Raw genomic sequence first — 56,801 nt, 5'->3', positions numbered from 1 at the left:
GGTGCGGTCTCCGAATCGCGCAGCCGGGCGGTGATGCTCACCGGGCCGGACGGCGGCGGGGCGAACTCGGGGACCTTGTTGCCCTGAACCGGGAAGACGTAGCCCCGGTCGACCAGCACCGTCGGGCCGCCGTCGATCACGAACGGCACCAGCACGTCGAAGGCCGGTGCGCCACCGACCACCCGCAACCGGGCGAGCACCTGCGCCTCCGGCAGATAGTGCCCGGTGGCGGTCACCCGGCGCCACTGAGCGTCCGGCGCCGACGAATCCTGATGGGGCAGAAGCGTTGTCGCGGGCACCGGATCGGCCTTCAGGGAGTGCTCGATCTGCGAGTTCTCCTTGTTGGTCTTGCTGTTCTTGCCCAGCTGCCACGGCGCCAGCACGGTGAAGCACAGGTAGGCGAACGCCACCACCACCAGCGCCAGGGCCAGCCAGCCCGGGCGTAGCAGGAACGTCAACCGCTTCATCAGCCGGCCAGGCCCTCCCCGGTCAGGCGCTCGTCGACCCAGGCGTGCAGGCCCGGCAGCGCCGCCTCGATCACGGCGAAGGTCTGCTCGAAATCGGCCTGGCTGCCGTAGTACGGATCCTCGACGTCGTCGGCGTGCTTGCCCGACCGCGGGTCGAACGACCGCAGCAGCCGCACCCGCTCGGGTTCCACGCCCAGGTGGGTCAGCATGCGCACATGGTTGCGGCCCAGAGCGATCACCAGGTCGGCCGCCAGGTGGTCGTCGTCCACCTGGGTCGCACAGTGCTCGGTCGGATAGCCGTGCTGCCGCAGGACGGCGTTGGCGCGCTCGTCGGCCCCGTCGCCGGCATGCCAGTTGCCGGTGCCGGCGCTGCTCACCCGGACCAGGTGGGCAAGTCCGCGCCGGTCGATCTGGTGGGCGAACATCTTCTCGGCCATCGGCGAGCGGCAGATGTTGCCCGAACACACGAAGGTCACGTGCAGTACCTGCGAGTCAGACACCGAGCACCTCCCGCAGGTCGGCCACCGTCGGGGCGTGGGTGAGCGCGGCCTCGGCGGCGTGCGGCTCGACGAAGTCCGCCGCCCCGTAGCCCCACCCGACCACGACGGTGTCGATCCCGTGCTCGGCCGCGCCTTCCACGTCGTGGGCGCGATCACCGACCATCAGCACCCGCTCGGGCAGCGGGCCGAGCTGGCTCAGCGCGTGCGCCAGCACATCGGCCTTGGCCGATCGCACCCCGTCGACACTGGCACCGGCGATCACGTCGAAGTGGCCGGCCAGACCGAAGTGCTCGAGGATCCGCCGGGCGGTGGGCTCGGCCTTGGACGTGGCCACTGCCAGTCGGGTTCCGGCCGCCCGCAGGTCGGCGAGCAGCTGCGGAATGCCGTCGAACAGGCTGTTCATCGCCCAGCCCCGGCTGGTGTAGTCGGCGCGGTAGGCCGCGATCGCATCGTCGGCGCGCTCCCCGAGGCCCAGGCCGGCCAGCGTCTGGTGCATCGGCGGGCCGACCACCCGGCCGGCCAGGTCACCGGGGGGAACCTCGGCGCCCACGGCGGCCAGGGCGTGCCGGAAGCTGGCCACGATGCCGTCGGCAGAGTCGGTGAGGGTGCCGTCGAGATCGAAGATCACCAACTGCGGGCGTGCGTCGGAGGCCGTGCGTGTCACCGGTCCATTGTGGCCGATCGCCGCGCACTACTGTTCTTGACGTGGTGGAGGTGAAGCTGGCCGAGGTCATCGCCGTGCTGGACGCCGCCTACCCGCCGGCGCTGGCACAGAGCTGGGACTCGGTCGGCCTGGTGTGCGGCGACCCCGATGACCCCGTCGACTCGGTGACGGTGGCGGTCGACGCCACCGCCGAGGTCGCGGCCACCGTCGGGCCGCGCGGGTTGCTGCTGGCCCACCACCCGCTGCTGCTACGCGGGGTGGACACGGTGGCGGCCAGCACCCCCAAAGGTGCGCTGATCCACCGGCTGGTCCGGGCCGGCGCCGCGCTGTTCACCGCCCACACCAACGCCGACTCGGCCAACCCGGGGGTGTCCGACGCGCTGGCCGAGGTGCTGGGGCTGACCGTCGACGCCGTGCTGGAGCCGGTCGCCGCCCGCCAGGACACCGACAAATGGGTGATCTTCACCCCGCCCGGCGCTGCCGAGGCGGTCCGGGAGGCGGTGTTCGCGGCGGGTGCGGGCCGCATCGGCGACTATTCGCACTGCAGCTGGAGCGTGGCAGGCACCGGCCAGTTCCGCCCGGAGGGCGGCGCCGAGCCGGCGGTCGGGGTGGTGGGATCGCTGGAGCGGGTCGACGAGGATCGCGTCGAGGTGGTGGCCCCGTCCCGGCGGCGTGCCGAGGTAATGGCGGCGATCCGCGCCACGCATCCCTACGAGGAGCCGGCGTTCGACGTGGTGCCGCTGGCCGCGCTGCCCGCCGACACCGGCATCGGCCGGATCGGAACACTGGCCGAACCGCTGCGGTTCGCCGACTTCGTGGCCCGCGCCGGCGCGGTGCTGCCCCAGACCACCTGGGGGGTGCGTGCCGCGGGCGACCCGGACGCGCTGGTGTCCCGGGTGGCGGTCTGCGGCGGTGCCGGCGACTCGTTGCTGGGCGCGGCCACCGCGGCGGGGGTGGACGCCTACCTCACCGCCGACCTGCGGCACCATCCCGCCGACGAGCACCGGCGGGCCAGCGGGGTCGCGTTGGTCGACGTTGCCCACTGGGCCAGCGAGTTCCCGTGGTGCGGCCAGGCCGCGGCGGTGCTGCGGAAGCATTTCGGTGCGGCGCTGCGGGTCGAAGTCTGCGACCTGCGCACCGACCCGTGGAATATCGAACCTGCGAAAGGTAAGCCGTGAAAGCTGAACTGGCACAGCAACGCTCGCTACTCGAGCTGGCGGAAGTGGATGCCGAGCTGGCCCGGCTGGCCCATCGTGGCGCCCACCTGCCCGAGCAGCAGGCCTTCGACGCTGCGCAGGCCGAGCATCGCGAGGCCGCTGACCGGTTGGCCGCGTTGGCGATCGCCGTCGAAGATGTCGAGGCCCAGGTGGCGCGGTTCGAATCCGAGATCGACGGGGTCCGCCAGCGTGAGGACCGGGACCGCAAGCTGCTGGATTCCGGCACCGTCAACCCCAAACAGCTCGAAGAACTGCAGCATGAGCTCCAGACTCTGGAGCGCAGGCAGGCCAGCCTGGAGGACTCGCTGCTGGAGGTGATGGAGCGTCTCGAACAGCTGACCGGCGACCGGTCCGAGCAGGCGACGAAAGTCGAAGCGCTGCAAGCCGACCTGACCACCGCGGGGCACAACCGCGACGCCGCGCTGGACGAGATCGAGAAGCTGCGTACGCAGCGCACCGCCCAGCGGGAGGGGATCATCGCCGGAGTGGAGCCGGCCCTGGCGCAACTCTACGAGCGGCAGCGGGCGTCCACGGGTGTCGGTGCGGCGCGGTTGCTGGGCCACCGGTGTGGTTCGTGCCGCATCGAGCTCGATCGCGGTGAGCTGGCCCGGATCTCGGCCGCGCCGGAGGATGACGTGGTGCGCTGCCCCGAGTGTCAGGTGATCCTGCTGCGCCTCGGCGGAGCGTAGCGGTGAAGGTGCTCATCGAGGTCGACGGCGGGTCGCGGGGCAACCCCGGCCCGGCGGGGTACGGCTGCGTGGTCTTTTCGGCCGACCACGGGCAGGTGCTGGCCGAACATGCCCAGGCGATCGGCGTCACCACCAACAATGTGGCCGAGTACCGCGGGTTGATCGCCGGTCTGGAGGAGGCCCGCCGCCTCGGCGCCGACGAGGTTGGCGTGTCGATGGATTCGAAGCTGGTCGTGGAGCAGATGACCGGCCGCTGGAAGGTCAAGCATCCCGCGATGGCCGAACTGCAGCAGCAGGCGCGCGCATTGGCCTCGACGTTCGATTCGGTGACCTACCAGTGGATTCCGCGCGAACAGAACTCCCATGCCGACCGGCTGGCCAACGAGGCGATGGATTCGGCGGCCGCCGACCCGCCGGGGGAGGCGGTCGCCGTACCGCCCGCGGCCTGGACCGGCAACCAGGGTGCGCCCACCCGGCTGTTGCTGCTGCGGCACGGGCAGACCGAATTCTCGCGCCAGCGGCGCTATTCCGGCCGCGGCAACCCCGAACTGACCGAGACGGGCCGCGGCCAGGCCGACGCCGCCGCGCGCTACCTGGCGCAGCGCGGTGGCATCGACGCCGTGATCAGCTCGCCGCTGCAACGTGCGTACGACACCGCGTCGGCGGCGGCCACCGCGCTCGGACTCGACGTGTCGGTCGACGCCGATCTGATCGAGACCGACTTCGGCGCCTGGGAAGGCCTGACATTCGCCGAAGCTCACGAGCGCGACCCGGACCTGCACAGGAACTGGCTGCGCGACACCAGCTTGCGTCCACCGGCCGGTGAGAGTTTCGAGGACGTCGCAGAGCGGGTTCAGCGGGCCCGCGCACGGATCATCGCCGAGAACGCCGGCCGCACCGTGCTGCTGGTGTCGCATGTGACGCCGATCAAGACGCTACTGCGGCTGGCACTGCACGCCGGTCCCAGCATCCTGCACCGGCTGCATCTGGATCTGGCGTCGCTGAGCATCGCCGAGTTCTATCCCGACGGCGGCTCGTCGGTCCGGCTGGTGAACCAGACCTCGTATCTGGGCTGAACCGCTACTGGCGCAGGTGCACCCGTTCGCCGTGCGGGCCGAACAGGATGATGGCCTCCACCGGCCCGTCGACGGTGCCGAACCAGTGCGGTGTCCACGTGCTGAACTCCACCGCCTCGCCGGGTTCGATGACGAACTGCTGCTCGCCGAGGATCAACTGCAGACGGCCGGAGAGCACGTAGAGCCACTCCTGGCCCTCATGGGTGGGCAATTCGGCGGGTGGGGTGCGCCGCCGCGCGCTGATACGAATCTTGAAGGCCTGCGGGCCGGTGCCGCTGTGCCGGGTCAACGGCCAGTAGGTCACCAGGTGCCTGGTGTGCGAGGGCGCGCGCACCCGCGGGTCGACGGTGGGCGCCGCCCCGAGCAGCTCGTCGGTGCTGACCGACAGCGCCGCGGCCAGCCGGGGCAGATGGTCCAGGGCCAGCCGGCGCTTGCCGGATTCCAGGCGACTCAGCGTCGAGGTGTCGATGCCGGCCCGGGCGGCCACGTCCTCCAGGGTCAGGCCGAGGCGGGCGCGTAGCTCTCGCAGCCGCCTGCGCACTCTCAGGTCGACATCGTCATTTGCCTGCATGGCAAGAAACATTGCCAGCCTGTCGCGGGCGGGGCAAGCTCGCGATATGGACAACGAGCACCACAGTCATTGGGAAACCCGCTACGCCGAGAAGCCGCGGATCTGGAGCGGGCAGCCCAACGCCCGGCTGGCCGAGATCGCCGCCGAGCTGACCGGTTCGCGCGCACTGGATCTGGGCTGCGGTGAGGGCGGTGACGCCATGTGGTTGGCCGAGCACGGCTGGCACGTCGTGGCCGTCGACGTCTCGACCACCGCACTGGCGCGCGCCGCCGAAGACGCCCGGGCCCGCGGGGTGGCCGACCGCATCGCTTTCGAACAGCACGATCTGACCCAGACCCTGCCCGAGGGGCCGTTCGATCTGGTGTCGGCGCATTTCTTCCACACCACGCTGGAGATGGACCGCCCGGCGATCCTGCGCCGTGCGGCCGCCACCGTGGCGCCGGGCGGCACGCTGCTGATCGTCGACCACGGCGGTGTCCCGCCATGGGCACCCGAAGAGGTCCGTCACCACGAGTTCCCGCCGGTCGAGGACGTCGTGGCCGGCCTGGAGCTCGACGACAGCCAGTGGGAGACGGTGCGGCTGGGTCCGGTCGAGCGAGACGCAGTGGGTCCCGACGGGCAGCAGGCCACCCTGGTCGACAACGTGATCCAGCTTCGGCGCAGATGAGCTACCGTATTCAGGCGAACGAGTTGGCCGGGCGGCCGCGGCGTGAGTCGAGGAAAGTCCGGACTTCACAGAGCAGGGTGATTGCTAACGGCAATCCGAGGTGACTCGCGGGACAGTGCCACAGAAAGCAAACCGCCTCCCGTCAGGGAGGTAAGGGTGAAACGGTGCGGTAAGAGCGCACCAGCATCCCGGGTGACCGGGATGGCTCGGTAAACCCCACCCGAAGCAAGGCCAAGAGGCCGCACCTGGTGCGGCTGCGCAGGCGTCCGAGGGCTGCTCGCCCGAGCCTGCGGGTAGGCCGCTCGAGGCACCCGGCGACGGTGTGCCCAGATGGATGGTCGCCACCGCCCTGCCGCGGTCAACCGCGGCGAGGCGGGACAGAATCCGGCTTACAGGCCAACTCGTTCGCCCGCGCCTAGTGCGCTTTCTTGAACGTCTTGCGCAGGGCGCTCAGCGCGTCGTCGAGCTGCTCGCGGCAGCGGTTGGCCAAGTCGTCCTCGAGTTGGTAGAGCAGGCCGTAGGTGAACGTGTCCTCGCCGGCGGCGTGCGCGGCCAGTGACTGCTGGGCCAGGTGGGTGCGGCTGACCACGCTGTCCTGGTGATCGCCGAGCAGGGTTTGGATGGTCTTGGCCCGATCCGACACCTTGGGCTCACCGGTGGCGGCCGCGACGTAGCGAAGACGCTTGGCGCCCTTGCGAATCCGGTGCAGCGCCTCGTCGCGGTCCTCGGTGGCCTCGGCGGCGTTCTTGGCGGCCTTGGCCACCCGCTTGTAGGCCGAGTCGATGCTCACCGGCTTGGGCTCCTCGCCCGGTGCGGCTTCCGGCGGCTGCGCGGCCACCAGCCCCTCCAGTGCGTCGAGCAACCGGAAATACCGGGCCGAGCGCATCGCGGCCAGCGATCGCCGCAGACCGGCCTGATAACTGCGCTGCGCCCCCTCCACCAGCCGCTCGTACACCGGGCCGCGGACCAACTCGGCGGGAAGCCCGGACAGCGCAGCCTCGTAGCGTTCGGCCAGCACCTCGGCGTCACGGGCCACCCCCAGCACGGCGGCCAGCTGGCGCAGCTCGTCGAGCACCCAGGCATCGTCGGTCAGACCGAACGCCTCCTCGGAGGCCTGCAGCAGGCTGCGGATCTTGCGCGTGGTCACCCGCATCTGATGCACCGAGTCATAGGTGTCGGCCCGCACGGCGCGATCCCACACCAGCAGTTGGTCCACCTGCTCGGCGACCGCGCGGTGCACCGGATCCGAGGAGGCGGGCGCTTGCGCCGGCTCGGGTGCCGAACCGGCACTGTCGAGTACCTTGGCCAGCTTCGATCCGTGCCCCGCCGGCACCGCGCCGGCGTCCAGCAGCCGATTGCTCAGCCGCTTGAGCAGGTCTTTGGCGCCGTCGGCTTCACCGTCGATCAGCTCCAGTTCCCATTCGTGCCAGCGCTGTTCCTCCCCGTCTCCGTCCTCGCCGGAGCCGAGCGCCCACGCGCTCACCTCGTCGTCGCAGAACTCCGCCAGCGCGGCTCCGGCACCATCGTGGAGCATCACCACATTGCGGGTGGTGGCGATCCGGGCGACCGGCGCCAGCGGGCGGTCCCGCACGATCGCCAGCACGATGTCGAGCAGGTCGTCGGGGACCGTCTCGTCCGCCTCGGCGGAGTCGTCGAGCGGGGCGTGCACCTCGGTGCGGGCGTCCGGCCCGGCGGGCAGCTTCAGATGCCAGCCGGCGTCGGGTCCGCCGGTGCGACGGCGCAGCGTGATCCGGTGCGCGGCCAGGTCGCGGCCAGGTGTGTCGAAGTACACCGCATCGAGCGACTGTGACGGCTGCCGCTCCACCCGGGCCACCGCGGCGAGCCCGTCGAACGACGGGAAGACCGTGCCCTCCGGCACGTCGAACTTGCGCTCCACCTCGACATGGCGGGCCGTACCCGCAGCTCCAGAAGCCATCTTCACCTTCGCTCGCGACGATCACCGGTGGTATGCACTGCCGCACAGGGTGTCATATCCAAGTGAACACGACACCGCGCCCGCCTGCCGCGGGCTGCCCGTCCAGGCACCCGAATCCAACGAGATCGCGCCACGCCAGCGCGCCTTGCACAGCAGGCGGCCCAGATGCTCTTAAAATCTTCTTATGAAATGCGGAACGCTTGCCGCCTCTGGTCAGGGGAGCCGCTTGAAACTCGAGGATTACCTCGATGCCGACGGCAACATCGCGCTGCCGTCGGACGTGACCATCACCCAGTTCCTGGACCACAACGTCGCCGAACTCGGCGAGATCCCCGCATACCGCTACCTCGACTACGAACACGATCGCGCCGGCACGGCCATCGAGCTGACTTGGCGCGAGCTGGGTGTGCGGCTGCGGGCCGTCGGCGCCCGGCTTCAGCAGATCACCCAGCCCGGTGACCGGGTCGCGATCCTGGCCCCGCAGGGCGTCGACTACGTCATCGGCTTTTTCGCCGCCATCCAGGCCGGGACCATCGCCGTGCCGCTGTTCGCGCCCGAACTGCCCGGTCACGCCGAACGGCTGGACGCGGTGCTCGGCGATGCCCGCCCGTCGACGATCCTGACCACCACCGCCGCGGCCGAGAGTGTGCAGGGCTTCCTGCGGAAGCTGCCGCGCGCGCAGCGGCCCCGGGTCATCGCGATCGACGCCGTCCCCGACTCGGTCGGCGACTCGTTCACACCGGCCAACCTGAACAGCGACGGCGTGGCCTACCTGCAGTACACCTCCGGCTCGACGCGGACCCCGGCCGGTGTCGAGATCACCCACCGGGCGGTGTGCACCAACGTCGTGCAGATGATCATCTCGGTCGGCCTGGACTGGGACGTCGCCAGCGTCAGCTGGCTGCCTCTGTTCCACGACATGGGTCTGCTGATGATCATGTTCCCGGCGTTGTTCGGCGCCCACCTGACCCTGATGTCGCCGACGGCGTTCGTGCGCCGCCCGTATCGCTGGATCAAGGAACTGGCCGCAGAAGCCAAACGCGGGCGCACTTTCGCCGCCGCCCCGAACTTCGCCTTCGAGCTCGCCGCGCAGCGCGGCCTGCCGCCGGCCGGCGACGACCTCGACCTGAGCAACGTGGCCGGCCTGATCAACGGGTCCGAGCCGGTCAACATGAACTCCATCGACCGGTTCACCGCGACGTTCGCTCCGTACGGCCTGTCGCCGACGGCGATCAAACCCTCCTACGGGATGGCCGAGGCGACGTTGTTCGTCTCCACCATCGGGGCGCAGGACCGCGCCGTCGCGACGTATCTCGACCGCGAAGAGCTCGGTCAGGGGCGCGCGGTGCGGGTCGACGCCGATGTCCCCAACGCCGTCGCGCAGGTGTCCTGCGGGCGGATCGCGCGCAGCCAGTGGGCCGCCATCGTCGACCCGGTCTCCGAGGCCGAGGTGCCCGACGGCGAAGTCGGCGAGATCTGGCTGCACGGTGACAACATCGGGCGCGGCTATTGGGGCCGGCCGGCCGAGACCGAGCGGTCCTTCCGCAACAAGCTGCAGGTGCGGCTGGACCGCGGCAGCCACGCCGAGGGCGCCCCGGCCAACGGCACCTGGTTTCGTACCGGCGATCTCGGCGTCTATCTGGACGGCGAGCTCTACATCACCGGCCGGATCAAGGACCTGGTGATCGTCGACGGTCGCAACCACTACCCGCAGGACATCGAGGCGACCGTGGCCGCCGCATCGCAGGCCGTGCGGACCGGGTTCGTCGCGGCGTTCTCGGTGCCCGCGCAGGATGCGGCCGGCGAGCGGGTGGTGATCATCGCCGAACGCGCACCCGGCGCGGGCAAGGCCGAACCGGGACCCATCGTCGAGGTGATCCGGGCGGCCGTCTCCCGTCGCCACGCGATACCGGTGGCCGACATCCGGCTGGTCGCCGCGGGCGCGATCCCGCGGACCACCAGCGGCAAGCTGGCTCGGCAGGCCTGCCGAGCCGAGTATCTGGCCGGCGCGCTGTAGATCGGCGTCGTCAGCTGGCGAGTTGGCCGGCGAATTCGCCTGCCCGGTCCCACGCGCGCCGTTCGGCGGCGAACGCCTGTGCCTGTTGCGCCCGGAATTCGCCGATGCCTTCGGCGTTGTCGGTCAGGAACCGCTGGTAGTCGGCCATCGAGAAGGTGCCGTCGGTGATGTCGACGTCGCCGCGGCCTGCGGCCATGTCGGCGCGCAGGTCCAGCAGTTCCTCGGCGCTGACCGGGTAGAAGCTGATCCGGTCGAAATACCGCAACAGCCAAGGAGTTCCGGGTTCGAAGGACCGGGAGTCCAGGGGATGGCGGTGATTCCACACCTGGGTGGTGCGTCCGACGAACTGGTAGCCGCCGGGGCCCTCCATGCCGTAGATGCACAGGTAGGCCCCGCCGATGCCGACGGCGTTCTCCGGAGTCCAGGTTCGCGCGGGGTTGTACTTGGTGGTCACCAGGCGGTGTCGGGGGTCCAGGGGAGTGGCCACCGGCGCGCCGAGGTAGACGTCGCCCAGGCCGAGGACCAGGTACTGCGCGTCGTAGACGATGTCGTGCACCTGCTCGACGTCGGTCAAACCGTTGATGCGGCGGATGAATTCGATGTTCCACGGGCACCAGGGGGCGTCGGCGCGCACGCCGTGGATGTAGCGCTGGATCGCCTCGTGGGTGGCCGGGTCGTCCCACGACAGCGGAAGGCGGACGCTTCGGCTGGGCACCACCAGTTCGTCGGTGGCCGGCAGTGACTCCTCGGTGCGCGCCAGCAGGTCCACCAACTCGCGCATGCTCACGATCGCGGGGTCGAACTGCACCTGCAGTGAGCGCACCCCGGGGGTCAGTTCGGTGACGCCGGGAATCGCACTGGCAGTAAGTGATTCGTAGAGCACGTGGACGCGTGCGCGCATCGCCAGGTCGAGCACCATCGGCCCGTACTCGACGAGCAGGCCGCCGTCGCCGTCGCGGCGCACGGTGACGTCGGTACCCTCGGCGCCGACGAACCGGGCCAGTACGCCGTCGTCGGCGTCGCTGGAGGTGGAGATCACCAACGGCATCGACGCGCGGCGGTTGGCATCGATGGTGCCCAGGGACGGGGCACGGTCGGCCCGGACCGGCACGAATCGCACGGTGTCGCCGGGTGCCATCTGCCCGAGCTTCCAGCGATCGCCGCGCACCACGGTGACCGGGCACACGAACCCGCCCAGGCTGGGCCCGTCCGGGCCGAGCAGGATCGGGGTGTCGCCGGTGAAGTCCAATGTACCGACGCAGTAAGCGTTGTCGTGGATGTTGGACGGGTGCAGCCCAGCCTCGCCGCCGTCGGTGCGGGCCCACTGCGGTTTGGGACCCATCAGTCGCACACCGGTGCGGTCGGAATTGAAATGCACGGTGTAGTCGGTGCCGATCAGTGTGGCGATGTCGGCGCGGGTGAAGAATTCCGGTGCCCCGTGCGGACCTTCGGTGACGGCGACCTGCCAGTGGTGACCGATGGCCGGCTGCTGGTCGATGGCGGCGCGGGCCGGGCGCGCCGACGCCGGGCCGGGATCGGTGGCCGCGGTCAGTACATCACCCTCGCGCAGCGGCCGACCGTCATGGCCGCCGAAGCAGCCCAGGGTGAAGGTCGCTGTGCTGCCGAGATATTCGGGCTCGCGGACGCCGCCGGCGATCAGTACGTAGCAGCGCATGCCCGGGCCGGGCACCATCCCGACATCCAGCACGCCGCCGACCGCAACGGTGATCGATTGCCACTGCGGGACCGGCAGGCCGTCCAGGGTCACGGGGGCGGCCGCACCAGTGATGCAGACCCGGCCGCCCTCGGGAAACCGCAGGGCCGGACCGGCTTTCGTGCATTCCAGGCCGGCGGCACCCTCGGGGTTGCCCAGCACCTGGTTGCCGATCCGGAAAGACAGGTCGTCCATCGGGCCCGACGGCGGCACCCCGATATGCCAGTAGCCGACGCGGCCGGGCCAGTCCTGGACGGTGGTCAGCATTCCCGGCCGCACCACCTCGATGGTTGTCATCAGTCCGTGATCACCATCCGCACCGGCGTGGGGTTGAACCCGTTGCACGGGTTGTTGATCTGCGGGCAGTTGGACACCAGCACCAAGGTGTCGGTGTCGGCGCGGACCGTCAGCGATTTGCCCGGCGCCGACAGGCCGTCGACGATGCCCAGCGTGCCGTCGCCCTCCACCGGCACATTCATGAAGAAGTTCACGTTGGAGACGATGTCGCGCTTGCCCATTCCCCATTTGGCGGCCTCGGCGAGGAAGTTCTCCGCGCAGGCGTGCTGATGCACGGTGTGGTGGCCGTAGCGCAGCGTGTTGGATTCCTTCGAGCATGCGCCGGCGATGGTGTCATGGTTGCCGACCTCGTCGGCGACGATCGTCACCAGCGCGCGGCCGTCGGCGGCCCGCAGCACCGACCCGGTGGTCAGGAAGATGTTGCGCTGCGCGGCGATGGTGGCCTGCGCGCTGTAGCGACCGGCCGGGTCCACCCGGTCGCCATCGACGGCATAGAACAATGTGTCCACCGCCTGATTGCCGTGCAGGTCGATGATCTGCAGTGACTGGCCGGCGCGCAGGACGGCCGACCACGGTGCGCAGGCCGCGACGATCTCGTCGGAACTCATTGTGCTGCCGCCCAAGTGGATTCGGTGTTGAACAGGGCCCGGAAGTACTCCGGATCGGTGTTGACCGGAACGCTCAGCTCGTCATCGGCCCGCCAGGCCACGATGTCCAGCCCGGTGGTGGCCGGTTCGGGATCCAGCGGATGGGCGGTGTTGACCACCGCGACGATGACCGGGAGGTGGATCAGCAGGTCGACCGCGGTGCCGGGGCCCGCTGAGCCGGTGAAGGTCAACGCGCCGGAGTCCTCGACTCGGACGCCCTTGAACAGCGCCGCCGACGGCGCGACGTCGCGGATGTCCATGCCGTGCTTCGCTGCTGCCAGCAGCATCTTCTGCTGGCCGGCGGGCGGCAGCCCGCACAACAGGTCGTGGCGGCCGGAGGTGTCGGCGACGACCGTCGCCAGCAGGCGCCCCTGGTCGGACAGCAACGGATGGCCCACGCCGAGGTAGGCCTGCCACGGCACCTTCATGGTGTCGGCGACGTTGAGCCGTTCCCAGGACGCGTCGGCGCGGAACAACAGCAGGTGCGCGCAGGCGCCGCCGTCAGGGTCGGACAACCTCAGCCGGGTGCCGCGGCCGAGCACCCGGGAGACGTAGGACTCGGCCGGGACGGCCTCGGCCCAGACCAGCCGGGACCCGTCGACGCCGTCGGGCAGGGCGGGCACCCGCATGGTGGCGCCGCCGGCCTGGGACCGCGCGTGCGAGCGGGCGCCGTCGGTCGACGCGGTGGTCATGTCGTCACTCCTGTCCGGGCCGAAGCCCGATTAACTGTCAATTGAAAGATTTCCCTGGCGCCGTTCCCGCCGGGTGTCGCCGGTGTAACGTCTGGGTTGACTGTATTTCTATCAAATGACAGGTAATCCCGCAGCGCGTGAATGCGACAATGACCTATGCGCAGCGGGGGCCACGAGGGGCGAGGCCGACCCCGGCTCGAACAATCCCGCCGACCCGGTAACACCGCCCGCGAGGAGATCCTCGACGCCGCGGCCGAACTGTTCACCACGATCGGCTACGCCGGCACCTCGACGCGACGGATCGCCGACGCGGTGGGCATGCGCCAGGCGTCGCTGTATCACCACTTCGCCACCAAGGACGACATCCTCGATGCGTTGCTGGCCGGCACGGTCGATGAGGCCCTCCGGCTGGCCGGCGAGCTGGTGGATGGACCCGGCCCGGCCGGGGAACGGCTGCACGCTCTGGTGGTCGCGGACTGCTCGCAGCTGTGCGGCAGCCGCTGGAACCTCGGCGCGCTCTACCTGCTGCCGGAGCTGCGCGTCGAGCGCTTCGCCCAGTTCCGTGCCAGCCGCGAGGAACTGCGCAGGCGCTACCGCGAGCTCGCGGCCCAGGTGATCGCGGAGTGCGACGGCTTCGCCGACGCCGACGACCTACCCTTCCGCCTGGTGGAATCGGTGATCAACCGCCGCTCCGACAACGAGGAGTGCACTGCGGAGACGCCAACAGTAATAGCCGATGCCGCCCTCCGGATCCTGGGCTGGCATTGCTAACGTTCGCACCCGTGAGCGACTACCAGACCCTGTCCTTCGAGCAGACCGGCCCGATCGCGCGGATCGTGCTGGACCGGCCCGACGCGGCCAACGGCATGAACGACGTCATGACCCATGAACTCGCGCAGGTCGCCGCGCGCTGCGACGTTCCGGAGATCAAGGCCGTGGTCCTCACCGGGGCCGGCCGGTTCTTCTGCGCCGGGGGAGACCTCAAGGCGATGGCGGCATCCCCGTTGGGTCCGGGCCGATTCGTCAAGGGCATCGCCGACGATCTGCACCGGGCGATCTCCACTCTGGCCCGGATGGACGCCGTGCTGATCACCGCGGTCAACGGGGTGGCCGCCGGCGCCGGATTCAGCCTGGCCGTCGCGGGGGATCTGGTGCTGGCCGCCGACACCGCGTCGTTCACGATGGCCTATACCAAGGCCGGACTGAGCCCCGACGGCAGCTCGTCCTACTACCTGCCGCGGATCATCGGCGTGCGCCGGACCCAGGAGCTGATGCTGACCAACCGGACGTTGAAGGCCGCCGAGGCGGCCGACTGGGGACTCGTCACCGAGGTGGTGCCCACCGCCGATCTGGCGACCCGGGCCCAGGCGCTGGCCGAGCAGATCGCTTCGGGGGCAAAGGGTTCCGGCAGTGCGGTCAAGAAGCTGATGCTCGCCACCTTCGGCAGCGGCCTGGAAGAGCAGATGGAAACCGAAGGCCGGCTGATCGCGGCGTGCGCGGACAGTGCCGACGGCCGTGAGGGCATCGACGCGTTTCTGACCAAGCGCGCACCGACGTTCAGCTAGCTTTCACGCCGGGAATGTCCGGACGTAGATAGCCGACGAGGCACAAGCAGATCAAAAGCGTTGCCGCCAAAGGCCATTTCAGGGCCACCACTGCTGCGACCGCGAAAACGACAATGGTGATGAACGAACGCATGCGCATCATTCTCTGTACCCGCGCGGTGAGGTCCTGGTGCGAGACCCGATCGACAGCCTCCCAGCACAGCGCCAGGTAGGTCACGTTCACCATCACAAAGACCGCCGCGTACAACGCCACGGGCGCGGGCGCCAACTCGCTTTGGGCGATCCACTGGGTGGTGAACGGGATCAGCGACACCGCGAACAGGTGGGCGAAATTCCACCACATCAGCCGCGGAGTGGCCTGTTGCGCGTAGCCGAAGAGGTGATGATGGTTCACCCACACGATCGCGATGAAGAAATAGCTGATCGCATAGCTCAGTCCGGTGGGCCACAGGGGAAGCAACGCCTCGAACGACACCGATTCGGGGGCCTTGAGTTCGAGAACCAAGACCGTGATGAGTACCGCGAACACGCCGTCGGAGAACAGGCTGACGCGATCGGGTGTGGTCTGCTGTCGCACCGTGATCTCCCGTGCCGCTGACTGGGTTGCTCAACCCAAAAATATGGCACGCCCCGGCCGTGGTCAACACGACTGGGGCTGGTGCGCCGCGGCGCGGTTGGGCATACTGGGCTACACAACCCAAATTGTCGGGATGAGTGAGCCGACTGATCATCGAGGAAGGTGTCAGCATGCCGCGCGTTCACCACCGCTACCTCACCGTCGACGGCCATCGCCTCTTCTATCGCGAAGCCGGCGATCTCGACTCGCCGACAATCGTTCTGCTGCATGGCTTCCCGACCAGCTCGTTCATGTTCCGGCAGCTGATCCCGCAGCTGGCGGACCGCTACCGGGTGATCGCCCCGGACATGCTGGGGTTCGGGCTGTCCGATGCACCCCCGGTCGACGAGTTCGACTACACCTTCGACGCGCTGGCGGCGTTGACCGCCGGCCTTCTGCGCGGCATCGGGGTTGACCGGTACGCGATCTATGTCCAGGACTACGGGGCCCCCGTCGGCTGGCGTCTCGCGCTGGCCGACCCCTCGGCGATCACCGCCGTCGTCAGCCAGAACGGAAATGCCTATGACGCAGGCTTTGTCGACGAGTTCTGGACGACGGTATGGGCCTACCGCGACCGGCCAGGACCCGATACCGAGGCACCATTACGAGGATTCCTCAGCCTGGATGCCACCCGCTGGCAGTACCTGACCGGGGTGGCCGACGAGACGCTCGTCGACCCGGAAGCCTGGCACCACGATTACGCACTGTTGTCGCGGCCGGGCAATGCCGAGATCCAGCTCGCCCTGTTCGGCGACTACGCGACCAATCCGCCGATGTATCCGATGGTGCACGAGTACTTTCGCGCGAGCCGGGTACCGGTGCTGGCCGTGTGGGGTCGTGGGGATGAGATCTTCGGGCCCGCGGGCGCGAGGGCCTTCGCCGCGGATTCGCCCGACGCCGAGATTCATCTGCTCGACGGCGGCCACTTCCTGCTCGAGTCGGCGGTCGACGACGTCGCCGCCCTGATGACCGACTTCCTGGCCCGGCGACTGGCACCCGTGTGACGACCCGACCCGACACCACCGCGCGATGAGCCCGTGAACAGGCAAAACTGCCGGTAATCTAGGCCGATGTCTCCGCCCGCGGCCCAGGATGCGCGGCGCCTGACCCCCAGGGGCAAGGTGACCCGGGACCGGATCGTGGCGGCCGCGGCCGACGTGATCCTGGACGCGGGCCTCTCCGCGCTCAACAACGAGACGTTGCGTCGGGCGGCGTCGATCAGCGGTTCGCAGCTTGCCCACTATTTCCCCGACAAGCGCGCGCTGATCGCCGCGGTGCTGACCCATCAGATCGAGGTGGTGCTGGACTTCCACCGTCAGCCCAGGCTCGGTGGCCTGGAATCGCTCGACGACTTCGAGACCTGGATCGACCTGAATCTGCGCTACCTGCGTCGCATCGGCTACGCGGGCACGCCGACCTACCACGCACTGGCTGCGCAGCTGGCCAAGTCCGACCCGGAGACCCGCGCCACCCTGGCTCAAGGCTATTGGTCGTGGATCTCCCTGTTCGAGAAGGCGATCCAGCAGATGAAGGACCGCCGGATCCTGACCGCGAAGGCCGATCCGCACGAGCTGGCGATGGTTCTGGTGGCCACCCACCAGGGCAGCGGTGCCATCGCCTTCACCTATCGCCAGGAATGGCCACTCGCCGACGGGTTGCGGTTCGCGGTGAACCATCTGCGGGGATTCGCCACGGATCCGGCGCAGCGGGTGCCACGGCCGCCGCGTCGCGTGCGGCGGCAGACCGGCGCCGGCGACAGTGTCGACCACCCGGCCGTCGCCCGTGCTCGGTTCACCCGCAAGGGTTGGGAAACCCGGGCCCGCATCATCGACACCACGGCCGCGCTGATGTTCCAGCGTGGCGCGACCGGAACCAGCGTCGAGGAGGTGCGGGCATCGGCGGGGGTCAGTGGCTCGCAGATGTCGCACTACTTCCGGGACAAGCGCGACCTCACCCGAGAGGTCATCGCCGTGCGCCGCGAGCAGGTCCGGGGTTTTCACACCGCCGAGCGGTTCGGCCGGTTCGACAGCATCGCCTCGCTGCAGTGCTGGGCGCAGGCCTGTGTCGCCGAAATCGACACCGTGTATCGGCTGGGCGGCTGTGTATACGGGTCGCTGGCCGGCGAACTGATCGACTCCGACGAACAGATCCGCGCCGACCTGGTCGCCGGATACGACGAGTGGCTTTCCCTGTTCGTCGACGGTCTGACCGCGATGCGCGATCGCGGCGATCTGATCGCCGAGGCTTCGCCGCGGCATCTGGCCGCCGCCCTCGTGATCGCCCATCAGGGCGGGGCCATGCTGACCCATATCACCGGTGATCCAGCGGTTTTTCGTACCACTGTCGCTGCCGCTGTGGACAACGTGCGGGCTTACACCCGGCGGGCGGCCACCCGCGCACGGTGATCGCTCTGGACTTTTATGGGTTACCTAGCCCATAATAATGGGACGAAAAGCCCAATTAATTATCGCCCCGGAAGGTGTACACCATGGGGTTGGCTTGGCAACAAGGTCCCTTGTCGGCTTCGGCGATCGGCCACTTCCTGACCGCCGAACCGCTTCCACCCCGGCTGCTGTTCGCCGAGCCGTTACGGCGGCGGATGCGGGTACGGTTCGGCGATCGGTGGATCGCCGACAGCGAAGACGTGCTGCTGCTGCACGAACCGGGCCGCTATCCGGTGGCCTATTTTCCCGGTGCTGACATCGAGCCGGACGCGCTCACCGTGGAGCCACAGCGCACCGTGCACCGAGATCTCGGCGAGACGACCTGGTTCGCGGTGTCCACGGGCGGCCACAGCGCGCACCGGGGTGCATGGTGCCACAGCGCGCTGCCCCCGCACGCCGCGGCCCTGAAAGGTCGGATCGCGTTCGCCTGGCGGGCGATGGATGCCTTCTATGAAGAGGACGATCGGATCGTCGGGCACGCCGCCGATCCCTATCACCGCATCGACATCCGATCGACATCGCGCCGTCTCGTCGTTCGCGACGGCGAGCGCGTCATCGCCGACACCCACCGGCCGGTCGTCCTCTACGAATCGGGCTTCGCCCCGCGCTGGTATGTCGACCGCACCGACGTCGACGACTCCGCCCTCACGCCGGTGGACGGTCAAACATTCTGCCCCTACAAGGGTTTGGCGAGTTACTACACCATCGGAGAGCGCGGGCGGGCTGCATGGTCCTACCTCGACGCCTGGCCCGAGGTCGCCGCCGTGCGCAACCTCGTCTCGTTCGAGCCGGACAAGATCGACGTCGAGCTCGACGGCGCACGGCTGCGGCTGGAGCCGGGACAGACAGTGATTCCACACGGCATCGACCGCGGACTCGACCCCGACGAGCTGCTGCCCGCCGCCCACAACCGAAAGGCGCACGCCCCATGACCGAGACCGCCTACGACGTGATCGTGATCGGCGCCGGACCGGTCGGCCAGACCGCAGTAAACCGTTGCCGCGCAGCGAACCTGAGCGTTGCAATCGTCGAACGGGAACTCGTCGGCGGTGAGTGCTCGTATTGGGCGTGCGTACCGAGTAAGGCACTGCTGCGCCCGGTGCTGGCACTCGCCGACGCCATGCGCGTCGAGGGCGCCCGCGAGGCGGTCACCGGCGCCATCGACCCCGCCGGGGTCTTCGGCCGGCGAAACCGCTATGTCAGCGACTGGGACGACAGCGGCCAGACGGCCGCGGTGACGGCCATGGGCGCCGACGTGATCCGCGGGCACGGCCGCCTCGACGGCGCCCGGCGGGTGCGGGTCACCACACCCGACGGCGGCGAGATCGCACTGCAAGCGCGGCATGCGGTGGTGATCAGCATCGGCAGCGGCGCCGCGATCCCCGACGTCCCGGGGGCCCAGGACGTGCGGGCCTGGACCAACCGGCAGGCCACCGACTCCAGCGCAGTGCCCCGCCGGCTGGCGATTGTCGGTGGGGGCGGGGTCGCAGTCGAAATGGCAACCGCCTGGCAAGGATTGGGCAGCGCGGTGACGCTGCTGGCCCGCGCCGGGCTGCTCGGGCAGATGGAGCCGTTCGTCGGCGACGCCGTCGAGAACGGATTACGCGACTCGGGGGTGGACGTGCGCCGAGGCGTCAGCGTCAGCCGGCTGCGTCGCGCGGATGCCTCTGGGCCGGTCACCCTCGAGTTGGACGACGGCACCGTCGTCGAGGCCGACGAAGTGATGTTCGCGACCGGGCGCAAGCCGTTGACCACCGACATCGGCCTGGACACGGTCGGTTTGGCGCCGGGAAGCTGGTTGGACACCGACGACAGTCTGACGGTCAACGGAGTCGACGGCGACTGGTTGTATGCAGTCGGCGACGCGAATCACCGTGCGCTGCTCACCCATCAGGGCAAGTATCAGGCCCGGATCGCCGGCGAGGTGATCGCCGCGCGGGCCCAGTCGGCTTCGGTCGAACGCGGTCAATGGAGCCGGTTCACCGCGACTGCCGACGGACTCGCCGTCCCGCAGGTCTTCTTCACCGATCCCGAAGTCGGCTCCGTGGGATTGACGGAGCGACAGGCCCGGGCCGCTGGCCATCCGGTCACCGTGGTCGACGTCGAGATCGGCGACGTGGTCATGGGGGCCAAGCTCTACGCGGACGGCTACCGAGGCCGGGCCCGGATGGTCGTCGACGACGCGCGCGGCATTCCGCTCGGCATCACGATGGTCGGCCCCGGTGTCGGGGAGATGCTGCACTCGGCCACCATCGCCGTCGCAGGCCAGGTACCCGTCGACCGGTTGTGGCATGCGGTGCCGTGCTTCCCGACGGTGAGCGAGCTCTGGCTGCGGCTGTTGGAGGCCTACCGCGACCGCGCGATCGCCTAGAAGCTGTGCTCCTGCGCCGGGAACGTGCCGGTCGCCACCTCGTCGGCGTATTGCCTTGCCGCGCGGCGCAATTCGCCGCCGACATCGCCGAACCGTTTGACGAACTTGGCGGTCTTGCCGCTGGTGAGACCGGCCATGTCCTGCCAGACCAGCACCTGGGCGTCACAGTTGGGTCCGGCGCCGATGCCGATGGTCGGGATCGTGAGCTTGCCGGTGATCTGGGTGGCCAACTCGGCGGGCACCATCTCCATCACCACCGCGATCGCACCGGCCTCCTGGACCGCGATCGCGTCGTGGATGGTCTGCTCGGCCGCATCGCCGCGGCCCTGGACGCGGAACCCGCCCAGGCCGTTGACACTTTGCGGGGTGAACCCGATGTGCGCCACCACGGGGATGCCGGCCGCGCTCAGCGTGGCGATCTGGTCGGCGACCCGCTCGCCGCCCTCGAGTTTGACCGCGTGCGCGCCGGTCTCCTTCATGAACCGAGTCGCCGTTCGGAGGGCTTGCGCGGGGCTTTCTTCATAGCTGCCGAACGGCAGGTCGGCGACCACCAGCGCATGCTCGGCCCCGCGAACCACCCCGCGGACCAGCGGGATGAGCTCGTCGACCGAGATCGGCACCGTGGTGTCGTAGCCATAGACGACATTGGCGGCGGAATCGCCGACCAGCAGCACCGGAATGCCGGCCTCGTCGAACACCTTGGCGGTCGAGTAGTCGTAGACCGTGAGCATGGCCCACTTGTGGCCTTCGGATTTCCACTTCAGCAGGTGGTGACTGCGAACCTTGCTCCGCGAAGCGGCGGGCATGTCGGCGCCACCATAGACAGTCTGCTCAGACATCTTTGTCCCTTGGTAATCGTCTGCGTCGATCCTCGTGGCCCATCCGGGTCCCCGGGTTCGTCTGACGTCCTCAAGTGTGCCACCCGTGGTCGCACAGGTGAACGGACAGTGAAGTGGACTTTCTCACACCTGTCACCAGCCGCCGACATACCATCGCGGCATGGTGCAACACCTGCAGCGACTCAGCGGCCTCGACGCCAGCTTCCTCTATCTCGAAACCCCCTCCCAGCCACTGCATGTGTGCTCGATCCTGGAGCTCGACGCCTCCACGATCCCCGGCGGCTACACCTTCGACCGGTTGCGCGACGAACTGGCCTTGCGGGTCAAGGCGATCCCCAGCTTCCGCGAACGCCTGGCCAACAGCTTCCTCAACCTCGACCATCCGGTCTGGGTGGAAGACGAGCACTTCGACATCGACCGTCACCTGCACCGCATCGGGCTGCCCGCGCCGGGCGGACGGGTCGAGCTGGGGGAGATCTGCGGTCACCTGGCCTCGCTGCCGCTGGATCGCCGGCACCCGCTGTGGGAGACGTGGGTGATCGAGGGTGTCGGCGGCACCGACGCCCGCGGTGGTGGCCGGCTGGCGGTGTTGACCAAGGTGCACCACGCCGCCGTCGACGGGGTGACCGGCGCGAACCTGATGTCGCAGTTGTGCAGTACCGAACCCGACGCGCCGCCGCCGGATCCCGTCGCGGGTGACGCCGTGGACACCAACCAGCTGCGCATCGCGCTGGGCGGCCTGGGCAATTTCGTCACCCGCCCCCTGCACCTGGCCACCAAGGTGATCCCGTCGACGGTGAGCACCGTCGTCGACACGGTCGCGCGCGCGGTGGGCGGCCGGGCGATGGCGGCCCCGTTCGCGGCGCCGCAGACCAAGTTCAACGCCAGCGTCACCGCCCACCGCAACGTCGCCTTCGCCGAGCTCGACCTCGAGGACATCAAGACGGTGAAGAACCACTTCGGCGTCAAGGTCAACGACGTCGTCATGGCGCTGGTTGCCGGTGTGCTGCGGCAGTACCTGCTCGACCGGGGCGAGCTGCCCGAGGCGTCGCTGGTCGCCATGGTTCCGGTCTCGGTGCACGACCGCTCCGATCGGCCCGGCCGCAACCAGGTGTCCGGCATGTTCTCCAAACTGGAGACCCAGATCGAGGACCCGGCAGAGCGGTTGTTGGCGATCGCCGCGGCCAACAACACCGCCAAGGAGCACAGTTCGGCGATCGGGGCGACCCTGCTGCAGGACTGGAGCCAGTTCGCCGGTCCCGCGATCTTCGGCGTCGCCATGCGGGTCTACGCCCGCAGCCGGCTGACCGAGGCCCGGCCGGTGCACAACCTGGTGATCTCCAATGTGCCTGGCCCCCAGATCCCGCTGTACTTCCTGGGCGCCGAGGTGCGGGCGATGTACCCACTCGGGCCGATCTTCCACGGCTCGGGACTCAACATCACCGTGATGTCGCTCAACGGCAAACTCGACGTCGGGCTGATCTCCTGCCCCGAGCTCCTGCCGGACCTGTGGGATCTGGCCGACGACTTCGCCGTCGGGATGAAAGAACTGCTCGACGCCACCAAATGAGCCCCGCGGCGGGTCGGTGCGGGAAGCACCCCCGCTGAGCATGGCAGCATGTTTGCCATGAGGTTCTCTGTCCGACCACGCGCTGTTCGCACCGCCCTGGTGCTCCCCGCGGTGGCCACGCTCGTCGCGAGCGCCGGCTGCAGCACCACCGTGGAGGGAATGGCCGTGCTGTCGGGCCCGCAGGTCGGGCAGCCGGTGGTGTGGGGTCCGTGCCGGGTCGCCGGCGGCGGAGGCGGCAACGCGTTGCCGATCCCGGCCGGTGCACAGTGCGGCAAGATCGCCGTCCCGGTCGACTACTCGAAACCCGACGGCGACACCGCCGTGCTCGCGCTGATCCGATTCCCGGCGACCGGCCAGAAGATCGGCTCGCTGATCATCAACCCGGGCGGTCCCGGGGAGTCCGGCATCGAAGCCGCCACCAGCATCGTCGAGAACCTGCCCACCTCGGTGCGGCAGCGCTTCGACATGGTGGGCTTCGACCCGCGCGGGGTGGCGTCATCCACGCCCGCGCTGTGGTGCAACTCCGACGCCGACAACGACCGCATCCGCGCCGATCCGCAGGTCGACTACAGCCCCAAGGGCATCGAGCACATCGAAGGCGAAACCAAGGCGTTCGTCCAGCGGTGCGTGGACAAGATGGGCAAGGAATTCCTGGCCAACGTCGGCACTGCCAGCGTCGCCAAGGATCTGGACGCGTTGCGGGCCGCCGTCGGCGACGACAAGTTGACCTACCTCGGCTACTCGTACGGCACCCGGATCGGGTCGGCCTACGCCGAGGAATTCCCGGACAAGGTGCGGGCGATGATCCTCGACGGCGCCGTCGATCCCAACGCCGATCCGATCCAGGCCGACATCGACCAGGCGGCCGCCTTCCAGCAGGCGTTCAACGACTACGCCGCAGACTGTGCGAAGGATCCCACCTGCCCGCTGGGCACCGACCCGGCCAAGGCCGTCGACGTCTACCGCGATCTGGTCGACCCGCTGGTCGACAAGCCGATGCGCACCGCCGACCCGCGCGGGCTGGGCTACAGCGACGCGATCATCGGCACCATCATGGCGCTGTACTCGCCCAACCTGTGGCGCCACCTCACCCAGGGCCTGACCGAGATGACCAACGGCCGCGGGGACACCATGCTGGCGCTCGCCGACATGTACATGCGCCGGGACGCGCAGGGGCACTACACCAACGCCACCGACGCGCGGATCGCGGTCAACTGTGTGGACCAGCCGCCGATCACCGACCGCCAGAAGGTGATCGAGGAAGACAAGAAGATGCGCGAAGTCGCACCCTTCATGAGCTACGGCGAGTTCACCGGGCACGCCCCGCTGAGCACGTGCGCGTTCTGGCCGGTTCCGGCGACGAGCACCCCGCACACGGTCTCCGCGGCCGGGCTGCCGCCGGTGCTGGTGGTGTCGACGACCAACGACCCGGCGACGCCGTACCAGGCCGGCGTGGACCTGGCCAAGCAGCTCGGCGGAGCGCTGCTGACGTTCAACGGAACCCAGCACACCGTCGTGTTCCAGGGCAACACCTGTGTGGACAACTACGCCGCCGCCTACCTCGTCGATCTCAAGCTGCCCCCGCCCGGCGCCACCTGCTGACGCCAATCCCCGCCCGCGACAACGCTTTTACGCTGGCGTCAAGAATTGATACCGGCTCATGGCGGATCTGAGATCGGAGTGTGACCGCCTCGCTGCCACAGCGGGGGCGCAGTCATGCGACGATGATCGGCATGGGACGCGCGAGTCGAATCGGCTCGGCGCTCTTCAGCTGCACCGTGCTGGCGGTCGGTGTCACGGCCCCGCCGGCCGCTGCCACACCGAGCCCCGGCGCCGGTCAGACGTCGGCGCCGCAGGTTACGTGGGGGAGTTGTCAGCACTACCTCGGCGATGACGCGCGTGAGCTGCCCGGTGCGCAGTGCACGACCGTCCCGGTACCGATCAGCGCCGCGGATCCCGCTGGGCCGCAAGCACAGTTGGCCGTGATCAAGATCCCGGCCACCGGCCAGCGGATCGGCTCCCTGTTCGTCAACCCGGGCGGTCCCGGTGCGTCGGCGGTCGACTCCGCCGCGGGCATGGGTTACGCGCTGGCCGGCAGCCCGGTCGCCGAACACTTCGACATCGTCGGCTTCGATCCGCGCGGGGTCGGCTACTCGACCCCGTCGGTGCGCTGCCGCACCGACGCCGAGTTCGACGCGTGGCGGCGCAACCCGATGGTCGACTACAGTCCGGCCGGGGTGGCCGCGATCGAGCAGATCAACCGCGACTACGCCAAGGAATGCGCGGACAAGATGGGTACCGCGTTCCTGGCTGAGATCGGAACCGATTCGGCCGCAAAGGATATGGACGTCGTGCGGCAGGTCCTCGGCGACGACCAGATCAACTACCTCGGCTTCAGCTACGGCACCGAGCTGGGGACGGCCTACCTGGAGAAGTTCCCTGAGCGGGTTCGCACGATGGTGCTCGACGGGGCGATCGACCCCGCCCAGGACACGGTGGACTCGATCATCCAGCAGATGGCCGGCTTCCAGGTGGTGTTCAACGACTACGCCGCCGACTGCGCGAAATCGGCCGGCTGCCCGCTGGGTACGGACCCGGCGCGCTGGGTCGACCGGTACCACCAGCTGGTCGATCGGCTGGTGGCCAAGCCCGGCCAGACGTCCGATCCACGCGGGCTGAGCTATCAGGACGCGCTCACCGGCACGTTCAACGCCCTCTACACACCGCAGTACTGGAAGTTCCTCACCAGCGGCCTGCTGGGCTTGCAGCGCAACACCGATGCCGGCGACCTGCTGATGCTGGCCGACGAGTACGACGGCCGCAATCCCTACGGGCACTACAACAACGGGCAGGACGCGTTCAACGCGATCCGCTGCGTCGACGGCCCGACCCCCACCGATCCGGCGGTGTGGGCCGACATCGACCGGCGCACCCGTGAGCTGGCCCCGTTCCAGGCCTACGGACAGTTCACCGGGTTCGCCCCGCGCGACATCTGTGCCTTCTGGCCGGTGCCGCCGACGTCGGCACCGCACCCGGCGGCCCCGGCCCCACCCGGCAGCGTCGTCGTGGTGTCCACGACGCACGACCCGGCCACCCCGTACGAGGCCGGGGTCAACCTCGCCCGCCAACTCGGCGCGCCGTTGATCACCTACGACGGCACCCAGCACACGGCGGTGTTCAACGGCGACGAGTGCGTCGACTCGGCCATCGTGAAGTACCTCGTGGACCAGACGGTGCCGAACAACCTGACGTGCTGACGGCCAGCCGCAGCAGCGTCGTAACACGGAATTAACACCCGCTGCATACGCTCGCGTCATGGACCGCCAGAAGGAATTCGTGCTGCGCACGCTGGAGGAACGGGATATCCGTTTCGTCCGGTTGTGGTTCACCGATGTGCTCGGCTTCCTGAAGTCGGTCGCGATCGCTCCCGCCGAGTTGGAGGGGGCCTTCGAGGAGGGGATCGGCTTCGACGGATCCTCGATCGAGGGCTTTGCGCGGGTCTTCGAATCCGACACCGTCGCGCGGCCGGATCCGTCCACCTTCCAGGTGCTGCCGTGGACCACCAGCTCGGGCCAGCACCACTCGGCCCGGATGTTCTGCGACATCACCATGCCCGACGGCTCGCCGTCGTGGGCGGACAGCCGGCACGTGCTGCGCCGCCAGCTCGCCAAGGCCAGCGATCTCGGGTTCTCCTGCTACGTGCACCCCGAGATCGAGTTCTTCCTGCTCGAGCCCGGGCCCTACGACGGCAGCGTGCCCGTCCCGGCTGACAACGGCGGCTACTTCGACCAGGCCGTGCACGACTCGGCGCCCAACTTCCGCAGGCACGCGATCGACGCGCTGGAGCAGATGGGCATCTCGGTGGAGTTCAGCCACCACGAGGGTGCGCCCGGCCAGCAGGAGATCGACCTGCGTTACGCCGACGCCCTGTCGATGGCCGACAACGTGATGACCTTCCGCTACGTGGTCAAGGAAGTCGCGCTCGGCGAAGGGGTGCGAGCGTCGTTCATGCCCAAGCCGTTTGCCCAGTACCCGGGCTCGGCCATGCATACCCACATGAGCCTGTTCGAGGGTGAGAACAACGCCTTCCACAGCCCCGACGACCCGCTGCAGCTCTCCGACGTCGCCAAGTCGTTCATCGCCGGGATCCTCGAGCACGCCAGCGAGATCAGCGCCATCACCAATCAGTGGGTCAACTCCTACAAGCGGCTGGTGCACGGCGGCGAGGCCCCGACGGCGGCGTCCTGGGGAGCGGCCAACCGGTCGGCGCTGGTGCGGGTGCCGATGTACACCCCGCGCAAGGCGTCCTCCCGCCGCGTCGAGGTACGCAGCCCCGACTCGGCCTGCAACCCCTACCTGACGTTCGCGGTGCTGCTGGCCGCCGGGCTGCGCGGCATCGAGAAGAACTACGTGCTGGGCCCGCAGGCCGAGGACAACGTGTGGATGCTGACCCCCGAGGAGCGCCGCGCGATGGGCTACCGGGAGCTGCCGTCCAGCCTCGGCATCGCCCTGCAGGAGATGGAAAGCTCCGAGCTGGTCGCCGAGGCGCTCGGCGAACACGTCTTCGACTACTTCCTGCGCAACAAGCGCGCGGAGTGGGAGGAGTACCGCAGCAACGTCACGCCGTATGAGTTGAAGGCGTATCTCTCGCTCTAGCGGCATCGGGGCGTGCGCTACCGTCGTGCACGTGGCCAAACCAGCGACCCAGCGCCCACGCGTTCCCAGCGTGGGCCGACTCGGTCTGGTCGAGCCCTCCGCCGCGGCCGACCTGGCCCGGCTGGGCTGGGACACCGACGCCCACGTCGAACTGCTGTGGTCGCTGTCGCGGGCGCCTGACGCCGACGTCGCTCTGCAGACGATGATCCGGCTGGCCGACGCGCTGGAGGGCGACTGGCAGCAGCTGAATTCCGCACTGCTCAAGGACCGTGGGCTGCGCGGCCGGCTGTTCGCGGTGATCGGCTCCTCGCTGGCCCTCGGCGATCACCTGGTCGCCAACCCGCAGTCGTGGCACCTGCTCGAGGGCGCGGTGACCCTGCCCGACGCGGCCGCGCTGCGCCGCACGTTCGACGACTGCATCGCCGAAGTCGGCACCGCCCCAGCCGCCATCATGCCTGCGCTGCGGACCTGCTACCGCGATCAGCTGTTGATCCTGGCCGGCCTGGACCTGGCGCCGACCGTCGAGAACGAACCGGTGCCGGCGTTCTCCACGATCGGCGCACACCTGTCGGACATCGCCGACGCGGCGCTGGATGCCGCGCTGAAGGTGGCGGTGGCCACGGTGTGCAAAGACGGTGCGCCCGCACCGCGGCTGGCCGTCATCGCCATGGGCAAATGCGGTGCGCGGGAACTGAACTACGTCAGCGACGTCGACGTCATCTTCGTCGGGGAGGACGCCGACCCGGTGACCACCCGGGTGGCCGGGGAGATGATGCGGCTGGCGTCGGACACCTTCTTCGAAGTGGACGCCGCCCTGCGCCCCGAGGGCAAGCAGGGCGCGCTGGTGCGCACCCTCGATTCCCACATCGCCTACTACCAGCGGTGGGCCAAGACCTGGGAGTTCCAGGCACTGCTGAAGGCCAGGCCGGCGGTCGGCGACGCCGAGCTGGGCCGGCAGTACATGGCCGCCCTGATGCCGATGGTGTGGACCGCCTGCGAACGCGAGGATTTCGTGTCCGAGGTGCAGGCCATGCGCCGCCGGGTGGAGGCCCTGGTGCCCGCCGACGTGCGGGACCGCGAGATCAAACTCGGCACCGGCGGCCTGCGCGACGTCGAATTCGCAGTCCAGCTCCTGCAATTGGTGCACGGCCGCACCGACAGCTCACTGCACGTGGCTTCGACCGTCGACGCGCTGGCGGCGCTCGGTGCCGGTGGTTACGTCGGGCGCGACGACGCCGCCAACCTGACCGCGTCCTACGAATTCCTGCGACTGCTCGAACATCGGCTGCAGTTGCAGCGGCTCAAGCGGACCCACATGCTGCCCCCGGCCGAGGACGAAGAGGGGCTGCGCTGGCTGGCCCGCGCCGCGCACATGCGTCCCGACGGCACCCACGATGCGCTCGGTGTGCTGCGCGAGGAGATCAAACGCCAGAACCTTCGGGTATCGCGGTTGCACGCCAAGCTCTTCTACCAACCGCTGCTGGAATCGGTCGGCCCGTCGGTCGAAGGCCTCGCGGCGGGGTTGTCACCGGCGGCCGCCGAGCGACAGCTGGCCGCGCTGGGCTACGAGGGCCCGCAGAGCGCCCTGACCCACCTGTCTTCTCTGGTCAACCAGAGCGGGCGTCGCGGCCGGGTGCAGTCGGTGTTGCTGCCCCGCCTGCTGGACTGGTTGTCGGATGCCCCGGACCCGGACAGCGGGCTGCTGGCCTACCGGCGGATCAGCGAGGCACTGTCCGAACATCGTTGGTATCTGAGCACTTTGCGCGACGAGAGCGCAGTGGCCAAGCGGTTGATGCGAGTGCTCGGCACCTCGGCCTACGTGCCCGAGCTGCTGATGCGCGCTCCGGAGGTGATCGCGCAGTACGCCGACGGACCGTCCGGTCCCAAGCTGCTCGACGTCGAGCCCGAGGGGGTCGCCCGGGCGCTGATCGCCTCCACTGCGCGACATCCCGACCCGATCCGGGCGATCGCCGCCGCGCGCACCCTGCGGCGACGGGAACTGGCCCGGGTGGCGTCGGCCGACCTGCTGGGAATGCTGGAGGTCCGCGACGTGTGCGGGGCGCTGACCTCGGTGTGGGTGGCGGTGCTGCAGTCGGCGCTGGATGCGGTGATCCGGGCCAACACCCCGCCCGACGGCGCCGTGCCGGCCAAGCTCGCCGTGATCGGCATGGGCCGGCTCGGGGGTGGGGAACTGGGCTACGGTTCGGACGCCGACGTGATGTTCGTCTGCGAGGCCGCGCCCGGAGTCGAGGAGTCGCGCGCCGTGAAATGGTCGGTGACGGTGGCGGAGCAGGTGCGTACCCTGCTCGGAACACCCAGCGCCGACCCGCCTTTGGAGGTCGACGCCAATCTGCGGCCGGAGGGACGTCAGGGGCCGCTGGTCCGCACCTTGGCCTCCTACGAGGCGTACTACGCGCAGTGGGCGCAGCCCTGGGAGATCCAGGCCCTGTTGCGGGCGCATCGGGTGGCCGGCGACATGGATCTCGGGCACCGCTTCCTGCTGATGGTGGACAAGACCCGCTACCCGGCCGGCGGCGTATCGGCCGAAGCGGTACAGGAGATCCGCCGGATCAAAGCCCGCGTGGACGCCGAGCGGTTGCCCCGCGGCGCCGACCCGAACACCCATACCAAGCTCGGCCGTGGGGGACTGGCCGACGTCGAATGGACCGTCCAGCTGCTCCAGTTGCGCCATGCCCACCACGTTCCCGCGCTGCACAACACCTCGACGTTGGAGACGCTGGACGCGATCGGGGCCGCCGAGTTGCTGGCCGAAGAGGACGTGGAGCTGCTACGCGCTGCCTGGCTCACCGCGACCAGAGCCCGCAACGCACTGGTGCTGGTGCGGGGCAAGCCCACCGATCAGCTGCCGGGACCGGGCCGCCAGCTCAACGCGGTGGCGGTCGCCGCGGGCTGGCACAGTGACGACGGCGGCGAGTTCCTGGACAACTATCTGCGGGTGACACGGCGGGCAAAGGCCGTGGTACTGCGGGTATTCGGAGATTAGGGGTCACCACCGGCGATGGATTTCGACTGGGGCGTGATCAGCGCCGACGAACACGACCGGATCAAGGCCCTGCATGAGCCGCTGGCGCAGTCGGTGCGCAGGCTCATCGAGGCCAGCCTGCACAGCGGCGCCGACGAAGAGACGATCCTGGCCGCCCGGCAGACCATCGACGAGGTCACCGCGATGCTGGAGCGGACCCCCACCGACCGGCCGCGGACATTGCGCCACGCCGAGACGGGATTGCCGGTGGTATGGCGCAATCCCGCTGTGGGCCAGCACAATCCGCTGGCGCCGCCGATGACCACCCACCACGAGGACGGCCGGGTCTGGACCGAGTTCACCCTCGGGCCGGTCTACGAGGGGCCACCCGGTCTGGTGCACGGCGGGATCTCCGCGCTGCTGCTCGATCAGCTGCTCGGTGAGGTCGCCACCCATCAACTCAGCAAGCCCAAATTCACCGGAACCATCACCCTGAAGTACTTGCGCGGCACGCCTTTAGGGGCGCTGCGGGGCGAGGCCTGGGTCGAGCGCACCGAGGGCTACAAAACCTACGCGCGCGGATTCATCAGCGACGCACAAGGACCGACCGTCGAAGCAGAAGGAGTTTTCATCATGCCGGCATGGGCCAGGGACATCGGCGAGGAGCGTAGCGAGTCGGAGGCTGTCGCCGGATGAACCTCAAGTTCTATGTCAGCGTCGCGTTCCTGGAGACCCGCGAGATCTTGGAGATCGCCAAGGCGGCCGATGACTTGGGCTATGACGGGCTCGGCATTCCCGACCATGTGGTGAACCTCGAAACCCTGGCCACCCCATACCCGTACACCAAGAACGGCGAGCGGCGCTGGCAGCCGTTCACCGACTGGCCCGACCCGTGGGTGCTGGTCGGCTCGCTGGCGCAGGCGACCGAGCGACTCAAGTTCGTCACGACGGTCTACATCCCGGGCATGCGTGATCCCTATTCGGCAGCCAAATCCATCGGCACCGCCGCCTATCTCGCCGACGGCCGGGTCGAGCTGGGCATCGGCGTCGGCTGGTGCGAAGAAGAGTTCACGTTGATGGGCCAGCAGTTCGCCAAGCGGGGTAAACGCACCGACGAGATGATCGAGCTGATGCGTGCGCTCTGGGCGCCCGGCTGGACGGAGTTCGATGGTGAGTTCTACCAGACTCCGCGGCTGGAGATGATGCCGACGCCGCCGCACATCCCCGTCTACAGCGGGGGGCTGTCGGACATCGCGCTGCGGCGCGCGGCGCGCCTGGACGGCTGGATCGGCGACCTGATCAGCCTGGAGCAGGCGATCGTGCGGGTCGAGAAGCTGCGCGAGCTGCGCGCCGAAAACGGCTTGACGATGGACGGTTACGAGATCCTGACACCGTTGACCGACGCGTTCACCATCCCGCAGTACGAGCAGGCAGCCGCCGCTGGGATCACCGGCATCGTGACGATGCCGTGGATGTTCTACTGCGACATGCACGCTCCGCTCGCCGACAAGATCGACGGGCTGCGCCGGTTCCGCAAGGATCTGGAGCTCGACGCCTAGAAGGGTTCGCTACGCCGTCGGGTGCTCTCCGGAGCCCACGACGGCCTCTTTCGGCTCGTGCAACACCGCCAGGATCTCGCCGATCCGGTGGCCCCGCTCGACGGGGTGGCGCAGCGGCCGATCCGCGCGGATGCGGTAGTAGTTGCGCCGGCCTTCCCGCAGCCGGTCCAGGTAACCGGCCTCGACCAGGTCACTGACGATGCGTTGAGCAGCTCGTTCGGTGACTCCGACGCGCTCGGCGACATCGCGTAGCCGGATGCCCGGGTCGCGCGCGATGCACAGCAGAGTGTGCGCGTGATTGGTCAGGAACGTCCACTCCGCCATACCTGAATCGTAGTTCGGCATTGACAAGACACGAAATGTCACTCGCCCGTCGGCGCGCGAGACACAGGAGACATTTGTTTCCCGAAGCTTGACACACGTATCTCAATACACGTAATTTGTGTCGCATGTTGACCGACTCCACTGCGCTCCTCGTGACAATGCTGGTTGCGCCGGCAGCGTTCGCGCTGGTCGCGGCCTTCTCCGGCCGGCACCACGCCCGTGCGCTGGGCTACGGCGGTGCGCTGGCAGCGGGCCTCGGCCTGCTCTGCGCCGGCATCCTCGCCGTGCAAGCCGGTCGCGGAACACCGACCACGGCCGTCGCCGGTGCTCTCGTGGTGAGCGTCGACCGGCTGGCGGCGGTGCTGCTGATCCTGGTCTTCGGCGTCAGCGCGGTGGTCCAGCTCTTCGGGGTGCGCTACCTGACCGGCGACCGGCGTGCCCCGTGGTTCACCGCCGGAGCCGCCCTGCTGACCGCCGCATCAGCCGGCCTGGTGACCGCCGCGACGCTTCTCAGCCTCGCCGTCAGCTGGACCATCGCCGGTGTCGCGCTCTGCCTCCTGCTGGGCATGTACTGGCACCTGCCCGCCGCGCGCGACGGGGTGCGGCGCACCGCCACGGCATTCCTGATCGGCGACCTCGCGCTGTGGGCCGCGGTGGCGATGGCGACCGCGACCTGGGGGTCGATCGACCTGCGCGCGTTCGGAACCGCCGAACTCCAGGGCCCGCTGGCGCCGGTGATCGCCGCCCTGGTGGTGGTCGCGGCACTGTCCCGGTCGGGGCAGATCCCCTTCCACCGCTGGCTGCCTGCCACACTCGCCGCGCCCACCCCGGTGTCGGCCATGCTGCACGCCGGGGTCATCAACGCCGGCGGCATACTGCTGGTCCGGCTGGCCCCGTTGGCCAGCGGCGAACTGGCCCGCGGCCTGACGATCGCGGCCGGCGCCGCCACGCTCACCTACGGCGCCGTCGTCATGCTGGTGAAACCGGATGTCAAAGGCGCACTGGCCCATTCGACCACCGCACAGATGGGCTTCATGATCCTCACCTGCGGTCTGGGCCTGTGGGCCGCCACCATCTTCCACCTGGTCGCACACGGCTTCTACAAGGCGACGCTGTTCCTGTCCTCGGGATCGGCGATCGCCGAGCGCCGGCGCGCGGCCGCGCGGCCGCCCGCGGCGGCGATGAGCCGGCGACGGCGGGTCGCCACCGCGATCACCGCCGCGGTGATGCCGGCCCTCGCGCTGTACGCGGCGGTGCGGACGATCCCGCTGCCACCCGGCGCCCACACCGCCGAACATGCCCTGCTGCTGTTCGCCTGGGTCACCGGCACGGTCGCCACGTGGGGTTGGCTGGCGCGGCGCCGCAGCATCACCGCAGCCGCCGCCGCGATGGCGGTGCTGCTTCCGGTCGCCGTCGCCTACCTGGGCCTGGTCACCTCCGTCGGCCACTTCCTGGGCCCGGCGCTGCCGGCCGCCGCGCCACCCACCGCGCTGGCCTGGCTGGTCGTGGCGGGCGTGGCCGCGGTGCTGGCACCGCTGGCGGTGCTGCGCCGGTTGCCCGATACCGCGCTGCACCGCGCGGTCTACGCCCGCGCGCTGAGTGCCGGATACGTCACCCCAACCCTGCCCGCTCACCTGACAGGAGCACAGTCATGACCACCACCGAGGCCGTCACGATCGAGAGTCGGCGGGCCCGCCTGCGCGGTGACGTCGCGCTGGCCGCCAGGGTGCTGCCGACCCACTATCCGCTGACCACTTTCATCGCGGTCAACCCCATCGCCGGCCTGGAACCCATGCCGTTCGAGCAGGCGATCCGCCGGGCCGGCGACCTCTACGGTATGCGGGGGACACTGTCGCTGAACGACTTTCGGCAGCTGTATCGCTCGGGGCGGATCGCTGACGCCGACCTCGACGCCGCGATCGTGCACCGGCACCCGAATCTGCGGGACATGCCGGCGCTGCAGCTCGGCAGCCGGGAGGTAAGCGGCGTGGACCTGATCCGAGCCGATCTGATCCACGGCCCGGGACAGTCGCAGCCGGTGCGCCGCTACCTCACTGATTCCGAGCGCCGCGATCCGCGGGTCGCCGCCGAGATCGACGCCCAGGCCGGCAAGTGGTGCGCGGCGTTCTTCGGTCACGGGGCGTGGCCGATGCCGGGGCGCGCCGACGGCTTCTACCCGGCCTGGCGGGCGCTGGCGCCGCAGGATCACACGCTCACCCGCGCGGTGCGGGCCCGGCTGCGCGAGCTGCCCGAGCGGGCCGACGATGCCGTGCTGTCCGCGCTGGCAGCCCTCGGGGTGGCCGAGGACGCCCGGATCTCGTACCTGCAAGCACATCTGACCCGCCTGCCGGGTTGGGCCGCGCACATTCACTGGTGTGGTGCCCGGGGCGCCGGCATCGATGCCCTGGCATATCTGGCCGTCCGGCTGAGCTACGAGAGCGTGCTCCTGAGCGGCGACGGCCACCGCGCCGAACGTGCGCCCGAGTCGACGCCGTCGGCCAGGGAACGCGCCGCGCACCTGGTGCGGTTGTGGGGCGTGGCCGATGTGACCGACAGCGAACTCGCCGCCGCCGCACGGGTGCTCGCCGCGCTACCGGTGGCAGCGCGGAACATGTTGTGGCAAAACGCCTTCGAAGGTCACTACCGCGACGAACTGCTGCTGTCGCTGAAGTCGGCTGACGGGCACGCCGGTCCGACATCCGCGGACACCCAGGTGGTGACCTGCATCGACACCCGCTCCGAGGGGCTGCGCCGCCACCTCGAGGAGCTCGGCGGTTACCGGACGCTGGGCTTCGCCGGGTTCTTCGCGGTCGCGATCCGCTTCACCGATCTGCTGGGTGGTGCCGCCAGCGATCTGTGCCCGGTCCTGATCACGCCGAGCCACGACGTTGCCGAGATCCCCGCGCCGCGGGCCGCCGAACAGGCAGCTCGCCGGGTGTCTGGTGAACTGCGGATGGCGGGCGCCGAATCGGCGTTCCACGCCGCCAAAGAGGCACTGGCAGCGCCGTTCACGCTCGCCGAGGTCGCCGGCTGGGCGGCGGGTCCGCTGGCCGCGGCCAAGACGCTGACTCCGGCGCTGTCCGGTGGGCTCCGCCGCCGGCTGCATCGGCTGGTGGCGCCCGAGGCCGCGACCGCGCTGACCGTCGACGCCATCCCGCTGGCCGATCGGGTGCTGTTCGCACAGGTGGCGCTGACCACCATGGGTCTGGTCACCGGCTTCGGTCGCCTGGTGGTGCTCTGCGGCCACGGCGCCTCGACCGAGAACAACCCGTACCAGGCCGCCCTGGACTGCGGGGCGTGCGGGGGACAGCCCGGCGGCCCGAACGCCAGGACCGCGGCGGCGATCCTGAACCAGCCGCAGGTGCGTGACGAACTGCGCAACGTCGGCATCGACATCCCCGATCGGACGTACTTCCTTGCCGCGCAACACGACACCACCACCGACCGGGTCACCATTGCCGACCGGCACCTGATCCCGCCGGGGCATCGCGCCGACGTCGACCGGTTGGTCGCCGACCTGGCCGTCGCCGGCGCCGCGCTGGCGGCCGAGCGGTGCTCGACCCTGCCCGGTGTGCGGCGCGCCCGCACACCGAGGAAGGCGGCCCGCCGCGTCGCCGCCCGGTCGACCGACTGGGCCCAGGTCTATCCCGAATGGGGGCTGGCCGGAAACGCCGCCTTCATCGTGGGTCCCCGCGACATCTCCGCCGCGGTGAACCTGCACGGCCGCGCGTTCCTGCACTCCTACGACGCCGACGTCGACGCCGACGGGGCAGCCCTGGAGACCATCCTGACCGCGCCGCTGGTGGTCGCCCAGTGGATCAACTGCCAGTACTACTTCTCGTCGGTCGCACCTGAGGTGTTCGGGGCAGGCACCAAGGCGCTGCACAATGTGGTCGGCTCCGCCGGCGTGATCGCCGGGCACCACGGCGATCTCCGCCTGGGGCTGCCCTGGCAGTCGATCGCCGACGGCGAGCAGTTGCGCCACGAGCCGCTGCGACTGCTCGCGGTGATCCAGGCGCCGCTGCACCGCATCGACATGATCATCGACCGCAATCCCATCCTGCAGCGCCTGTTCGGCAACGAGTGGGTGAGTGTCGCTGCCCGCCAGCATGATTCGGCGGGTTGGCAGCGTTGGGTGCGCGGCGGATGGCAGCCGTGGTTCTGTGATCTGGCAATGAATGTGGACAAGGAGACAGTCTCATGACGACATCGACACTGACCAAGATGATCAAGATCGAGGTGGTGGTCGCAGGCAGCGACGCCGCCGCGGTGCGCGAGCTCATTCACAGCGTCGGCGCCACCGGTTTCACCAGCCTCTCCGGCGTCTCCGGGCTCGGGCATCACGGGTACCGACAGGGCCGGCTGCTGTTCAACCAGCAGGCCGCGCTGGAACTCCTGATCACCGTGGTTCCCGAAGACCGGGCGGACGCCCTGCTCGCCGGGCTGCGCCCCCTGCTCGATGCGTCCTCCGGCGTGATGTTCGTGACCGAAACCTACGTCAGCCGCCCCGAGTACTTCAGCTGAACCCATCCACAGAAAGGAAACCCGATGTCCGATCCACTCACCACCTGGCAATGCCTGCGTGAAGGAAACGAGCGGCTCTTCGTCCCCACCCGGGGCGATCGCGGCAAGCCCCTGGTCCACCGACCGGTGGCCGCGGTGTTCCGTTGTGCGGACGCCGCTCTCGGCTCCGAGCTGGTCTTCGGCCAGAGCCGGGACCGCCTGCTCGAGGTCAGCACCTGGGGCCATGTCATCGACGCCGGTGTGCTGGCCACCATGGAGTACGCGGTGCAGACCCTGGAGGTGCCGCTGATCGTGGTGCTGGGCCACGGGGATTGCCCCGCCATGCGGGCCGCGATGCAGGCCTGGGACGACGCGGTGATTCCCGAGGGGGCCACCAGAACAGCTGTCCAGCAGGCGTTGTCGTCGATCGTGCGGCGCGGTGCCGGTGCCGATTCGCTGGCCGGGGTGACCGCGGCGCACCTGGTGGAAACCGGGGTCGCGCTCACCGAACGGTCACCGCGGATATCTCGGCGGATCGACGACGGCAAATGCGGGATCGTCTGCGCGACAGTCGATCCCGAAACCGGGCGGCTGCGCACCCACGCCACCATCGGGCCGGTGGGTCAGATGCCGGACACCTTGCTGGAATGCGTCTGAGGGGCGGGCGTGCTCAGCGGCGCCCGCGCATGGCGTCGAGGGCAAAGCCACCGCCGCCGGTGAACACCAGCAGCAGGAAGCCGAAGCAGTAGAGCACGGTCAGTTCGCCACCGTTGTCGATGGGCCACAGGGCCTTCGGCTGATGGGCGGTGAAGTAGGCGTACGCCATCTCCCCGGAGGCGATGAACGCCGCGATCCGGGTGAACAACCCGGTGAGGATCAGCAGGCCGAGCACCACCTCGATGACGCCGGCATACCAATAGGGCCACGTTCCGACCGGAACGGTGCCGCTGTCCATCGCGGTGGGGAAGCCGAACAGCTTCTGCGTGCCGTGCACGGTGAACAGCAGTCCGAAGACGATCCGGAACACGCTGAGCACGGCGGGTGCGGTGCGGTCGAGGCGAGCGTCGAGTCTCTGCGTCATGGCGCCAACCCTACTGTGCGCGCACCCCGCCACAAACCGATGAGCCCACCCGCTCGGACCGTGGACACGGACCGGACGGGTGGGCTCGATCGACCTACTGCGGCGTCACTTTAGACGTCGTAGTAGAGCGAGAACTCGTACGGGTGAGGCCGGATCTGCACGGGCAGGATCTCGTTCTCACGCTTGTAGGAGATGTAGGTCTCGATCAGGTCGGTGGTGAAAACGCCACCCTCGGTGAGGTATTCGTGATCCTCTTCCAGCCGGTCGATCACCGCGGACAGCGAGGTCGGCGCCTGCGGGATGTTGGCGGCCTCGTCCGGGGGCAGCTCGTAGAGATCCTTGTCGACCGGGGCGAGCGGCTCGATCTTCTTCTTGATGCCGTCGATACCGGCCATCAGCATGGCCGCGAATGCCAGGTACGGGTTGCCCGAGCTGTCCGGGCAACGGAACTCGAGGCGCTTGGCCTTCGGGTTGTTGCCGGTGATCGGGATACGCACGCAGGCAGAGCGGTTGCGCTGGCTGTAGACCAGGTTGATCGGAGCCTCGTAACCCGGCACCAGGCGCTTGTAGGAGTTCACCGTCGCGTTGGTGAACGCCAGCAGCGACGGCGCGTGGTGCAGGATGCCGCCGATGTAGTGCCGCGCCAGATCCGACAGGCCGGCGTAACCGGTCTCGTCGTGGAACAGCGGCTTGCCGTCCTTCCACAGCGACTGGTGGGCGTGCATACCCGAGCCGTTGTCGCCGAACAGCGGCTTGGGCATGAAGGTGACGGTCTTGCCGTTCGCCCAGGCGGTGTTCTTGATGATGTATTTGAACAGCAGCACATCGTCGGCCGCGTGCAGCAGCGTGTTGAACTTGTAGTTGATCTCGGCCTGGCCGGCGGTGCCCACCTCGTGGTGACCGCGCTCCAGCGTGAAGCCCGCGTTCTGCAGGTTGGTGGCCATCTCGTCGCGCAGGTCCACGTAGTGGTCGTAGGGCGCGACCGGGAAGTAGCCACCCTTGGGGCGGACCTTGTAGCCGCGGTTGGCCGAACCGTCGGCCTCGAACGGCTCGCCGGTGTTCCACCAGCCCGACTCGGAGTCGACCTCGTAGAAGGTGCCGTTCATCTTCGAGTCGAACGACACCGAGTCGAAGATGTAGAACTCCGCCTCGGCGCCGAAGTACGCGGTGTCGGCGATGCCGGTGCTGGCCAGGTAGTTCTCGGCCTTACGGGCGACGTTGCGCGGGTCGCGTGAGTAAGCCTCCCGGGTGAACGGGTCGTGCACGAAGAAGTTCAGGTTCAGCGTCTTGGCGGCCCGGAACGGGTCGATGCGCGCGGTCTCGGGATCCGGCAACAGCATCATGTCGGACTCGTGGATGGACTGGAAGCCGCGCACCGACGATCCGTCGAACGCGAGGCCGTCCTCGAAGACACTTTCGTCAAACGCAGAGGCGGGGATGGAAAAATGCTGGACCACGCCAGGCAGATCACAGAACCGAATGTCGACATACTCGACCTTCTCGTCCTTGATCAGCTTGATGATGTCGTCCGCGTTCTTTGCTGCCACTTACAACTCCTTCGGTGCGGCCAGTACGCATGTGTCGGCACAGGGGTTTGTTAACCCGCGAGTGACGCTATGGAGCCGATGTTGCACTCCCGTCAAGCACATGTTGCACCGACGTTACGCATCTGTCGTCACGGCGCGGTGCGAGGGGTTGCCGACGGCCCGCATATCCTGGGGTCATGGCGCGCGAAATCGGATCCTGGCTGTCCGGACCGGAACCGGTGAAGCCCGATGACGAGGCGGGATGGCCGGGCCAAGAGCTGGGTCTGCCGGAAGCCGGGCCGCGTTCGCTGGCGCGGATGGGCCGCCGCTTCCTGGCGCTGCTGATCGACTGGTTGATCGCCGTGGGGATCACCTCTCTGGCCGTACCGTTGGGTCTGATGTCGAGCGACCAGTTCTTATACTCTGTTGACTCTCGAAATATCGCGCTTCTGATCTGGTTTGTCCTCGGTGTGCTCTCGCTGCGGCTGTACGGCTTCACCCCGGGCCAGTACGCGCTCGGGCTGATGGTGATCCCGGTCGACAACCGTCAGCACGTCGGAACCGGCCGGGCCATCGTGCGCGGGTTGCTGCTTTCCCTGGTCATCCCGCCGTTGTTCACCGATGCCGACGGCCGGGGCCTGCAGGACCGCTTGACTGCGACCGCGGTTGTCCGCCGCTGACGACCTCAGTTGTTGCGGGCCATCGCGGCCTGAGGTCACACCTGGTGACGGACCTGGCCGTTCATCATCGTCATCGTGACCGTCGCCCGGTGGATGTCGTGCGGGTCGACCGCGAAGATGTCGGTGTCCAACACGATCAGATCGGCCTGTTTGCCGACCTCGACCGAGCCGATCCGGTGGTCTAGCCGGATCTGGTAGGCGGCGCCCATCGTGTTGGCATGCACGGCCTCGGCGACGCTGAGCCGCTGATCGGCCGGCACCAGCACGGGGGCGTCCGGCTGGCCGATCAATTGCCGGGTCACGCCGATCTGGATGGAATCCAGCGGCTTGTAGGTGGAGAAGTACCCGGCCGCGGGCCAGTCGGTGCCCAGCGAGATGCGCCCGCCGGAACGCAGGATGTCCTGCGGGCGGTACAGCAGGTCCCGGCGCGGCGGGCCGTACCGGTCGGCCATGTTCTGCAGCGTGTCCGGATCGGCCGACATCCAGTTCGCCGAAAACTGCCCGGTCACCCCGAGCTCGCCGAATCGCGGGCCGTCAGGATCTTCGACGTAGACCAAGTGGGCGATGGTGTGCCTGCGGTCGCGCGGCGGGTTGGCGGCGACGGCGGCCGCCACGGCGTCCAGAGCCGTGCGCACCGTGCGCTCACCGCACGCGTGCACGTGCACGTCGAACCCGGCGGCGTCGACCTCGCGGATCAGTTGGTGCCACTGCTGCTCGGTGAACGGTGACCCGCCGACCGAATCGGGCTTGTCCGCATACGGCTCGATGAGCCACGCGGTGTAGCCGCCCTGGGTTCCGTCGCCGACGATCTTCACGACGCCGACGCTGACCAGATCGGTGGCGATCCGGCTGCGCAGCTCGGTGAGTTTGGCCACCGCGTCGTCCACCGGAGGCGATTTCACCATGTACGAGGCGACCACCCGGAACGGCAGCGCCCCGCGCCGCTCCAGGTCGGTGTACAGCCCGATCAACGCACCCTGGTCGTCGCCGATCGGCGGCACCCCGGCGTCGAAGACCGTGGTGATCCCCGCCGCCGAGGCCTTCGGCAGCCAGCCTTCCAGCAGCGTCTCCATCGACTGCGGCGAGATCGGCTCGACGGCGTTGACCAGTGCGAGCACGGCGTTGACTTCGAGCACATAACCGGTGGGCTCACCGCGCTCGTCGCGGGCGTAATAACTGAAGCCGGGAATCGGATCCGGGGTGTCGCGGGTGACACCGGCCATCTGCAACGCGGTGCTGTTGGCCCACATGCTGTGGCCGTCGATGGCGAAGAAAAAGCCCGGCCGATCAGGCAGCACCCGGTCCAGTTCGCCGCGGGTCGGCCCGTCGGGACCGAACATGTCCACCCGCCAACCGAATCCCCGCACCGGGCCGTCGGGATGGTCCTTGGCGTACTCGGCGATCGCGGCCAGGGCGTCCGCACCGGTGGGCACCTGCAGGTCGACGCCGCTGGTGAGGAACGAACCGAGAAAAGGATGGATGTGACCTTCGACGAACCCCGGCAGCAGCAGGTTGCCGTCGAGGTCGACGATGCGGGTGTCCGGACCGGCGAGCGCCGTCGCGCCCGCGTCGTCGCCGACATAGCTGATGGTGTCCCCGGTCACGGCGACGGCCTGTGCCCACGGCTGGGCCGGTGCGACGGTATAGACCCGGCCGTTGCGGAACACGACATCGGCGGGTGCGCGGCCCACCGCCGCCGGCGGCGACGAACACGCTGCGCCGACCGTGGCCATGGCCGTCACGGCTGCGGCCCGCAGCGCCGTCCGACGTGTCAGGAGCCCGGTGGGAAAGACACTGAAGTGCGGCGCCCACTCACATGCAGTACACACAGCGGCCCCCCGAGCCCGGTCAGCGCCTGCGCACGGTGCGTTGGACGCCCTTCATCTTGGCCTGCGCGGGCAGCGGCCCCTTCGGCATCGCCGCCGGGCCCATGCGGGTGCCCAGGGCGACCAGCTTGGACTCCAGGCTGTCCATCTGCTTGACGGTGATGTTGGCCGGCAGCTTGGTCAGGTGGCGCTCCAGCTTGGACAGCGGCACCTCGCCCTCGCCGTTGCCGACGATCACGTCGTAGATCGGGACGTCGCCGACCAGGCGTGCGGTGCGCTTCTTCTCCTGCGCCAGCAGGGGCCGCACCCGCGCCGGGGACCCTTCGCCGACGAAGATCACACCCGGCCGCCCGATCACCCGGTGCACCGCGTCGAAGTGACCGGTGGCGGCCACGCCCGGGGTCACCCGCCACTTGCCCCGCAGGTTGTCCAGGGCCCAGGCGGCCGCGCCGGTCTGCCCCTCCGCCTTGCTGTACACCGACTTCTGCGCCCGGCGGCCGAAGATGATGAACGCCACCAGCGCACCCAGCACCACGCCCAGCAGGATCAGCAGGTACATGGTGAACCCGCCGACGACGATCCCTGCGGCCACCGACGCCGCCACGATCAGCACGAATGCGCCGATCATGTACGGCAGCAGCCGCTTGTCTTCCTTGCGCTGCATCTGGAACGCCTGCCACAGCTGGGCACGGCGCTGCTTGGCTGCGGCCTTGCTGGCGGCTTTCGCCTCGGCCTTGGCCGCCTTGTTCTGGGCGGCGGTGCGGGATTTCGCCATAACTACCAACAATACGGCCCGGCAGGCGGTGCTATTGCGCGGTCACCGGGTTAGCTTGTGGGCGTCGGCAGCCTGTCGGTAGAGCCGGCCCGCGCGGTAGGAGGAGCGCACCAGCGGCCCGGACAGCACACCGGCGAACCCCAGGCCCTCGGCATAGGCGGCCAGGTCGACGAACTCCTCGGGCTTGACCCAGCGCTCCACCGGGTGATGGCGCAGTGACGGGCGCAGGTACTGGGTGATCGTGACGATGTCGCAGCCCGCGCCGTGCAGATCGGCCAACGCGGTGTGCACCTCGTCGATCGTCTCGCCCATGCCCAGGATCAGGTTGCTCTTGGTGACCAGGCCGGCCTCGCGGGCGGCGGTCAGCACGTCGAGGCTGCGCTGATAGCGAAACGCCGGACGGATCCGCTTGAAGATCCGCGGCACCGTTTCCACGTTGTGCGCGAACACTTCCGGGCGCGAGTCGAACACCTCGCCCAGCAGCTCGGACTCGCCGTTGAAGTCCGGGGCCAACAGTTCCACACCGGTGGCCGGGTTCAGTTCCTTGATCGCGCGCACCGTCTGCGCGTACAGCCAGGCCCCGCCGTCGGGCAGATCGTCGCGGGCCACCCCGGTCACGGTTGCGTACCTCAGGCCCATCGCGGCCACGCTCTCGGCCACCCGGCGCGGTTCGTCGCGATCGAGCTCGGCGGGCTTACCGGTGTCGATCTGGCAGAAATCACAGCGCCGGGTGCACTGCTCGCCACCGATCAGGAACGTCGCCTCGCGGTCTTCCCAGCATTCGAAGATGTTGGGGCAGCCCGCTTCCTCGCACACCGTGTGCAGCCCCTCGCGGCGCACCAGGCTCTTCAGCGCGGTGTATTCCGGCCCCATCCGGGCCCGGGTCTTGATCCACGGCGGCTTGCGCTCGATCGGCGTCTCGGCGTTGCGGACCTCCAGGCGCAGTAGTTTGCGGCCATCTGGAGCCGCTGGGCCGGCGACATTGGACTCCGGAGTGACGCTCACCTGGTCAAGCTTACGGGCAGGCGGCCGTCGAGGGCGTCGCACACCGTCTCGGCCACCCGGCTGCGGACGTCCTCGACACCGACCTGACGACCCAGTTCGGCGGTCAGCGAGGTCACCCCGGCGTCGGAGATTCCGCACGGCACGATCGCCGAATACGCCTGCAGGTCGCAATCGCAGTTCAGGGCAAACCCGTGCAAGGTCGTCCCGCGGGCCACCCGAATGCCGATCGCGGCGATCTTGCGGGCCGGCCGGGTGTCGTCGGCGGGAAGCCACACCCCGGAGCGCCCGTCCACCCTTCCGGCATCCAGTCCGAAGTCGGCGCACACGCGGATCAAGGATTCTTCAAGGCGCCGAACATAATTCACCACATCCAGCGGTTCGGCCAGGCCGATCACCGGATAGCCGACCAGCTGCCCGGGGCCGTGCCAGGTGATCTTTCCGCCGCGGTCGGTGTCGACCACCGGGGTGCCGTCCACCGGCCGTTCCTGGGCTTCGGTGCGCTTGCCCGCGGTGTACACCGCGGGATGCTGCAGCAGCAGCAGCGTGTCGGGTCCGCCGGCCACCCGGGCATCGGCCACCTCGCGCTGCAAGTCCCAGGCCGCCAGGTAGTCGATGATGTCCAACTGGCGCACCTGTACGCCCGCTGAGCTGGATCGGATGGACTGCACCCAACCAAACTACGCCTGGGTGGATGCGGTGGCGTAGGCCAACGCCTGGCCGATGGTGTTGTGGTGGAACACGAAGCCGGCCCGCTCGAGCGCGGCGGGGATCGCCCGCTGACCGTCGAGCAAGCCTTCGTCGGCGAATTCACCCAGCAGCGTGCGCAACGCGAAACCCGGCACCAGCAACGGGGTCGGCCGGTTCACCGCCCGGCCCAGCGCCGCCGTGAACTCCGAATTGGTCACCGGCGCGGGTCCGGTGAGGTTCACCGGGCCGGACAGCTCGTCGTTGTTGATCGCGAACAGCAGCGCGCGGATCTCGTCCTCCAGGCTGATCCACGGCATGTACTGGCGTCCGCTGCCCAACCGGGCGCCCAACCCGAGGCTGAACAGCGGGCGCAGCCGGGCCAGCACGCCGCCCGCGGGGGAGAGCACCAGCCCGGAACGGGCCAGCACCACTCGCGCCCCGGCGTCCTCGGCGGCCAACGCCGCCGCTTCCCAGTCGATGCACAACCGGGCCAGGAAACCCGCGCCGGCAGGAGCAGTTTCGTCGACCACCCGGCCACCGGTGTCGCCGTAGTAACCGACCGCGCTGGCGTTGATCAGCACCGGCACACCGGCCTCGGCGACCGCGGCCGCGATCACTTCGGTGGGCCCGATCCGGCTGTCGCGCAGGCTCTGCTTGAACGCCCCCGACCATCGCTTCTCGCCGACGTTCACCCCGCACAGGTTGATCACCGCGTCGACGCCCTCCAGTCCGGCGGGATCGAATTCGCCGCTGTCGGGATTCCAGTGCAGTTCGTCGCTGTTGGCCGGCGCCCGGCGCACGATGCGCAGCACCCGATGATCGGCAGCCCGCAGTGCGGACACCAACGCCGAACCAATCAGGCCGGACGAACCGGCTATCGCGACGACGAGCCCCTCTACTGGCCGGCCCATCGCGTCACAGACCCAGGTCGGCCTCGAATGCCCCTTCTTCGAGCCGCCGCTTGATGGTGGTCAGGAACCGTCCGGCGTCCGCGCCGTCGATCAGCCGGTGGTCGTAGGTCAGCGGCAGATAGCAGATCGAGCGCACGCCGATCGACTCGTTGCCGAACTCGTCGACGATCACCCGGGGACGCTTGACGATCGCGCCGGTGCCCAGCATCGCGGCCTGCGGCGGCACCAGGATCGGGGTGTCGAACAGGGCCCCCTGGCTGCCGATGTTGGTGATCGTGAACGTGCCACCGGACAGCTCGTCGGGCTTGAGGTTGCCGCTGCGGGCCCGGTCGGCGATGTCGTGGATGGCACGGGCCAGCCCGCCCAGCGACAGGTCACCGGCGTTGTGCACCACCGGTGAGAGCAGACCTTGCTCGGTGTCCACCGCGAAGCCGAGGTTCTCGGCGTCGTAGTAGGTGATCTCCTTGGTGTCCTCGTTGTAGCTGGCGTTGATGTTCGGGTGCGCCTTGAGGGCATCGATCACCGCGCGGGCGATGAACGGCAGGTAGGTCAGGTTCACGCCTTCGCGCTCGGCGAAGCTGCTCTTCGCCTTGGCCCGCAGAGCCACGATCTTGGTCATGTCGACCTCGTGGGTCTGCGTCAGCTGCGCGGTCGTCTGTAGCGATTCGCGGGTCTTCTTGGCGGTGATCTGCCGGATCCGGTTGGCCTTCTGCGTCGTACCGCGCAGATGGGCCAGCGGCGACGGGGCCGACGCGGCCGCCGGGGCGGGCGCAGCCGGTGCCGCGGCAGCGGCGGGCGCGGCCGGCGGTGCCTTCTTGGCTTCCGCAGCGGCCAGCACATCCTGCTTGCGGACGCGCCCGCCGACCCCGGTGCCCTTGACGGTGGCGAGGTCGATGCCGTTCTCGGCGGCCAACTTTCGCACCAGGGGAGTGACGTAGGGGCTGCCGTCGGCGCTGCCGGACTCTTCGGCGGCCGCCGGTGCCGGCGCGGCTGCGGGCTCGGGCTTCGGCTCGGGCTTGGGTTCCGGGGCCGGCTGCGCCTTCGGTTCGGGCTTGGGCTCGGGCTTGGGCTCCGGCTTCGGTTCCGGCTTGGGTTCGGGCTTGGGTTCCGGGGCGGCCTGTGGTGCCGCGCCGGCCTCGCCGATCTTGGCCAGCTCGCCGCCGACCGGGACGGTGTCGTCCTCCTCGGCGGTGATGCTGATCAGCGTCCCCTCCACCGGGGAGGGGATCTCCGTGTCGACCTTGTCGGTGGACACCTCGACCAGCGGCTCGTCGATCGCGACGGAATCGCCGACCTTCTTCAGCCACCGAGTCACCGTGCCCTCGGTGACGGACTCGCCGAGCTCCGGCATCAGCACCGGCGTGGACGAACCCGATGACTGCGCCGCGGGCGCCGCCTGCGGTTCGGGCTGCGGCTCGGCTTCGGTCTCTTCGGCGGCCGGCTCCGGCTGGGCGGCCGGCTCCTCGGCGGGCTTCTCCTCGGCGACCGGCTCCGGCGCGGACTCGGCGGCCTCACCGGCCTCGCCGATCACCGCGAGTTCGCCGCCGACCTCGACGGTGTCGTCCTCCTGGGCAACGATCTTGGTCAGCACACCCGACGCCGGCGAGGGGATCTCCGTGTCGACCTTGTCGGTCGACACCTCAAGCAGAGGCTCGTCGACCTCGACGGTATCGCCCTCTTGCTTGAGCCACCGGGTGACGGTCCCCTCGGTGACGCTCTCACCGAGTGCCGGCATCTGGACGGAGACGGCCATTGTGTTGACTCCCTCGAACGGTCAGTCGTGCGGGTCGGACTTCTGGCATACCACAGCGTCGTGTACCCATCCTGTCATTGCCGGGCCGCTCACACGCACTCAGGGCGATGTGTGTTTTCTCTGGCACCATCGGTGGGAACGGAGCGCGGAGAGGAGTGCGTCAGAGTTGGGGCTGTTCGACAGGTTCCGAACCGGTCGGCGCGGTGAATCCACTGGTGCCGCCGACCTGAGGCATCTACGGGATTGGGCCGCGCAACGCACCGGGGTCGAGGCCTTCGTCGAGCCGCAGACCAGCGTCACGCCGATGACAGTGGTGCTGGTCGCCGCCGACGGGGAATGGACCCGCCGCCCTGCAGGCGGTCCCGCCGGAGCCCGTCGGCTCGGCGAGCAGCTCGGCATCCCCGTCTACGACGTCCAGAAAGTCGGGTATCCGCAACGGATGCGCGACCATGACGCTCGACGGCGGATCGAACGCCGCCGCCAACGAGACCGGGAGATCGAATGACCATGCGCTATGTCGACGGCACCGACGGAGCCCGGCTCGCGGTGTACGAGGAGGGCAACCCCGACGGTCCCACCGTCGTCCTGGTCCATGGCTGGCCCGACTCGCACGTGCTGTGGGACGGCGTGGTGCCGCTGCTCGCCGACACGTTCCGCATCATCCGTTACGACAACCGCAGCGCCGGAGCCTCCACCGGACCCGCCTCGTTCTCGTCCTACACGATGGAACATCTCGCCGACGACTTCGCCGCGGTGATCGCCGAGGTCAGCCCCGGCCGGCCGGTGCACGTGCTCGCCCACGACTGGGGATCGGCCAGCATGTGGGAGTACGTGGCGCGCCCCGGTGCCGCCGATCGGGTGGCGTCGTTCACATCGGTATCCGGGCCGGCGACCGACCACTTCAGCCGCTATGTCCGGGACGGCCTGAAGCGGCCCTACCGGCCGAAGACGTTCGCCAGGGCGGTCTCTCAAGCCGCGCACCTGAGCTACATGGCCGCGTTCTCGGTGCCGGTGCTGGCCCCCGCGCTGATGCGCCTGGCCGCCGCACCGCTGCAGATCCTGCTGCGCCGCGGCATCCCTGCCGACCGGGTGCACTACGGCCAGACCTTCACCAGCGACGCCGCCAACGGACTGAAGATCTACCGCGCCAACTTCTTTCACTCGCTGTGGCACCCCCGCAGGGACCGCTACGTCGACGTCCCGGTGCAGCTGATCGTCAACCTCGACGATCCCTACGTGCGGCCGTACGTCTACGACGACACCGCGCGCTGGGCGCCGCGGCTGTGGCGTCGCGACATTCGTGCCGGCCACTGGTCGCCGATGTCGCATCCGCAGGTACTGGCCGCGGCGGTCACCGAACTGGCCCAGCATCTCGACGGCAAGCCGGCCAGCCGGGCCCTGCTGCGCGCCGAGGTGAGCAGGCCGCGAAAGCACTTCGGCGACATGCTGGTATCGGTCACCGGCGGGGGCAGCGGGATCGGCCGAGAGACCGCGCTGGCGTTCGCGCGCGAAGGCGCCGAGATCGTCGTCAGCGACGTCGACGAGGCCGCCGTCAAGGAGACCGCCGCGCGCATCGGCGCCCACGGCGGCGTCGCCCACCCGTATGTGCTCGACGTGTCAGACGCCGATGCGGTGGAGCGGTTCGCCGACGCGGTGTCCGCCGAGCACGGTGTGCCCGACATCGTGGTCAACAACGCGGGCATCGGCGCGGCCGGGGCGTTCCTGGACACCCCCGCCGACCAATTCGACCGGGTCCTCGACGTCAACCTCGGCGGGGTGGTCAACGGCTGTCGGGCGTTCGCCCGACGTCTTGTCGACCGCGGCACCGGCGGCCACATCGTCAACGTGGCGTCGATGGCGGCCTACGCCCCGCTGCAGTCGATGAGCGCCTATTGCACGTCCAAGGCAGCGGTGTACATGTTCTCCGACTGTCTGCGCGCCGAATTGGACGCCGCCGGAATCGGATTGACGACGATCTGCCCCGGACTGATCAACACCAACATCGTGTCCACCACCGCGTTGCACGCCCCGCACGGCAAGCGTTCGACGGTCGCGCCGCGGCGCGCACAGCTGGAGAAGATGTTCGAACTGCGGGGGTACGGTCCCGACAAGGCGGCCGCCGCGATCGTGTCTGCGGTGAAGAAGAACAAGCCGATCCGTCCCGTCGCGCCGGAGGCCTACCTGCTGTACGGGACGTCGCGGATCGCCCCGCAGGCGCTGCGCAGCACCGCCCGCGGCAAGGTGCTCTAGCCCGCCGGCTCTTACCGCTAGCCGGTATCGGCGATGGTGGCTCGCGGCGATGCCCACGCACGGCCGGGGTGTCAGGCTCCCACCATGACCGAGATCACCCGGACCCGGCCGGCGGTGCGGTCCTATGACCTCGACTCCGCGCTGGCCAAAGTGCAGTCGGTCGAAGATGCCTGGAACACCCGCGATCCCTGGCACGTGGCGCTCGGCTATTCACCGGACGCGGAGTGGCGCTACCGCGACACCTTCGTCACCGGCCGCGACGAGATCATCGCGTTCCTGACCGCGAAGTGGCGCCGCGAGCACGCCTACGCGCTACGCATCGGACTGTGGGCGTGTCAGGAGAACCACATCGCCGTGCGGTTCCAGTACGAGTGGCACGACGAGGCCGGGCAGTGGTGGCGCAGCTACGGCAACGAACTGTGGGAATTCGACGAGCACGGACTCAACCGGCGCCGCGAATGCTCGGTCAACGACCTTCAGATCGGCGACGACGAGCGGCGCATCTTCGGTCCCCGGGACCGCGCCGAGCGCGGCGTCGACTTCCCGGCACACTGATCAGCCGTTCGCGGCGATGTCCTCCAAGACGGCGAACATCGTGCGCGTCGGCACACCGGTACCGCCCTTGGGGGTGTACCCCCACGGGCCCGACGTGTTGTAGGCCGGCCCGGCGATGTCGATGTGGGCCCACTGCACGCCGTCGGCGACGAACTCGCGCAGGTAGACCCCGGCGACCAGCATCCCGGCGAACCGCTGCGAGCTGACGTTGGCCAGATCGGCCACCGTCGACTTCAGGTCGTCCTTCAACTCCTCGGGCAGCGGCATCGCCCAGGCGTTCTCGCCCTCGGCCTGCGAGATCCGGGCCACCCGGTCGCGGAACTCGTCGCTGCCCATCACGCCCGGCGTGCGCGCGCCCAGGGCGACGGTCTGCGCCCCGGTCAGCGTGGAGGTCTCGATCAGGTAGTCGGGGTTATCCTCGCAGGCCCGCACGATGGCGTCGGCGAGGATCAACCGCCCCTCGGCGTCGGTGTTGAGCACCTCGACGGTGATCCCGCCGTACTGGGTCAGCACGTCACCGGGGCGCTGCGCGGTCGACGACGGCATGTTCTCGGCCATCGGCACCGTGGCGATCACGTCGATCGGCAGTCCCTGCTTGGCGGCCAGCACGACGGTGGCGATCACCGCCGCGGCGCCGCCCATGTCGGAGGTCATGTGGTGCATCGACGCCGCCGGCTTGATCGAGATGCCGCCCGTGTCGAACGTGATGCCCTTGCCGACCAGCGCCACCGTCTTCGTCCCCGAGTCGCTTCGCTCCTGCCCGCCGGTCTTCGTCCCCGAGTCGCTTCGCTCCTGCCCGCCGGTCTTACTCTTCTTGCCCTTGCCGCCCCGGTAGGCCAGCCGGACCAGCCGGGGCGGGCGCGAGCTGCCCTTGCCGACCCCGACGATGCCGCCGAAGCCGGCCTTGGTCAGCGCCTTGTCGTCGAGCACCTCGACCTCCAGACCGGCCGCCTCACCCAACGCCTTGGCGCGCTTGGCGAACTCGCCGGGGAACAGGTGGCTGGGCGGGGTGTTGACGAAATCGCGGGCGGTGGCCACCGCGGTCGCGATGTCGGCGGCGCGCGCCGCGCTCTTCTTGGCGCTGGCCGCGGTGCTCAGCGCGACGATCTTGGCCAGGGCGGCGTCCTTGGGTGCGGTCTTGGCGCTGCGGAACTCGGTGAACCGGTAGCCGCCCAGGATGAGGCCCTCGATCGCCGCCTCCAGATCGAGCTCGGTGAGCGTGGTGACGACGGTCTCGACACCGGTCAGCGACCGGGCGGCCACGCCCGCGGCCCGCCGGATCACGTCGGCCGGCCACTCGTCGCGCGCCGCGCCGAGCCCGACTGCCAGCACGCTGGCGACTGGAAGCGACGGCACATGCAGCCGGGTGACCTGTTCTGGGCCGCCCTTGGCGCCCAGGGCGCGCAGGCCGACCTGGATCTCACCGATCGCCTCGGCGTCGAGGAACGGGCCGCCGACGACGTCGGGAGCCCCGTCGCTGTCCGAACCGGTCACCGCCGGGACGATCAACACGGCCCCTTGGGACCGCTTGGGCAGCGAGGTGGCGACGGTGACGGTGGGGGCTGGGTAGCCGGCTTCGGTGCTCACGAGGATTCACCCTAGCCAGCTGGGGCTAGTGTTGTTGGCCGTGACCGACACATCCGACCTTCTGCATGGGCCGCTCGAGGACCAGCATCGCGCGCTCGGCGCCACCTTCGCCCCGTTCGGCGGCTGGTTGATGCCGGTGTCCTACGCCGGCACCGTCGGCGAGCACACCGCCACCCGCGAGGCGGTCGGCCTGTTCGACGTCAGCCACCTGGGTAAAGCGCTGGTGGTCGGCCCGGGCGCCGCGGAGTTCGTCAACTCCGCGCTGACCAACGACCTGCGCCGGGTGGGCCCGGGCAAGGCGCAGTACACGCTGTGCTGCACGCCCGACGGCGGGGTCATCGACGACCTCATCGCCTACTACGTCAGCGACGACGAGATCTTCCTGGTGCCCAACGCCGCCAACACCGCCGCCGTGGTAGACGCCCTGCAAGCGGCTGCCCCCCAAGGTATTTCGATCACCAACGAGCATCGCTCGTATGCCGTGCTTGCCGTCCAGGGCCCACGCTCCACCGACGTGCTGACCGCGCTGGGCCTGCCCACCGACATGGACTACATGGGCTACGCCGATGCCACCTACTCCGGCGTTCCGGTCCGGGTGTGCCGTACCGGCTACACCGGGGAGCACGGTTACGAACTGTTGCCGCCGTGGGACTCCGCCGCGGTGGTGTTCGACGCGCTGGTCGCCGAGGTTCAGGCCGCCGGTGGACAACTCGCCGGACTGGGCGCGCGCGACACCCTGCGCACCGAGATGGGTTACCCGCTGCACGGTCACGAGCTGTCGCTGGACATTTCGCCGCTGCAGGCCCGCTGCGGCTGGGCGATCGGCTGGCGCAAGGACGCATTCTGGGGCCGCGAGGCCCTGCTGGCCGAGAAGGAGGCCGGCCCGCGTCGTCTGCTGCGGGGCCTGCGCGCCACCGGCCGCGGGGTGCTGCGGCCCGACCTGACCGTGCTGGACGGTTCCCGGGCGGTGGGCGTCACCACGTCGGGCACCTTCTCGCCGACGCTGAAAGTCGGTATCGCCCTTGCCCTCATCGACACCGACGCCGGAATCGACGACGGCGCCTTGGTCAACGTCGACGTCCGCGGTCGTGCGCTGGAGTGCGAGGTGGTCAAGCCACCGTTCGTCGAGGTCAAAACTCGGTAGCGGTGCGGTCTACAATTCCCGTATGACCCACGGCCTCCTCGAATTCACGGTTGAGCGCAACGCGAATCCGGCGAGCGACGAGGTACGGGCACAGATTCTGGCCGACCCCGGCTTCGGCCGGTTCCACACCGACCACATGGTCTCGGTGCTCTACACCGACGAACTGGGTTGGCACGACGCCCGCGTCGTCCCGTACGGCCCGATCGAGCTGGATCCGTCGGCGATCGTGCTGCACTACGCCCAGGAGATCTTCGAGGGCCTCAAGGCCTACCGGTGGGCCGACGGATCGATCGTGTCGTTCCGCCCGGAGGCCAACGCCGGGCGGCTGCGCGCCTCGGCGCGCCGGCTGGCCATCCCGGAGCTCCCGGAGGGGCTGTTCGTCGAATCGCTGCGCCAGCTGATCGCCGTCGACGAGCAGTGGGTGCCGCCCGCCGGTGGCGAGGCCTCGCTGTACCTGCGGCCGTTCGTCATCGCCACCGAACCCGGACTGGGTGTGCGGCCCGCTTCGGAGTACCGCTACCTGGTGATCGCCTCGCCGGCCGGCGCCTACTTCAAGGGCGGCATCAAACCGGTCAGCGTGTGGCTGTCCACCGAGTACGTGCGGGCCAGCCCGGGCGGGACCGGCGCGGCCAAGTTCGGCGGCAACTACGCGGCCTCACTGCTGGCCCAGGCCGAGGCGGCCGAGCACGGCTGCGATCAGGTGGTCTGGCTCGACGCGATCGAGCGCCGCTACATCGAGGAGATGGGCGGGATGAACCTCTTCTTCGTCTTCGGTAGCGGCGGCTCGGCGCGGCTGGTCACCCCGGAACTGTCCGGCTCGCTGCTGCCCGGCATCACCCGTGACTCGCTGCTGCAACTGGCCAGCGATGCCGGCTTCGCCGTCGAGGAGCGCAAGATCGACGTCGAGGAATTGCGGAAAGGCGCCGCGGCGGGCGAGATCACCGAGGTGTTCGCCTGCGGCACAGCGGCCGTCATCACCCCGGTCTCGCAGGTGAAGTACGGCGACGGCGAGTTCACCATCGCCGACGGTCAGCCCGGTGAGGTGACGATGGCGTTGCGCGACACGCTGACCGGCATCCAGCGCGGCACCTTCGCCGACACGCACGGCTGGATGGCCCGGCTCAGCTAGGCCCGGACCACCAGGCCCAGGATGGTCAGTGTCGTCGTCAGCTCGATCACCGCGCCGAGCACGTCGCCGGTGATGCCGCCGAACCGGCGCACACAGTGGTTGACCAGAACCACGCCCAGCGTCAGCGCCACCAGCACCACCACCGGCCCCTGCCAGAGCCGCGGGGTGGCGAGCGCGGCGACTGCGGCGACGAGCACCGCCCACACCAGCGGAATCGCCAGCGGCTGAGTGCCGGCCACTTGTTCGCCGAGCGTGCTGCCGCCGGCTGCGGGCACCCCGCGCCGGCAGGCCAGCGCCGCGGCCACCCGGCCCGTCGTCAACGCGGCCAACACCGCGAGCACGCCGGTCAGGCCCGGCGGCGCCGCGGCGAACGCCAACGCCTGCGCGGCGACCACCACGACCACGGCGGCCACGCCGAACGGCCCCGCGGTACCGTCGCGCATCACCTGCAGCGCCCGCTCCGGCGGTCCGTAACAGCCCAGCGCGTCGACCGTGTCGGCCAGGCCGTCGATGTGCAGGCCCCGGGTCACCAGCAGCAGCGCGGCGACGGTGAGCACCCCGGCCAGCGGGCTGTGCCCGCCGAACGCCCACTGGCCGGCCCACAGCACGGCGGCGGCCAGCGCGCCCAGGGCGGCCCCGACGACCGGCAGCGCCGTCATGGTCGCGCGGCCGAACTCGGCCCCGCGCAGCGGAACGGGTATCACCGTCCCGAACGCGAAAGCCGTTGCCAGCGAACGAATCACAGTCAGTCCGGAGAGCGCTCGGAGACGCCGGCGGCTTCGAACGTGGCCATCGAGGCCAGCGTTGCGACCGCCGCCCGCAGCACCGGCACGGCGACCGCGGCTCCGGTGCCCTCGCCCAGCCGCAGACCGAGATCGACGATCGGCGTCAACTCCAGGTGCGCCAGCGCCAGGGTGTGCGCCGGCTCGGTCGACCGGTGCCCGGCCTGCCACCAGGCCCGCGCCCCGGGCGCCAGCCGGTCGGCGACCAGCGCGGCCGCCGTCACCACCACACCGTCGAGCAGCAGGGGAGTGCGGCGCACCGCGGCCTGCGCGCAGAACCCGGTCATCGCGGCCAGATCGGCGCCGCCACAGGTTCGCAACAGCCCGACCGGATCCGGCCGGAACTGCCTGGCCCGGAACATCGCGTCGCGCACCGCTGCGGTCTTGCGCACCCACGCCGCGTCGTCGATACCCGTCCCGCGGCCGACCACGGCCACCGGCTCGGTGTCGGTGAGCGTGGCGATCAACGCCGTCGCCGCCGTGGTGTTCCCGATCCCCATGTCCCCGGCGATCAGCAGGTCGGCACCGGCGTCGACCTCGGCGTCGGCCAGCGCGCGCCCAGCATCGAGGGCGGCGACGACCTCCTCGGCGCTCAGCGCGTCCTCGGTCGCGATGTTGCCGCTGGAGCGCCGGACCTTGTGCGCGCCGATCGCCTCGCTCAACGGTGCTTCGCTGTCCACCGCGATGTCGACGACGCGCACCGAGGCACCCGCCACGCCGGCCAGCACGTTGATCGCCGCGCCGCCGGCGTCGATGTTGGCCACCATCTGGGCGGTCACCTCGGGCGGGTAGGCCGACACCCCGGTGCGGGCCACGCCGTGGTCGCCGGCGAACACCACCACCCGCACCTGCTCGAATTGTCTTGGCGGGCATAGTCCCTGGCAGCCGGACACCCAGACGGAGAGATCCTCCAGCCGGCCAAGCGCACCGGCCGGTTTGGTGAGGATGTCCTGCCGGCGCTGCGCCGCCGCGGCGGCACGGGAGTCGGGCGGGGTGACCTCGGGGAAGTCCATCAGTTCAACGCCTTCGTCGGTTTGACCCAGACCGGCAGCCCGGCAACCACCAGGACCACCTGCTCACAGCACTGGGCGAGTCGTTGGTTGAGTGTGCCGAGTTCGTCTGTGAAGCGCCTGCCAGCGGCGGTCGCCGGTACCACCGTCAAGCCCACCTCGGGGCTGACCAGCGTCAGTGGCGCGGCGAAGCCGTCGACCGCGCTCACCAGTTCGTCGACGTCGACGCTCACCGAACCGCCATCCCAGCCCCGCCGGTCCAGCATCGCGGTCAACCAGCCGCCCAGATCGTCGACCAGGGTGGTGGTGTGTGGCTCGGAACGCAAAAGTGCTGCCACATCGGCGGTTTCGACGGTGCTCCAGGACGCCGGCCGGCGGGTGCGATGCGCGGCGACGCGCTGCGCCCAGGCCGGATCGGCGTCGGCCGTCGCTCCGGTGGCGACGTAACGCACGGAGGAATCACCGGCCATGACCTCCTCAGCCCAACGGGACTTGCCCGACCTGATCCCGCCGAGCACCAGCGTGCGCACCGCGTGTGGTCGGCTCAGGCGACCTTGGCGCCGCGCTCGACCTGCGGTCGAGGCGCCCGCATGCGGCGCAGCTGCGATGCGCGGCCCGCGGCATACATCCCGAGTTTGAACGAACCTTCGGTGTTGTCCGGGAACTTGGCGTCGACCGCCTTGTTGACCTTGCGGCCCAACAGGATTCCGTCGACCGCCATGATCGCCATCAGCACCAGCATGGCCGGGGAGATGAACAGCTGGACCTGCGGCACCGCGAGCATCACGAAGATCAACCCGAGCGCGGCGGGCATGAACAGCCCGAGCACATTGCGTCGCGCGTCGACGATGTCACGCGCGTAGCGGCGCACCGGCCCCTGGTCGCGGGGCAGCAGGTAGGCCTCTTCACCGGCCATCATCCGCTCGCGCCGCTCGTTCATCGCGGCGCGGCGCTGCGCCTTGTCGGCCCGGCGCTCCTCTTTGGTCAGCGTGGCGCGCATCTCCTTGCGGCGCTTGCGTGCCTCGGCCGTGGTCATCGGCGCCGGAGCGACCGGCCCACGGCGCTTGGCCGAATCACTGCGCTTCGGGGTGGGTTTGCCCTTGGGTGCGGTGGTGCCCACCGAGACGGCGGGTTCGTCGACCTCAGCCGGCTCGGCCTTGGCGTCGCCCTCGTCGTTCTTGCGGCCCAGCAGCTTCACGCCTGCCAGGTTACCCTGCAGGAATGCGGGTGCTGATCGCGCCGGACTGTTACGGCGACAGCCTGACCGCCGTCGAAGCCGCCCAGGCCATTGCCGAAGGCTGGCGCCAGGCCAGACCGTCCGACCGGCTCACCCTCGCCCCTCAGTCCGACGGCGGCCCCGGGTTCGTCGGTGTGCTGGCCGGACGGCTCGGAGAGATCCGTCACAGCCGGGTCTGCGGCCCGCTGACCGAGCTCGTAGACGCGGACTGGGTGTACGACGCGACGACATCGACCGCCTACATCGAGTGCGCGCAGGCCTGCGGGCTGGCCCTGCTGG

The 56,801-nt window shown here is 69.5% G+C and carries 53 protein-coding genes and 1 other RNA gene (1 of these 54 cut by a window edge); 30 read left to right on the top strand and 24 right to left on the bottom strand.

Annotated features, from left to right (window positions below):
* The 3 genes in view from MSZK_RS12435 to MSZK_RS12425 are tightly spaced (each overlapping or abutting the next) and all read right to left on the bottom strand, a layout consistent with a single transcriptional unit that may run on beyond the window.
* Nucleotides 1-467: the 5' portion of an SURF1 family protein gene (locus MSZK_RS12435; protein ID WP_099248164.1), read on the bottom strand. The gene continues 349 nt to the left of window position 1, outside the view; the window shows 467 of its 816 coding nt (coding positions 1-467); the start codon lies at nt 465-467; its stop codon lies beyond the left edge, outside the window.
* A complete protein-coding gene (locus MSZK_RS12430; protein WP_099248162.1) occupies nt 467-967 on the bottom strand; it encodes a low molecular weight protein-tyrosine-phosphatase in 501 nt (166 codons plus the stop codon). Before MSZK_RS12430 ends, MSZK_RS12435 begins: the two co-directional genes overlap by 1 nt.
* Entirely contained in the window at nt 960-1,631 is a 672-nt protein-coding gene (locus tag MSZK_RS12425) for an HAD-IA family hydrolase (RefSeq protein ID WP_099248160.1), read from the bottom strand. Before MSZK_RS12425 ends, MSZK_RS12430 begins: the two co-directional genes overlap by 8 nt.
* A gap of 44 nt (nt 1,632-1,675) precedes the next feature.
* On the opposite strand from MSZK_RS12425, the gene MSZK_RS12420 reads away from it, so the two are divergent.
* Genes MSZK_RS12420 through MSZK_RS12410 form a run of 3 tightly spaced genes read left to right on the top strand, consistent with a single transcriptional unit; the run spans nt 1,676 to nt 4,613 of the window.
* The gene (locus MSZK_RS12420; RefSeq protein ID WP_099248206.1) at nt 1,676-2,809 is read left to right on the top strand and encodes a Nif3-like dinuclear metal center hexameric protein; all 1,134 of its coding nucleotides are present in this window, start codon (nt 1,676-1,678) and stop codon (nt 2,807-2,809) included.
* The gene (locus MSZK_RS12415) at nt 2,806-3,537 is read left to right on the top strand and encodes a zinc ribbon domain-containing protein (RefSeq protein WP_099248158.1); all 732 of its coding nucleotides are present in this window, start codon (nt 2,806-2,808) and stop codon (nt 3,535-3,537) included. The genes MSZK_RS12420 and MSZK_RS12415 overlap by 4 nt, the downstream gene beginning before the upstream one ends.
* 2 nt (nt 3,538-3,539) lie before the next feature.
* Nucleotides 3,540-4,613, top strand: coding sequence for a bifunctional RNase H/acid phosphatase (locus tag MSZK_RS12410; protein WP_099248156.1), 1,074 nt, complete (start codon nt 3,540-3,542; stop codon nt 4,611-4,613).
* A gap of 4 nt (nt 4,614-4,617) precedes the next feature.
* Here the strand turns inward: MSZK_RS12410 and MSZK_RS12405 are convergent, their stop codons facing one another.
* Nucleotides 4,618-5,184, bottom strand: coding sequence for a helix-turn-helix domain-containing protein (locus tag MSZK_RS12405; RefSeq protein WP_099248154.1), 567 nt, complete (start codon nt 5,182-5,184; stop codon nt 4,618-4,620).
* Between the two features lie 46 nt (nt 5,185-5,230).
* Between MSZK_RS12405 and MSZK_RS12400 the strand changes: the two genes are divergently transcribed.
* Nucleotides 5,231-5,851 carry a cyclopropane-fatty-acyl-phospholipid synthase family protein gene (locus MSZK_RS12400; protein WP_099248152.1) on the top strand — a complete coding sequence of 207 codons (621 nt, stop codon included), beginning with the start codon at nt 5,231-5,233 and terminating at the stop codon, nt 5,849-5,851.
* A 19-nt stretch (nt 5,852-5,870) separates the two neighbouring features.
* Nucleotides 5,871-6,259: RNase P RNA component class A (gene rnpB / locus MSZK_RS12395), an RNA gene on the top strand.
* Between the two features lie 7 nt (nt 6,260-6,266).
* Here rnpB and MSZK_RS12390 read toward each other — a convergent pair.
* A complete protein-coding gene (locus MSZK_RS12390) occupies nt 6,267-7,787 on the bottom strand; it encodes a CYTH and CHAD domain-containing protein (RefSeq protein WP_099248204.1) in 1,521 nt (506 codons plus the stop codon).
* Between the two features lie 184 nt (nt 7,788-7,971).
* On the opposite strand from MSZK_RS12390, the gene MSZK_RS12385 reads away from it, so the two are divergent.
* Nucleotides 7,972-9,804, top strand: coding sequence for a fatty acyl-AMP ligase (locus tag MSZK_RS12385; RefSeq protein WP_199203303.1), 1,833 nt, complete (start codon nt 7,972-7,974; stop codon nt 9,802-9,804).
* A gap of 10 nt (nt 9,805-9,814) precedes the next feature.
* Here the strand turns inward: MSZK_RS12385 and MSZK_RS12380 are convergent, their stop codons facing one another.
* From MSZK_RS12380 to MSZK_RS12370, 3 genes are read right to left on the bottom strand one after another with little or no spacing between them, the layout of a single operon-like run.
* Complete coding sequence (locus MSZK_RS12380) at nt 9,815-11,815, bottom strand: 5-oxoprolinase/urea amidolyase family protein (RefSeq protein ID WP_099248148.1); 2,001 nt, start codon at nt 11,813-11,815, stop codon at nt 9,815-9,817.
* Complete coding sequence (locus MSZK_RS12375; protein ID WP_099248146.1) at nt 11,815-12,423, bottom strand: urea amidolyase associated protein UAAP2; 609 nt, start codon at nt 12,421-12,423, stop codon at nt 11,815-11,817. The genes MSZK_RS12380 and MSZK_RS12375 overlap by 1 nt, the downstream gene beginning before the upstream one ends.
* Complete coding sequence (locus MSZK_RS12370; protein ID WP_099248144.1) at nt 12,420-13,154, bottom strand: DUF1989 domain-containing protein; 735 nt, start codon at nt 13,152-13,154, stop codon at nt 12,420-12,422. The genes MSZK_RS12375 and MSZK_RS12370 overlap by 4 nt, the downstream gene beginning before the upstream one ends.
* A 156-nt stretch (nt 13,155-13,310) precedes the next feature.
* On the opposite strand from MSZK_RS12370, the gene MSZK_RS12365 reads away from it, so the two are divergent.
* Together MSZK_RS12365 and MSZK_RS12360 are read left to right on the top strand one after the other, a co-directional pair.
* Nucleotides 13,311-13,925 (top strand): TetR/AcrR family transcriptional regulator, encoded by a 615-nt coding sequence (locus MSZK_RS12365; RefSeq protein ID WP_099248142.1) that lies wholly within the window; start codon nt 13,311-13,313, stop codon nt 13,923-13,925.
* Between the two features lie 11 nt (nt 13,926-13,936).
* The gene (locus MSZK_RS12360; protein WP_099248140.1) at nt 13,937-14,719 is read left to right on the top strand and encodes an enoyl-CoA hydratase/isomerase family protein; all 783 of its coding nucleotides are present in this window, start codon (nt 13,937-13,939) and stop codon (nt 14,717-14,719) included.
* Here the strand turns inward: MSZK_RS12360 and MSZK_RS12355 are convergent.
* Entirely contained in the window at nt 14,712-15,296 is a 585-nt protein-coding gene (locus tag MSZK_RS12355; RefSeq protein ID WP_099248138.1) for a TMEM175 family protein, read from the bottom strand. The genes MSZK_RS12360 and MSZK_RS12355 overlap by 8 nt on opposite strands.
* A gap of 170 nt (nt 15,297-15,466) precedes the next feature.
* Here MSZK_RS12355 and MSZK_RS12350 point away from each other — a divergent pair, with 170 nt between their 5' ends.
* The 4 genes from MSZK_RS12350 (at nt 15,467) to MSZK_RS12335 (ending at nt 20,150) form a co-directional block, all read left to right on the top strand.
* Nucleotides 15,467-16,339, top strand: coding sequence for an alpha/beta fold hydrolase (locus MSZK_RS12350; protein ID WP_099248202.1), 873 nt, complete (start codon nt 15,467-15,469; stop codon nt 16,337-16,339).
* A 66-nt stretch (nt 16,340-16,405) separates the two neighbouring features.
* On the top strand, nt 16,406-17,740 hold the full coding sequence (locus MSZK_RS12345; protein WP_099248136.1) for a TetR/AcrR family transcriptional regulator: 1,335 nt from the start codon (nt 16,406-16,408) through the stop codon (nt 17,738-17,740).
* 83 nt (nt 17,741-17,823) lie between these two features.
* On the top strand, nt 17,824-18,711 hold the full coding sequence (locus tag MSZK_RS12340) for a DUF427 domain-containing protein (protein ID WP_099248200.1): 888 nt from the start codon (nt 17,824-17,826) through the stop codon (nt 18,709-18,711).
* Nucleotides 18,708-20,150, top strand: a complete 1,443-nt coding sequence (locus tag MSZK_RS12335) for an NAD(P)/FAD-dependent oxidoreductase (RefSeq protein WP_099248134.1) — start codon at nt 18,708-18,710, stop codon at nt 20,148-20,150. Before MSZK_RS12340 ends, MSZK_RS12335 begins: the two co-directional genes overlap by 4 nt.
* On the opposite strand, the gene panB is transcribed toward MSZK_RS12335, so the two are convergent.
* Complete coding sequence (gene panB, locus MSZK_RS12330; protein WP_099248132.1) at nt 20,147-20,989, bottom strand: 3-methyl-2-oxobutanoate hydroxymethyltransferase; 843 nt, start codon at nt 20,987-20,989, stop codon at nt 20,147-20,149. The genes MSZK_RS12335 and panB overlap by 4 nt on opposite strands.
* 172 nt (nt 20,990-21,161) lie before the next feature.
* Between panB and MSZK_RS12325 the strand changes: the two genes are divergently transcribed.
* The 7 genes from MSZK_RS12325 (at nt 21,162) to MSZK_RS12295 (ending at nt 31,757) form a co-directional block, all read left to right on the top strand.
* Complete coding sequence (locus MSZK_RS12325) at nt 21,162-22,559, top strand: wax ester/triacylglycerol synthase family O-acyltransferase (RefSeq protein WP_099248198.1); 1,398 nt, start codon at nt 21,162-21,164, stop codon at nt 22,557-22,559.
* A 57-nt stretch (nt 22,560-22,616) separates the two neighbouring features.
* Nucleotides 22,617-24,161 carry an alpha/beta hydrolase gene (locus MSZK_RS12320; RefSeq protein WP_099248196.1) on the top strand — a complete coding sequence of 515 codons (1,545 nt, stop codon included), beginning with the start codon at nt 22,617-22,619 and terminating at the stop codon, nt 24,159-24,161.
* A 122-nt stretch (nt 24,162-24,283) separates the two neighbouring features.
* Nucleotides 24,284-25,816 carry an alpha/beta hydrolase gene (locus tag MSZK_RS12315; RefSeq protein WP_371411331.1) on the top strand — a complete coding sequence of 511 codons (1,533 nt, stop codon included), beginning with the start codon at nt 24,284-24,286 and terminating at the stop codon, nt 25,814-25,816.
* 58 nt (nt 25,817-25,874) lie between these two features.
* Nucleotides 25,875-27,215: a type I glutamate--ammonia ligase gene (glnA, locus tag MSZK_RS12310; RefSeq protein WP_099248130.1), complete on the top strand. Its 1,341-nt coding sequence runs from the start codon at nt 25,875-25,877 to the stop codon at nt 27,213-27,215.
* Between the two features lie 25 nt (nt 27,216-27,240).
* Entirely contained in the window at nt 27,241-30,219 is a 2,979-nt protein-coding gene (locus MSZK_RS12305; RefSeq protein WP_099248128.1) for a bifunctional [glutamine synthetase] adenylyltransferase/[glutamine synthetase]-adenylyl-L-tyrosine phosphorylase, read from the top strand.
* A 15-nt stretch (nt 30,220-30,234) separates the two neighbouring features.
* Complete coding sequence (locus MSZK_RS12300; protein ID WP_099248126.1) at nt 30,235-30,894, top strand: PaaI family thioesterase; 660 nt, start codon at nt 30,235-30,237, stop codon at nt 30,892-30,894.
* Entirely contained in the window at nt 30,891-31,757 is an 867-nt protein-coding gene (locus tag MSZK_RS12295) for a TIGR03619 family F420-dependent LLM class oxidoreductase (RefSeq protein WP_099248124.1), read from the top strand. Before MSZK_RS12300 ends, MSZK_RS12295 begins: the two co-directional genes overlap by 4 nt.
* Before the next feature lie 9 nt (nt 31,758-31,766).
* Here MSZK_RS12295 and MSZK_RS12290 read toward each other — a convergent pair whose 3' ends face one another.
* Nucleotides 31,767-32,081, bottom strand: a complete 315-nt coding sequence (locus tag MSZK_RS12290; protein ID WP_099248192.1) for a winged helix-turn-helix domain-containing protein — start codon at nt 32,079-32,081, stop codon at nt 31,767-31,769.
* A 125-nt stretch (nt 32,082-32,206) separates the two neighbouring features.
* On the opposite strand from MSZK_RS12290, the gene MSZK_RS12285 reads away from it, so the two are divergent.
* Genes MSZK_RS12285 through MSZK_RS12270 form a run of 4 tightly spaced genes read left to right on the top strand, consistent with a single transcriptional unit; the run spans nt 32,207 to nt 37,241 of the window.
* Entirely contained in the window at nt 32,207-33,736 is a 1,530-nt protein-coding gene (locus MSZK_RS12285) for a proton-conducting transporter membrane subunit (protein WP_142389914.1), read from the top strand.
* Nucleotides 33,733-36,285, top strand: coding sequence for a DUF2309 domain-containing protein (locus MSZK_RS12280; protein WP_099248120.1), 2,553 nt, complete (start codon nt 33,733-33,735; stop codon nt 36,283-36,285). The genes MSZK_RS12285 and MSZK_RS12280 overlap by 4 nt, the downstream gene beginning before the upstream one ends.
* Nucleotides 36,282-36,605, top strand: a complete 324-nt coding sequence (locus MSZK_RS12275; protein ID WP_099248118.1) for a P-II family nitrogen regulator — start codon at nt 36,282-36,284, stop codon at nt 36,603-36,605. The genes MSZK_RS12280 and MSZK_RS12275 overlap by 4 nt, the downstream gene beginning before the upstream one ends.
* A 24-nt stretch (nt 36,606-36,629) precedes the next feature.
* Nucleotides 36,630-37,241 (top strand): carbonic anhydrase, encoded by a 612-nt coding sequence (locus MSZK_RS12270; protein WP_099248116.1) that lies wholly within the window; start codon nt 36,630-36,632, stop codon nt 37,239-37,241.
* Nucleotides 37,242-37,254: 13 nt separating this feature from the next.
* Here MSZK_RS12270 and MSZK_RS12265 read toward each other — a convergent pair whose 3' ends face one another.
* Nucleotides 37,255-37,665: a DoxX family protein gene (locus MSZK_RS12265; protein WP_099248114.1), complete on the bottom strand. Its 411-nt coding sequence runs from the start codon at nt 37,663-37,665 to the stop codon at nt 37,255-37,257.
* Between the two features lie 110 nt (nt 37,666-37,775).
* Nucleotides 37,776-39,212, bottom strand: a complete 1,437-nt coding sequence (gene glnA, locus MSZK_RS12260) for a type I glutamate--ammonia ligase (RefSeq protein WP_099248112.1) — start codon at nt 39,210-39,212, stop codon at nt 37,776-37,778.
* Nucleotides 39,213-39,388: 176 nt separating this feature from the next.
* Between glnA (MSZK_RS12260) and MSZK_RS12255 the strand changes: the two genes are divergently transcribed.
* Complete coding sequence (locus tag MSZK_RS12255) at nt 39,389-39,871, top strand: RDD family protein (RefSeq protein WP_099248110.1); 483 nt, start codon at nt 39,389-39,391, stop codon at nt 39,869-39,871.
* Between the two features lie 35 nt (nt 39,872-39,906).
* Here the strand turns inward: MSZK_RS12255 and MSZK_RS12250 are convergent, their stop codons facing one another.
* Genes MSZK_RS12250 through sucB form a run of 6 tightly spaced genes read right to left on the bottom strand, consistent with a single transcriptional unit; the run spans nt 39,907 to nt 46,828 of the window.
* Nucleotides 39,907-41,700: an amidohydrolase gene (locus MSZK_RS12250; protein ID WP_199203302.1), complete on the bottom strand. Its 1,794-nt coding sequence runs from the start codon at nt 41,698-41,700 to the stop codon at nt 39,907-39,909.
* Nucleotides 41,701-41,719: 19 nt separating this feature from the next.
* Nucleotides 41,720-42,472 carry a DUF4191 domain-containing protein gene (locus tag MSZK_RS12245; RefSeq protein WP_099248106.1) on the bottom strand — a complete coding sequence of 251 codons (753 nt, stop codon included), beginning with the start codon at nt 42,470-42,472 and terminating at the stop codon, nt 41,720-41,722.
* A gap of 42 nt (nt 42,473-42,514) precedes the next feature.
* On the bottom strand, nt 42,515-43,477 hold the full coding sequence (gene lipA / locus MSZK_RS12240) for a lipoyl synthase (protein ID WP_099248104.1): 963 nt from the start codon (nt 43,475-43,477) through the stop codon (nt 42,515-42,517).
* Nucleotides 43,474-44,145 (bottom strand): lipoyl(octanoyl) transferase LipB, encoded by a 672-nt coding sequence (lipB, locus tag MSZK_RS12235; RefSeq protein ID WP_099248102.1) that lies wholly within the window; start codon nt 44,143-44,145, stop codon nt 43,474-43,476. Before lipB ends, lipA begins: the two co-directional genes overlap by 4 nt.
* Before the next feature lie 9 nt (nt 44,146-44,154).
* Nucleotides 44,155-45,075, bottom strand: a complete 921-nt coding sequence (locus MSZK_RS12230; protein ID WP_099248100.1) for a TIGR01777 family oxidoreductase — start codon at nt 45,073-45,075, stop codon at nt 44,155-44,157.
* Between the two features lie 4 nt (nt 45,076-45,079).
* Nucleotides 45,080-46,828 carry a 2-oxoglutarate dehydrogenase, E2 component, dihydrolipoamide succinyltransferase gene (sucB, locus tag MSZK_RS12225; protein WP_099248098.1) on the bottom strand — a complete coding sequence of 583 codons (1,749 nt, stop codon included), beginning with the start codon at nt 46,826-46,828 and terminating at the stop codon, nt 45,080-45,082.
* Nucleotides 46,829-46,994: 166 nt separating this feature from the next.
* On the opposite strand from sucB, the gene MSZK_RS12220 reads away from it, so the two are divergent.
* The 3 genes from MSZK_RS12220 to MSZK_RS12210 all read left to right on the top strand — a co-directional run bounded on the left by MSZK_RS12220 (nt 46,995) and on the right by MSZK_RS12210 (nt 49,633).
* On the top strand, nt 46,995-47,333 hold the full coding sequence (locus MSZK_RS12220; protein ID WP_099248096.1) for an oxidoreductase: 339 nt from the start codon (nt 46,995-46,997) through the stop codon (nt 47,331-47,333).
* Nucleotides 47,330-49,078, top strand: a complete 1,749-nt coding sequence (locus MSZK_RS12215; protein WP_099248094.1) for an SDR family oxidoreductase — start codon at nt 47,330-47,332, stop codon at nt 49,076-49,078. Before MSZK_RS12220 ends, MSZK_RS12215 begins: the two co-directional genes overlap by 4 nt.
* 84 nt (nt 49,079-49,162) lie before the next feature.
* Nucleotides 49,163-49,633, top strand: coding sequence for a DUF1348 family protein (locus MSZK_RS12210; protein WP_099248092.1), 471 nt, complete (start codon nt 49,163-49,165; stop codon nt 49,631-49,633).
* Here MSZK_RS12210 and MSZK_RS12205 read toward each other — a convergent pair whose 3' ends face one another.
* Nucleotides 49,634-51,220, bottom strand: coding sequence for a leucyl aminopeptidase (locus MSZK_RS12205; protein ID WP_099248090.1), 1,587 nt, complete (start codon nt 51,218-51,220; stop codon nt 49,634-49,636). It abuts the gene before it with no gap.
* 40 nt (nt 51,221-51,260) lie between these two features.
* Between MSZK_RS12205 and gcvT the strand changes: the two genes are divergently transcribed.
* Nucleotides 51,261-52,364, top strand: a complete 1,104-nt coding sequence (gene gcvT / locus MSZK_RS12200) for a glycine cleavage system aminomethyltransferase GcvT (protein ID WP_199203301.1) — start codon at nt 51,261-51,263, stop codon at nt 52,362-52,364.
* 22 nt (nt 52,365-52,386) lie between these two features.
* On the top strand, nt 52,387-53,493 hold the full coding sequence (locus MSZK_RS12195; RefSeq protein WP_099248088.1) for a branched-chain amino acid aminotransferase: 1,107 nt from the start codon (nt 52,387-52,389) through the stop codon (nt 53,491-53,493).
* On the opposite strand, the gene MSZK_RS12190 is transcribed toward MSZK_RS12195, so the two are convergent.
* The 4 genes from MSZK_RS12190 to MSZK_RS12175 are packed head-to-tail and all read right to left on the bottom strand — an operon-like array spanning nt 53,490 to nt 56,474.
* Nucleotides 53,490-54,236, bottom strand: coding sequence for an adenosylcobinamide-GDP ribazoletransferase (locus tag MSZK_RS12190; RefSeq protein ID WP_099248086.1), 747 nt, complete (start codon nt 54,234-54,236; stop codon nt 53,490-53,492). The genes MSZK_RS12195 and MSZK_RS12190 overlap by 4 nt on opposite strands.
* A 2-nt stretch (nt 54,237-54,238) precedes the next feature.
* Nucleotides 54,239-55,288: a nicotinate-nucleotide--dimethylbenzimidazole phosphoribosyltransferase gene (gene cobT, locus MSZK_RS12185; protein WP_099248084.1), complete on the bottom strand. Its 1,050-nt coding sequence runs from the start codon at nt 55,286-55,288 to the stop codon at nt 54,239-54,241.
* On the bottom strand, nt 55,288-55,815 hold the full coding sequence (locus tag MSZK_RS12180; protein WP_099248082.1) for a bifunctional adenosylcobinamide kinase/adenosylcobinamide-phosphate guanylyltransferase: 528 nt from the start codon (nt 55,813-55,815) through the stop codon (nt 55,288-55,290). The genes cobT and MSZK_RS12180 overlap by 1 nt, the downstream gene beginning before the upstream one ends.
* Nucleotides 55,816-55,829: 14 nt before the next feature.
* On the bottom strand, nt 55,830-56,474 hold the full coding sequence (locus MSZK_RS12175) for a DUF3043 domain-containing protein (protein ID WP_371411330.1): 645 nt from the start codon (nt 56,472-56,474) through the stop codon (nt 55,830-55,832).
* A 32-nt stretch (nt 56,475-56,506) separates the two neighbouring features.
* Between MSZK_RS12175 and MSZK_RS32940 the strand changes: the two genes are divergently transcribed.
* Nucleotides 56,507-56,801, top strand: a 295-nt coding sequence (locus MSZK_RS32940; RefSeq protein WP_233211255.1) for a glycerate kinase, incomplete at its 3' end; no start/stop codon positions are given.

It is taken from the genome of Mycobacterium sp. shizuoka-1 (assembly GCF_002723835.1).
Classification (GTDB): domain Bacteria; phylum Actinomycetota; class Actinomycetes; order Mycobacteriales; family Mycobacteriaceae; genus Mycobacterium.
The sequence above is the reverse complement of the archived record's forward strand: the minus strand, read 5'-3'. Positions and strand labels throughout refer to the sequence as shown.

Coding starts and splice junctions, on each gene's coding strand:
- MSZK_RS12280 (WP_099248120.1), top strand. CDS start 33,733: ATGACCACCACCGAGGCCGTCACGATCGAGAGTCGGCGGGCCCGCCTG.
- sucB (WP_099248098.1), bottom strand. CDS start 46,828: ATGGCCGTCTCCGTCCAGATGCCGGCACTCGGTGAGAGCGTCACCGAG.
- MSZK_RS12265 (WP_099248114.1), bottom strand. CDS start 37,665: ATGACGCAGAGACTCGACGCTCGCCTCGACCGCACCGCACCCGCCGTG.
- MSZK_RS12340 (WP_099248200.1), top strand. CDS start 17,824: ATGGGGTTGGCTTGGCAACAAGGTCCCTTGTCGGCTTCGGCGATCGGC.
- MSZK_RS12255 (WP_099248110.1), top strand. CDS start 39,389: ATGGCGCGCGAAATCGGATCCTGGCTGTCCGGACCGGAACCGGTGAAG.
- MSZK_RS12245 (WP_099248106.1), bottom strand. CDS start 42,472: ATGGCGAAATCCCGCACCGCCGCCCAGAACAAGGCGGCCAAGGCCGAG.
- MSZK_RS12195 (WP_099248088.1), top strand. CDS start 52,387: ATGACCCACGGCCTCCTCGAATTCACGGTTGAGCGCAACGCGAATCCG.
- MSZK_RS12400 (WP_099248152.1), top strand. CDS start 5,231: ATGGACAACGAGCACCACAGTCATTGGGAAACCCGCTACGCCGAGAAG.
- MSZK_RS12295 (WP_099248124.1), top strand. CDS start 30,891: ATGAACCTCAAGTTCTATGTCAGCGTCGCGTTCCTGGAGACCCGCGAG.
- MSZK_RS12380 (WP_099248148.1), bottom strand. CDS start 11,815: ATGACAACCATCGAGGTGGTGCGGCCGGGAATGCTGACCACCGTCCAG.
- MSZK_RS12375 (WP_099248146.1), bottom strand. CDS start 12,423: ATGAGTTCCGACGAGATCGTCGCGGCCTGCGCACCGTGGTCGGCCGTC.
- cobT (WP_099248084.1), bottom strand. CDS start 55,288: ATGGACTTCCCCGAGGTCACCCCGCCCGACTCCCGTGCCGCCGCGGCG.
- MSZK_RS12350 (WP_099248202.1), top strand. CDS start 15,467: ATGCCGCGCGTTCACCACCGCTACCTCACCGTCGACGGCCATCGCCTC.
- panB (WP_099248132.1), bottom strand. CDS start 20,989: ATGTCTGAGCAGACTGTCTATGGTGGCGCCGACATGCCCGCCGCTTCG.
- MSZK_RS12210 (WP_099248092.1), top strand. CDS start 49,163: ATGACCGAGATCACCCGGACCCGGCCGGCGGTGCGGTCCTATGACCTC.
- MSZK_RS12405 (WP_099248154.1), bottom strand. CDS start 5,184: ATGCAGGCAAATGACGATGTCGACCTGAGAGTGCGCAGGCGGCTGCGA.
- MSZK_RS12285 (WP_142389914.1), top strand. CDS start 32,207: ATGTTGACCGACTCCACTGCGCTCCTCGTGACAATGCTGGTTGCGCCG.
- MSZK_RS12370 (WP_099248144.1), bottom strand. CDS start 13,154: ATGACCACCGCGTCGACCGACGGCGCCCGCTCGCACGCGCGGTCCCAG.
- MSZK_RS12215 (WP_099248094.1), top strand. CDS start 47,330: ATGACCATGCGCTATGTCGACGGCACCGACGGAGCCCGGCTCGCGGTG.
- MSZK_RS12345 (WP_099248136.1), top strand. CDS start 16,406: ATGTCTCCGCCCGCGGCCCAGGATGCGCGGCGCCTGACCCCCAGGGGC.
- MSZK_RS12230 (WP_099248100.1), bottom strand. CDS start 45,075: ATGGGCCGGCCAGTAGAGGGGCTCGTCGTCGCGATAGCCGGTTCGTCC.
- glnA (WP_099248130.1), top strand. CDS start 25,875: ATGGACCGCCAGAAGGAATTCGTGCTGCGCACGCTGGAGGAACGGGAT.
- MSZK_RS12335 (WP_099248134.1), top strand. CDS start 18,708: ATGACCGAGACCGCCTACGACGTGATCGTGATCGGCGCCGGACCGGTC.
- MSZK_RS12290 (WP_099248192.1), bottom strand. CDS start 32,081: ATGGCGGAGTGGACGTTCCTGACCAATCACGCGCACACTCTGCTGTGC.
- MSZK_RS12385 (WP_199203303.1), top strand. CDS start 7,972: ATGAAATGCGGAACGCTTGCCGCCTCTGGTCAGGGGAGCCGCTTGAAA.
- MSZK_RS12300 (WP_099248126.1), top strand. CDS start 30,235: ATGGATTTCGACTGGGGCGTGATCAGCGCCGACGAACACGACCGGATC.
- MSZK_RS12315 (WP_371411331.1), top strand. CDS start 24,284: ATGATCGGCATGGGACGCGCGAGTCGAATCGGCTCGGCGCTCTTCAGC.
- MSZK_RS12320 (WP_099248196.1), top strand. CDS start 22,617: ATGAGGTTCTCTGTCCGACCACGCGCTGTTCGCACCGCCCTGGTGCTC.
- MSZK_RS12390 (WP_099248204.1), bottom strand. CDS start 7,787: ATGGCTTCTGGAGCTGCGGGTACGGCCCGCCATGTCGAGGTGGAGCGC.
- MSZK_RS12275 (WP_099248118.1), top strand. CDS start 36,282: ATGACGACATCGACACTGACCAAGATGATCAAGATCGAGGTGGTGGTC.
- MSZK_RS12270 (WP_099248116.1), top strand. CDS start 36,630: ATGTCCGATCCACTCACCACCTGGCAATGCCTGCGTGAAGGAAACGAG.
- MSZK_RS12365 (WP_099248142.1), top strand. CDS start 13,311: ATGCGCAGCGGGGGCCACGAGGGGCGAGGCCGACCCCGGCTCGAACAA.